Raw genomic sequence first — 55,183 nt, forward strand, 5'->3', positions numbered from 1 at the left:
AGCGCCGGCACCGCGCGCGCCCGCCGCGACGTCGGCACAGGCCGCCGCACCACCGGCCGCGAAGAAGCCGCCGGCCCCGAAGGCTGCGCGTGCTCCTGCAGCGCCGGTTCCGCTCGCTCCGCCGCCAACCTCGGCGGCCGCGCCCGCGGCTGCGGATAACGAATAGATCGGCATTCCAAATGCGGTGCCGCCCGGCTAATGCTTGGGCATGCCGCTACATCTGATCAAGCTCGCCGTCGGTTGCGACTCCGTCAAGGAATTGAAGGAGTGGATCGCCGAACGGATGCAGACCGCCAAGAAGAAGGGTCTGCCGCAACATCACATCCACATCACCCGCATGGTCCCCAAGCGCGATGCCGAGATCCTCTCGGGCGGGTCGCTCTACTGGGTGATCAAGGGCGAGATCGCCGCACGGGAAAAGATCATCGGCATCGAGCCGTTCCGCGACAAGGACGGTATCGGCCGTTGCCGGATCGTGATGCAGCCGAAAGTGGTCTCGGTGTCGCCACGGCCGATGCGCCCATTCCAGGGCTGGCGCTATCTCGCCGACGATTCCGTGCCGCCCGATCTCGGCAAGTCCGCCGCCGGCTCGATCGCGGCGATGCCGGAGCCGATGCGGCGCGAATTGCGCGATCTCGGGCTGCTCTAAACCGCGATATTGTCGATCAGCCGAGTCGTGCCGAGCTTGGCCGCGACCAGGATCCGCAACGGTCCGTCCTTGCGCGAGGCGAGGGGCGCCAGCGTCTCGGCATGGCGCGCTTCGTAATAGTCGAGCGCAAAGCCGGCCGCCTCGATCGTTGCGGCGCCACGCTTCATGGCCGACGCAACGGCTTCGCCGGCACGGATGCGGCCGGCGCTGTCCTTCATGGCACGGTAGAGGATGGGGGCGGTCCGCCGCTCCTCGGGCGACAGATAGACGTTGCGCGAGGACATCGCGAGCCCGTCGCGCTCGCGCACGGTGCGGGAGCCGACGACCTTGACGCCGAGGTCGAGGTCGCGCGCCATCTGCGACACCACCCGCAACTGCTGAAAATCCTTTTCGCCGAAGATCGCGAAGTCCGGCCGGCACTGCGTGAACAGCTTGCCGACGACGGTGGCGACGCCGCCGAAGAAATGCGGGCGGAAGCGGTCCTCGAGGCCGGCGATCGCCGGTCCCTCCGGCACGATGCGGGTGGCAAAGCCGTCCGGATACATGGCATCGACGCCGGGATGCCAGACGATATCGACATCCTCGGCTGCGAGCTTGGCGATGTCGGCCTTCCAGGTGCGCGGATAGGCGCCGAAATCCTCGGTGGGGGCGAACTGGGTCGGGTTGACGAAGATCGAGACCACGACGCGGCTGGCGCGCCGCTTGGCGAGGCGGACGAGAGACACATGCCCGTCATGGAGGGCCCCCATGGTCGGGACCAGCGCGATCGTGGCCTTTCGCTTGCGGAGATTGTCGACGGCGCGGCGCAAGGTTGGGACCGTGCGGGCGATCAAAGGGCTTGCTGACATCAGGACTCGACAGGGTTGGGAATCGGCGCGGCATGACCTGGCGCCAGGGGCGACTAACCTTAACAAGCGGCGATCGTGGACGCCATGCATCCGGATGCGGCACAGCATCCCGCGCAAGGTCGCGCAGGATGTCGCGACATTGTGGGCTGGATTACAGAAAGAAAGACGGCGCCGCGATTCATGATGAAGCAGGCGCGCTGCGATTTGCATTACCTGTCACGCATTTCACTTGACCGCAGACGCGGCCAACTCGAAGATATTCATCAGGGGTGTTGAGGATCGCCATGCTTGTGCAGGCTAGCCAAGGCCAATCCGGCTCGGCGCATGTGGTCGTGCTCGGTAACGAGAAGGGCGGCTCCGGCAAGTCGACCACCGCCCTGCACATCGCGGTTGCGCTCCTGAAGGCCGGCCAGCGCGTCGCCACCATCGACCTCGACTGCCGTCAGCAGAGCTTCACGCGCTACATCGGCAACCGTGCCGCCTGGGCGCGCCGCACCAAGCTCGACCTCGAACTGCCGGTGCATCGCTGCATCAAGCTCGGCGAGACCATGCAGATCGCCGAGAACGAGAATTCCGAGTTCCAGCAGTTCATGGAGGCGGTCTCGGCGGTCGAGAGCAGCTTCGACTTCATCGTCATCGATACGCCGGGCACCGACAGTTATCTGATGCGGCTGGCGCACTCGATGGCCGACACGCTGGTCACGCCGATCAACGACAGCTTCCTCGATTTCGACGTGCTCGGCACCGTCGATCCCGCCAATTACGCGGTGACGGGCGAGAGCCACTACGCCGAGATGGTGCGCGACGTCAGGCGCAAGCGCCGCCAGCTCGACGGCTCGACCACCGACTGGATCGTCGTGCGCAACCGCCTGTCGATGCTCGGCTCGCGCAACAAGCAGCTCGTCGCCGAGGGGCTGAAGGATCTGTCGCTGCGGCTCGGCTTCCGCTACGTCGACGGCTTCGCCGAACGCGTCGTCTATCGCGAATTTTTCCCGCGCGGCCTGACCGCCCTCGACGAGATCGACGAAACCACGCTCGGCATGCGGCCCAATCTCGGCCATCTGACCGCACGAGAGGAGGTGACGAGCCTGCTCCGGCAGCTCAAGCTGCCGCTCGACGAGCGCGGCCGCCGCCGCGCCGCCAACCGGGCCGAGTGGTTCAACCAGGTCGACAAGCCGCTCGAGGTTCACGACATCCTCGGCGCCTGAGCGGCGGTATATCGCTACTTCCGATCGATCTGAGGTGCCGGTTTCCGCGGGAACTGTGGCCGCGCTCCGCCGTTTTCACCTTACGTTGACCGTGAAATTGAACCCAAGCGAGACCGGTTGCGTCGGATGGTGACGTGCACGCTGGCGTAGCTTGGCGAGGACGGGATGCCTACAAAACGTGTGCGGCGCACAATGAAAGGGCTGCCGGTTCACAATATTTGGCCTTCCTGTCACGCGCCTGTGACATATATTAGCGAATAGGCGACAAGGGGTCGAAGAGCCCCGGAAGAACACGATTTTCAACAGGGATTCAGGCCGCAAGAGCCTGAGGCTGAGGACGAAAATGAAGCGTGGAATTGCCGTTCTGGTTTCGGTCAGTGCTCTCTGCGGCATCGCCTATTTCACGGCGAGCAAGTGGGCGATCAAGCACGAGACCATTACCTTCTACGACGCCTCGCGCGACAATCGCCCGGTGCCCGTCGACATCGCGGTGCGTCGTGACAAGGAAATGCAGGCCACCGCCGGCATGATCACGCTGCCGGTCGCAGTGATCAATCACGGCAACACCGTCAAGAACACCGAGTACGGCTTCCTCGCCAACATCTTCGCTGCGCGCGGCTACATGGTCCTGAGCCCGCAGCACGACTTGCCGACCGATCCTCCGATGGTAACCAAGCCCGGCGAGCTCTATGTCGGCCGCCTGCCGCAGATCCTGCGCGGTGTCGCCAACATCCATCTCGCCGTGCAGGAAATGAGGAAGCTTCAGCCGAACGCCGACTACGACAAGGTCACCATGGTCGGCCATTCCATGGGCGGCGACATCACGATGTATTTCGCCAAACAGTATCCGGATGAAGTCAAAAAGGTCGTCACGCTCGACAATTTGCGCGTGCCCTTCGTCACCGCCGGCAAGTTCAAGATCCTGTCGTTCCGCTCCACCGATCCGCAGTTCAAGGCCGATGCGGGCGTGATCCCGACGGACGAGGAATGCGAGAAGGCGGGTATCCAGGTCGTGAAGACTGAATTCCAGCACAACGACATGCGCGACACCGGTCCGGATGTCGCCAAGAACTCGATCCAGGGCATGCTCGACAAATTCCTGAGCGCCGCCGACAGCGAGATCGCGCCGGTCGACACGCAATCCTCGCCGCCCAATATCCTCGAGCCCGGTCCGGTCGCCTTGATGGGGCCTGCCAAGAGCTGACCTCTTCGCCCTGACGGCGCCCACATCGTCAGTCACGATCTGCAAAGCCCCCGCCAGCCTCTGCCGGCGGGGGCTTTGCACATTGACCGGGCTGCTTGCGCTAACCACATTAGCCGCCCACGCAGGGTCAAGGCATGTCGGGCGAACCCATTAAACCCCGCAGCGGCGATGCCGTCTCGGCGCAAGCAGGCGGTGCGGTGCCGCAGGCCGGAATGTCGACTACGGAAGACATCGCCGCCTTCGTCGCCAAGGCGCAGGCGATGTCACCGCATGCGCCGGGCGCGAAGGGGCGGCTGATCTTCGCGCTGGACGCGACGATGAGCCGGCAGCCGACCTGGGACATGGCCTGCGCGCTGCAGGCCGACATGTTTCGCGAGACCGCCGCGCTCGGCAGTCTCGACATCCGGCTGGTCTATTATCGCGGCTTCAACGAGTGCCGCGCCACGGGATGGATCTCCGACAGCAACAGGCTTGCGGCGTTGATGAGCAAGATCGATTGCCGTGGCGGCGACACCCAGATCGGCAAGGTGCTGACCGAGGCGCGGCGCGAAGCGGTCGCATCGGGCGTGCGCGCCGTCGTCTTCGTCGGCGATGCCATGGAGGAGAAGGTCGACGAGCTCTGCGCCAAGGCCGGCGAGCTCGGCATGCTCAAAGTGCCCGTGTTCCTGTTTCAGGAAGGTCATGACGCCGTCGCCGAGCAGGCCTTTCGCGAGATCGCGCGCCTGACGGGTGGCGCCTGGTGCCGGTTCGATCCGGGTGCGGCGGCGCAGTTGCGCGAGCTGCTGCGGGCGGCTGCGGCCTATGCCGCCGGCGGTCGCGAGGCGCTATTGAAGCTGGCGAAGACCGCGAGCGGCGCGGCCAGGCTGATCGGCCAAATGAAGTAGCGCTCAGGCGTCGCGGCGAGGCGTATGCCATGCATTTTGCCGCGAGGGCGACTATATTCCGGTCATGACCCTGATCGCCGGCGCTGTCGCAATTATCACGCTTTATCTGCTGCTCCAGATGTTTCGCGCTGCCAATCCGGCGGTGCTGGCGAGGGCCATCAGGTTCGGTGGCGGCGTGGTGGCGCTGGCGGTCGCAGCCTTCACGGGCTTGCGGGGCGAGCTGGTGGTGGCGATCCCGCTCGGGATTTTCGGCGCCGGGCTGCTGGGCTGGACACCGCTGGCAAACGCCGGCTTCGGCAATGTCGGCGGGCTGTTCGGCGGCGGTGGTGCTGCGCCCGCGTCAGGGCAGTCTTCACGCGTGCGTTCGCAATTCCTGGATATGCGGCTCGACCACGGCTCTGGCCAGCTCGGCGGGCAGATCGTCGCCGGGCCTCACGCCGGGCGCGATCTCGGCGAGTTCGATCTCGCTAGCCTGCTGGCCATGGTTCCGACATTCGACGCCGAGAGCGTGGCCTTACTTGAAAGCTATCTGGACCGCCGGTTTCCCGCCTGGCGTCAGAACGCGCAGAGCGATGCGGCAGGGGGGCAGCGCCGCACGGCGGCGAGCGGCAAAATGACGGCGGAGGAGGCCTATCAGATCCTTGGCTTGCAGCCGGGGGCGGGGCGTGACGACATCAGCCGGGCCCACAAGACCCTGATGAAGAAACTCCATCCCGACCAAGGGGGGTCGAACTATCTCGCTGCCCGTGTAAACGAGGCCAAGGATACTCTGCTTCGTACGCATAACGGCTAACTCCGGCACTACGCTACAAACGCCCGTACCGCGTGAGCTCCGCTTGCTCTGTTTGCCGTCGCCCTGACACCCGCCATTGTCGGCGTGGTTGATCTCTTGAGTAAAGTTTTAACCGTAAATCCTTGACGAGAAGTTGTCGCGGAACTGGCATCGAGATCCGCCAAAAACAAAAATGCCCGCGCAAGGCGCGGGCATTTTGAGCGGAGCGTTGCGAAAGATCAGTTGCGGACGGTGATGCAGGAGATGTCGGCGCGCTTCAGGGTACGGCAGACGGCTTCGGCCTGGTCGCGCTCGAGCCCGGCGAAGCGGGCGCGATAGAGCTTGCGATTGTCCTTGGCGACGACCTCGGTGAACGGATCGGCCTTGCTGAGCAGGCCGCGGGCCGAGCTGCGCGCGGCGTCGATGCGCTGCTGGGCCTCGTTCTCGCTCTCGAGCGCGCCGACCTGGACGATCCAGCCGCTGTGGGTGGCGACCGGCTTGGTGGTGGCGCTCATCTGGACCGGCATCGGGTCGGCGGAGGCCAGCTTCGGAGCGGCCGGGGCGGGCGCAGCAGTCGTTGCGGCCGGCAGTACCCCGAGGAGGCCGTTGCCGGTGCCGAAGCCCGCCGGCTGCCGCGGCAGCTCGGCGCGGGTGATCTCGGCCTTCGGCGCTTCCGGCTGGCTGACGACCTCGGGCTTGTTGATGAGATCGGCCCGGGCGACGACGGCGGTGGAGGTTTCCGCGACGTCGGAACGGGACGAAATGGCGTTGGTGACCGGCGGTGCGACCTGAGCGGGGGCGGCGGAAGCGACCTTCACGGCGCCGGCCTTGACCTGAACCGTCTTGACCCGGACCGGCTTCATCGGCTCGGACGAGCCGGGGATGATGGAGAGCGGCTGGCTCGAGATCACGCCATTGGTGAGCGGCGCCGGCTCGATCTTGGATTCCGTCGGCCGAACTTCAGGCTTGGCTTCGGATCTGGGCTGGGCCGGCGGCACCGCGGCAGTCGCAGCCGCGAGCGTCGACAGGCGTGCGGCCAGACGCGACGGAGCGGCTTCAGGAGCAGGGGCAGGAGCGGCCTGAACCTGCGGAACGGCGCGGGCCGGGGTAGGCGACGCGTCGGCGACCTCGGTGCTGGCGTCCGCGCCGTTGCGCTCCGTGACCGCGGCGACGGTGTGGGTGGTCGCACCCTTCTCGAGATTCTCCGCGAGCAGGTTGCGCATGATGGCATCGCGCGAACCGCCGCTGCGGCCCCCGAGCACGACACCGATCAGATGACGGTTGCCGCGGCGCATCGAGGTCACGAGATTGAAGCCGGAGGCGCGGGTGTAGCCGGTCTTGATGCCGTCCACGCCCTCGACATTGCCGAGCAGGTGATTGTGGTTGCGGATCGACTGTCCGCGCCAGTTGAAGGTCGCGGTCGCGAAATAGCGATAGTAGCGCGGGAAGCGCTCCTGGATAGCGCGGCCGAGCGTGGCCTGGTCGCGCGCGGTCGTGACCTGCTCGTCGTTGGGAAGGCCGTTGGCGTTGCGGTACACTGTCTTGGACATGCCGAGCGAGCGCGCCTTGCGCGTCATCATCTGGGCGAAGTCGTCCTCGTCGCCGCCGATCGCTTCGGCGATCACCACGGCTGCGTCGTTGGCGGAGCGGGTGACGAGACCCTTGATCGCGTCCTCGACGCGGATGGTCTGGCCGGCGCGCAAATTCAGCTTGGTCGGATCCTGATCGGCGGCGTGCTGGGACACCGGCATCTCGGTGTCGAGCTTCATCTTCCCGGACTCGAGACGCTCGAACAGCAGGTAGAGCGTCATGATCTTGGTGAGCGAGGCGGGGTGGCGGATCCCGTCGGGGCTGGTCGCCTGGAGCACTGCGCCGGAATTGCCGTCGACGATGATGGACGCGAATTTCGGGCTGGAGCTCTCGGACACGTCGCGCTGCACCCGGTGGTGCGCGTAATGGCGGCGATGACGCCGCGCCTCGGCGGCATCGGTGGTGAAGATGACCGCGGTGGTGACCGTAAGAAGCCCGAAAACGCCAACCCGCGCCAAGCGCGAGGAAGACAACTTTTTACGAAGCATGGAACCCCGTCCCCGTTTCTGACTTGATCACCGGCTCGTGAGGCGAAATTGTGCCCAATGGACCCGGGATCATTACCTGCTCAGGCTGTCCCTCCGCTGGTGCTCGCCGCGGGGGACGTTGGACCTGAACCGCTATTCTGGCTAAGGTGATGGTCTCAAACGGCTTTTGACCGTCTGCGGAAGTTGAACACGTCCAGGGAATCAGGGTAGGGGCCCGCGGTTTCCAAATGCTTAAAGAACCCTTGCGGGAAACTCCGGGAATCTTCGCGAAATGAGTCCAATTGTGCGTCGCACAAAATTCTTGACTTTTTTTGTGCGTTGCACTAATTGTGGGCAGAGTCAGGGAGCCGGGGCTTCCCGACGAGAGCCAGGGAAAAGGATTCCGAAATGTTCAAGGTTGAAGACTTTCAGAACTACGGGAAAGAGCACTTCGAGCAGTACGTCGCCTCCGCGACCTCGGTGCAGCACGGCCTCCAGGCGATCGCCAGCGCCTATGGCGACTATACGAAGAAGTCGTTCGAAGACACCAAGTCCTTCGTCGAGAAGCTTTCCGGCGTGAAGTCGCTGGACAAGGCCATGGAAGCGCAGACCGATTTCGCCCGTTCCTCCTACGAGACCTTCGTTGCGGAATCGCAGAAGATCGCCGGCCTCTACAGCGACCTCGCCAAGCAGGCGTTCAAGCCGGTCGAGACCATCGTGTCGAAGTTCACCCCGGCTGCTCAGTAAATTTTTCAGGACGTCCTGGAATCGAAAAGCCCGGCTGAACCAGCCGGGCTTTTTGTTGGCACGCGGTCGATCCGTCAGCGCGCCACGCGCAGCTTCGACAGCGAGGTGCCGATGTCCTTGAACACCGAAACGGTCTGGCTGGCCGACGTGACGAGATAGAACTTGTCGGAACTGCTGGCGCAATATTGCAGCACGCTCGAGGTCGGATCGCTGCCGGTGTTCACCTGCACGGTGTAGATCGTGATGTTGTTGGGCTGGGCCTTGGCATTGTCGCACAGCTTCTTCTCCCGCGCGTCGATCTGCGAGGAGTCGCTGTACCAGCGGTTCTGCGTGTTCATGCCGTCGGAGAGCAGGACGATTGCGTCCTTGTAGGTGTAGTTGGTGTCCTTGGCCGGCGCGTTCATGGGATCGCCGGTCGAGAGCGTCATCCAGCCCCAGGCGAGGCCGATGCCCTGGTTGGTGTTGCCGGTCGGGACCAGATTGCCGATCAGCGTCTTGAGCGCCGACCAGTCGTAGCTCAGCGGCATGATCGGTTGGATGTAGGCCGAATTGCTGGAATTGCAGTACGAATACTGCTCCGCCGGGAACAGCGTCGACGAGTTGCTGCTCACCGGAGCAGTATTCTTGGTGTCGTAGTCCTGATCGCGGTCGGTGACGCATCCCGTCCATTTGTTGTGGTTTTTCGGCGTCCACGTCTTGCCCGCGCTGACGCAGCTCGACTGTTGCTTGTACCAATTGTCGCTGCAGCTGCCATTCACCGCTTCCCAGTCGCTCCAGTCGATCCAGGACTTGTCATAGTTGCTGCTGCCGACGTTGACGTCCTTGGAAAACGGAACGACCGAGATGTAGACGTCGCCGTTGGTCTTGGCGAGCGTGCTGAGCTGGTCGACCAGGTTCTTCGCGGCCGTCTGCATGGCCGGCATCTTACCGTCGTCGGCCATCGATCCCGTGACGTCGAGCACCAGGGCCACGCGCATGCGCGTCAGGCCCCAGGCGCTGGTGGAGGTGGTGTCGATGCCGAGTGTCGGGAAGCCGGCGATCTTCATGAAGCTGGTCGTGTAGGTGCCGGTTCCGGTGAGCTGGATCGTCGAGCCGATGCTGGTGCTCGCGGTATAAGTGGCCCCAACGGTGACCGATGGCAGGGTCGTGGTGTTGGTGAACAGGGCATTGAAATAGGTTTGCGCCTTGCTGCTGATCTGGGACGTCGTGATCGTGCCGGACGACAGGTCCCTGGAGAGCATCAGCGCGGTGGAGTCGAGGGCCGACTGCATGGAGGCGCGGGCCTGGGCGGCGCGGCTATAATCGATCGCGGCACCGACGAAGCTCAGCACCGGGACCAGCGCGATGGCGAAGATCACGGCGATATTGCCTTGCTCGGCCGTTGCAAAGCGGGCGCATAGTCGACCAAGGCGGCTGACGAGCGGCGGGCGAGACATGACAATCCCCGAAATCTGTGTTTTGCCCGATTTCGCGCCATGCCATTGAACGGCAGGTAAATTGGACCGTAGAAAACCGGAGCGACCCGCGTGAAACCGCCGCAGCCGGGTTAGTAGCCGGGGTTCCTGGTCAACATGTTCTAAACGCGCGGGGGCGAAATTTTTGTCAAATCGGTCCGGATTGTTTAACCTCGCTCCTGATCGCCCGGACCGGGAATCGGGACTGCCGTGGCCGCATCGGCCGGACCTCTGCACGCTTGCGGCGGGCCGGGGGCAGGCCCATATTGCTGGCGAACGATCCGGTTTGGACCGGATTGTCGGGAGCGGCGATCCAACAAGGCGGCGCGCCTGCGCCAGGCTCCGAAGGGCGGGGTCGCGCGGCGACCGCCATTCGCTTCCATGGGGAATTTGAACGCCTGAGCCATGCCGCAATTGACTTCCAGACTCGACCTGTCCGCGCCAGCCGCTGCCTACGCTCCTCGCATGAGCAATGACGAGAACCGTTCGGGCAACCCCTCGGGTCCGAACACTTCGGTCATTACCAAGGTCAAGCCGAAGACCAAACGGCCGAACCTCTACCGCGTGCTGATCCTGAACGACGACTACACGCCGATGGAGTTCGTCGTCCACGTGCTGGAGAAGTTCTTCAACAAGGACATCGAGGCCGCGACCAAGATCATGCTGCACGTCCATCATCATGGTATCGGGGAGTGCGGCGTGTTCACTTACGAGATCGCCGAGACCAAGGTGACACAGGTGATGGATTTCGCCCGCAAGCACCAGCATCCGCTGCAATGCGTGATGGAAAAGAAGTAGTCGCCGGTCCCGTTCCTTAGAGTGGTTCTGCTCGTGTGGTGTGTGATGGCAGCGCATCCTGCTGCATGATCCGGTGAACTTCGGCGCCGGCGTCAACCCTGCCCAAATGGGTAGTCCGCCCAAATCGGAACGGGTTTTGCATCGAAAATACCGCGGGTGTGTCGCTGCCAGAGTCGCGGAACCGGTCTTTCGCCGCGGTCTTGTATAACTATATGTGACAAAGGTTGTTGTTGCCTGACCGGGCGATGACGATCATGATGGTGGGGGCCATAGAGGACGCGAATGCCGACTTTTTCCCAAAGCCTTGAACAATCCCTGCATCGTGCGCTGGCGATCGCAAACGAGCGTCATCACCAATACGCGACGCTCGAGCATCTGTTGCTCTCCCTGATCGACGACTCCGATGCAGCCGCCGTCATGCGCGCCTGTAGTGTCGATCTCGACAAGCTCCGTACGAGCCTGGTCAATTATCTAGAGACCGAGTTCGAGAATCTGGTCACCGACGGCGCGGACGACGCCAAGCCGACAGCCGGCTTCCAGCGGGTGATCCAGCGTGCCGTGATCCACGTGCAATCCTCCGGTCGTGAAGAGGTGACCGGCGCCAACGTGCTGATCGCGATCTTCGCCGAGCGCGAGAGCCATGCCGCGTATTTCCTGCAGGAGCAGGACATGACGCGCTATGACGCGGTCAACTACATCAGCCACGGCATCGCCAAGCGGCCTGGCGTCTCCGAGGCGCGGCCGGTGCGCGGCGTCGACGAGGAGACCGAGACCAAGGGCGCCGAGGACGCCAAGAAGAAGGGCGAGGCGCTCGAGACCTATTGCGTCAACCTCAACAAGAAGGCGCGCGACGGCAAGATCGATCCGGTGATCGGACGCAATTCCGAAATCAACCGTGCGATCCAGGTGCTGTGCCGCCGGCAGAAGAACAACCCGTTGTTCGTCGGCGAAGCCGGCGTCGGCAAGACCGCGATCGCGGAGGGCCTCGCCAAGCGCATCGTCGACAGCGAGGTGCCGGAAGTTCTGGCGGCTGCCACGGTGTTCTCGCTCGACATGGGCACACTGCTCGCGGGCACGCGCTATCGCGGCGACTTCGAAGAGCGCCTGAAGCAAGTGCTGAAGGAACTCGAGGCGCATCCCAACGCCATCCTGTTCATCGACGAGATCCACACTGTGATCGGTGCGGGCGCGACGTCGGGCGGGGCGATGGATGCTTCGAACCTGCTCAAGCCCGCGCTGGCCTCGGGCACCATCCGCTGCATGGGCTCGACCACCTACAAGGAATACCGCCAGCACTTCGAGAAGGACCGCGCGCTGGTGCGGCGCTTCCAGAAGATCGACATCAACGAGCCGACGGTCGAGGACGCCATTGCGATCCTCAAGGGACTGAAGCCGTACTTCGAGGACTACCACCGGCTGAAGTACACCAATGAGGCGATCGAGGCCGCGGTGCAGCTCTCCTCGCGCTACATCCACGACCGCAAGCTGCCGGACAAGGCGATCGACGTGATCGACGAGTCCGGTGCGGCGCAGATGCTGGTCGCCGAGAACAAGCGCAAGAAGACCATCGGCATCAAGGAGATCGAGACCACGATCGCCTCGATGGCGCGGATTCCGCCGAAGAGCGTGTCGAAGGACGATGCCGAGGTGCTCAAGCATCTCGAGCAGACGCTGAAGCGCACCGTGTTCGGTCAGGACAAGGCGATCGAGTCGCTTGCGGCATCGATCAAGCTGGCGCGCGCCGGCTTGCGTGAGCCGGAGAAGCCGATCGGTTGCTACCTGTTCTCGGGTCCGACCGGCGTCGGCAAGACCGAGGTTGCAAAGCAGCTCGCGGCAAGCCTCGGCGTCGAGCTGTTGCGCTTCGACATGTCCGAATACATGGAGCGGCACACCGTATCTCGCCTGATCGGTGCGCCTCCCGGCTATGTCGGCTTCGACCAGGGCGGCCTGCTCACCGACGGCGTCGACCAGCATCCGCATTGCGTGGTGCTGCTCGACGAAATCGAGAAGGCGCATCCTGATCTCTACAACGTGCTGCTGCAGATCATGGATCACGGCCGGCTCACCGACCACAACGGCAAGCAGGTCAATTTCCGCAACGTGATCCTGATCATGACCACGAACGCGGGGGCTTCCGATCTCGCCAAGCAGGCGTTCGGCTTCACGCGCTCCAAGCGGGAAGGCGACGACCACGAGGCGATCAACCGGCAGTTCGCGCCGGAATTCCGCAACCGTCTCGATGCCATCGTCTCGTTCGGCCATCTCAGCGTCGAGGTGATCGGCACCGTGGTCGAGAAGTTCGTGCTTCAGCTCGAAGCCCAACTCGGCGACCGCGACGTCACCATCGAGCTGTCCGAGCCCGCCAAGGCCTGGCTGGTCCAGCATGGTTACGACGAGCAGATGGGCGCACGTCCCATGGCCCGCGTGATCCAGGAGCACATCAAGAAGCCGCTCGCCGACGAGGTGCTGTTCGGCAAGCTGAAGGGCGGCGGCCACGTCCGCGTCGTCCTGGTCAAGGACGAGGCTGACGAGACCAAGGAGAAGATCGGGTTCGAATTCGTCGAGGGCCCGGTCACGCCGAAGCAGGAGAAGCTGCCGGGGGCCCGCAAGCGGCCGCCGGGCAAGTCCAAGCCGGGCGGTCCCGGCGGCTCGAAGGGGCCGACCTCCAAGGGCCCGCTGGTCAAGGCTTGATCCAGCGCTCATCATGAACAGAAAGAGGCCGGCTGCGAAGCCGGCCTTTTTTGTTTCCGAGGCTGTGTGTGACCCTTACGTCCCGGCTTCGGGCGCGGCCGCTGGCGGACGCGGCTTGCGCGGCGCGGCCGGCCGCGCGCTGCGGGCGGGGGCGGTCGGCTGCATCGTCACGATGACCGGATTGGGTTTGTGATCGGTGGCCGCCCCGGTCGCGGCATCAACGCCCATGCCGATGACGCCGCCGGCGAGGAGATTGCCGGCGAAGCCGGCGGCGCCCGTGCCCGACACTTCCTTGGTGAGTTGCACCGTCTGGGGTTGATAGCCTTCCTTTTCGAAGGTGATCGTGATGTCGGCGCTACGCTTGGCGACGATGGCGCAAGGTGTTGTGCAGGTTGTCGGCACCTCAAGCCCGCTGACCACAGCCTCCACGCCTGACGGTGTCGATGAGATGCTGATGTTTTCGGTCGTGCCGCGCGTCACAGACGCGCAACCGCCCAGCATGACGCTGAGCGCCACAATTCCCAATGAACGCATGAAGTGCCCCTTATTCCCCGCGCCAATCAAGCGCAACCGGAGCGCGAGGGCAATAGGTCATTGATCCTGATAGTTAAGCCACGCAGGGGTTGTGCACGGGAATAGCAGGCACCGGAAGGTGGGCTCTGTCAGTCGCCCCGCAGGCGCTGATCGTCCTGCACGCGGACGTGTTCGGCGCCGCGCGCGCCAGCCGGAGACAGCCGCAACATGCTCAGCACCGCGCCGCAGAGTGCAAACCCGACGCCTGCGAGCAGTGCCAGCCTGGTCCCCTCAACCGGATACCGTCCGAGCAACAACGCCACCAGTGCAGCGCCAGTGGTCTGGCCGAGCAGACGCGCCGTGCCCAGCATGCCGCTGGCGCCGCCGGCGCGCTCGCGCGGGGCGGCTGCGATCATGGTGCGGTTGTTGGGGGTCTGGAACAGACCGAATCCGGCACCTGCCAGCGCCATGCGCCAGATCACGTCGAACGGTGTGGGGTCCGCGGGCAGGAAGGCGAGCGCGGCGAGGCCGCAGGCGAACAGCGTGAGGCCGATGCCGCCGAGCAGGCCGGCCGGATAACGCTCGACCAGGCGGCCGGCCAGCGGCGCCGCGAACGCCACCGCGATCGGCCATGGCGTGATCAGGAGGCCCATATGCACCGCCGAATAGCCGAAGCGGCTCTGGAGGTAGAAGGGGATCGCGACGAAGGCCAGCATCTGCCCGCAGAACGAGGCGATCGAGGTCGCGATCGACAGCGCGAACACGGGGATGCGCAACAGGTCGACCGGCAGCAGCGGCGAGGTCATGTGGGTTTCGCGCCAGATCAGCAGCGCGCCTGCGACCAGAGCAATGGCGAACTGGATCAGGCAGGTGATGGCGGCCTCGCCATGACCGACGCTGTCGACGGCTGCGATCCCGACGCCGAAGGTGATCGCTGAAAGCCCCGCACTCTGCCAATCGAACGAATGGCTGGCGGGCTTTGTGTGCGGCAGGCTGCGCAGGCCCAGCACCAGCGTCACCGCGCCGAGCGGCACGTTGATGGCGAACAGCCACGGCCAGCTTCCGACCGCCAGGATGCCTGCGGCGAGCGTCGGGCCGACCGCTGCGGAGAAGGCGACGACGAGCGCGTTGAGCCCGATGCCGCGGCCGAGCTGGCTGCGCGGGTAAGTGAAGCGCACCAGCGCCGCGTTGACGCTCATGATGCCGGCCGCGCCAAAGCCCTGGATGATGCGCGCGATCGTGAGCAGCGGCAGCGTATGCGCCAGCGCGCAGAAGGCGGATGCCAGCGTGAACAGCACCAGCCCGACCAGATAGACGCGGCGATAGCCGACGATCTCGCCGAGCGAAGCCAGCGGCAGCAGCGAGATCGTGATCGCAAGCTGGTAGCCGTTGACGATCCAGATCGAGAAGGCCGGACTGGCGTCGAGGTCGGCCGCGATCGTCGGCAGCGCGACATTGGCGATGGCGCTGTCGACCACCGCCATGATGATGCCCAGCGCAATGGTCAGCACCGCCTGGTTGCGCTGTGGCTGCGGCAGGCCGTCGGCGTGCTCGATGGGGGCGGACGACATGATGGAGGCGCGCTTGATTCGAGCCGTGTTCCGTCTCCCGATTAGGAAATTGCAGGATGGATCGCAACCCGGCAGGACACGGACGGTTCCTGTGCCGCAGGCGGTCGGCATCGACCGGAACGGCCGCGCACCCTACCAGCGTGCTGTCGATTTCCCGAACACGTAGAGCGCAATGAGGCCGAGCGTCACCACCGTCGAGACGACCAGGACGGCGCGGTCCCGGTCGATCCGCGTCCGCTCGGTGCGGGTGAGATTGAGGACCGTGAACAGAGCCTTCATGGCAGATCGGCGCATCGGCGGCCTCGCGACGGCCGCATGGTGCCACGGCCGGCGCGAGCGGGCTTGATGCAGCTCAACGAGGCCTACACCGCCGGCGGGTTCCGGTCGGTGAAGGTCGTGCGCTGGTGCCAGTAGGGATAGGGCAGCGTCACCTTGCTCGCCGCGTCGAGTTTTGCGACCTGGTCCTTGGTCAAGGACCAGCCGACGGCGCCGAGATTTTCGCGCAGCTGCGTCTCGTTGCGCGCGCCGATGATCAGCGTCGATACGGTCGGGCGCTGCAGCAGCCAGTTCAGCGCGATCTGCGACACGCTCTTGCCGGTTTCCTTCGCGACCTCGTCGATGGCATCGACGACACGATAGACATGCTCGTCCGGCACCGGCGGGCCGAACTCGGCGGTCTTGGGCAGGCGGCTCACCTCGGGCTTCGGCTGACCTCGGCGAAGCTTGCCCGTGAGGCGTCCCCATCCGAGCGGCGACCAGACCACGGCACCTAACCCCTGGTCGAGGCCGAGCGGCATCAACTCCCATTCGTAATCGCGCCCGATCAGCGAATAATAGGTCTGGTTGGCGACGTAGCGCGGAAAACCGTGCTTGTCGGCAACAGAGAGCGACTTCATCAGGTGCCAGCCGGAAAAATTCGAAACGCCGACATAGCGGATCTTGCCGGCGCGCACGAGCGTATCGAGGGTCGCGAGCACCTCCTCGGGCGGGGTGAAGGCGTCGAAGCCGTGGAGCTGGAACAAGTCGATGTAGTCGGTGCCGAGCCGGCTCAGCGAACCGTCGATGGCTGCGAGCAGATGCTGCCGTGACGAGCCGATGTCGTTCGGGCCGTCGCCGAAGCGAAACGTGGCCTTGGTCGAGACCAGCACCTTGTCGCGGCGGCCCTTGATGGCCTCGCCGAGAACGCGTTCGGACTCGCCGAGCGAATAGACGTCCGCGGTGTCGAACATCGACACGCCGGCCTCGAGGCAGATATCCAGCAGGCGCCGCGCCTCGGTCGCGTCCGTCGTGCCCCACGCGGCAAGGCGGCCGACGCCGCCGAAGGTGCCGGTGCCAAGGCTCAAAGCGGGCACCATGAGGCCTGACCGGCCCAAGCGTCGGTATTCCATCGAAATGCTCCTCGGCTGCCGCTGATTGATCGTTGCGGCCTCGGCATCGAGGTTAGCGCAAGCGGGTGCCTTGTCCTATCACGCGCTCACATACCGGCCTTGCTCGGACGCCCTAATCGTGCCGAATCATATCGTCGAACGCGGCGTCAACGATGCGCGGGCCGACAAGCTTCGCCGAAAGTTTCGCCTCGTCCCTTGCCTGGGATGGGGGAGCGCAGCCGAGCTCTCGATTGCGCGTCTGCTGCGGCAGCAGAGTCAAACCCCATCCCACCACGACCAGCACGGCGAGACGGATCGCGATGACGCTCAGCAACAGCTCGTTTCCGCTTATCGTCGTCTGAGTCCTCATGCGTGGCAGCCTGATCCACGCCGCAACGCAAGACAATCTGGAATTGGCGAGCGTTGCCTTCGTCCAGGACGAAGGCTTGCGAAGATGGCTGCTCAGTGCCGCAGTTGGCTCTGCCTGAAATCGCGCGGCGACATGCCAAAATGCTCGCGGAAGACGCGGCCGAAATGCGAGAGGTCGTTGAAACCCCAGGCAAAGGCGATCTCGCTGATGTGGCGATGGACGAGCATGGGCGAGGCGAGGTCGCGACGGCACCGCGCAAGGCGTTCGGCGAGGACGTAACGTTGGAACGAGGTCTCCTCGTCGGCGAGAAGGTCGTTCACGTAGCGCGGCGAGATGCCGAGCGCGGCCGCGGTCTCCGGCAATGAAAGGTCGGGGTCGGCGAGATGGGCGCGGACATGCGCCTTGAGCCGGTAAATCAGCGCGGATCGGTGGGTCGAGGATGGCAGCGACGTCTTGCCGAGCCGCTCGCTCAGCGCCATCGCGAGCAGATCGACGGCCTGTTCGGACAGAACAGCGGCGTTGCCAGGGGCGAGCCGGTCGGCACTCTGGCAAAGCCGGAAGATGAAATCATAGGCGAGCCGCTCGAGCGGTGCCTCAGTGCCAAACGACATCGCGGTCAGCGTCTCCGTGCCGCCGAGCCGGCGCTGCAACATCTCGCGCGGCACCTTGAAGATGGTCTGCGTGAAGGCGTCGTTGAACTTCAGCTCATAGGGGCGCGTGGTGTCGTAGAGCGCGAACTCGCCGGGATGAACTACAGTCTCGCGGCCGTCCTGCACCACGCCGCCGTCGCCCCGATGGCCGAGCGCGACCAGGACGAAATCCTGATCCGAGCGCGCGATGCGGGAGGGCGTGCGGAATACGTGCTGGCGATCGGAGCAGACCTCGGAGCATACGGCCTTTCCGAGCGGGATTTGCGTGACCGAGCCGCGAAAGGCGCTGCCGAGATCGGATTTGCAGTCGAGCCCGACGAAGACGTCGCAGACGATGTCCTGCCAGAGGGCGAGCCGCCGGTAGCCCGGGCTGCCGTCCGTCGTGAACTGGATTGGCATCGGCAGGCCTCCCTTTCACATCCAGCGAAATCGCATGTTGGCGCAGATCCAGCCCGATCCGAGGCAAATCCCGTACCGGGCCAAAATCCCGGCCGGTCGAGTTTTTGTTCCGCCGCGGTCGAGCGGCCGGCTGCCCGCTTTGGCCCAATAGACTGCATCGGAGATGGCTTCCGATCAACCGGCAATGGAGGCGGCAATGGGCATCGAACATCCGAAATACAAGGTGGCGGTGGTGCAGGCGGCGCCGGCCTGGCTCGATCTCGACGCCTCCATCGACAAGTCGATCGCGCTGATCAGGGAGGCCGCGGAGAAGGGCGCCAGGCTGATCGCCTTTCCCGAGGCCTTCATCCCCGGTTACCCCTGGCATATCTGGATGGACTCGCCGGCCTGGGCGATCGGCCGCGGCTTCGTGCAGCGCTATTTCGACAACTCGCTGTCCTATGACAGCCCGCAGGCCGAGCGCTTGCGCGATGCCGTACGCAAGGCCAGGCTCACCGCCGTGATCGGCCTGTCCGAACGCGACGGCGGCAGCCTCTATCTGGCGCAATGGCTGATCGGGCCCGATGGCGAGACCATCGCCAAACGCCGCAAGCTGCGGCCGACCCATGCCGAGCGTACCGTCTACGGCGAGGGCGACGGCAGCGATCTCGCCGTGCATGCGAGGGCCGACATCGGCCGTCTCGGCGCGCTGTGCTGCTGGGAGCATCTCCAGCCGCTGTCCAAATACGCGATGTACGCCCAGAACGAGCAGGTGCATGTCGCGGCCTGGCCGAGCTTCTCGCTTTATGATCCCTTCGCGCCGGCGCTCGGCGCCGAGGTCAACAACGCCGCTTCGCGCGTCTATGCGGTGGAGGGCTCTTGCTTCGTGCTCGCGCCTTGCGCGACGGTCTCGCAAGCGATGATCGACGAACTTTGCGACCGGCCGGACAAGCACGCGCTGCTGCATGCCGGCGGCGGCTTTGCCGCGATCTACGGTCCCGACGGCAGCCAGATCGGCGAGAAGCTGGCGCCGGATCAGGAGGGGTTATTGATCGCCGAGATCGACCTCGGCGCCATCGGTGTTGCCAAGAACGCGGCAGATCCGGCCGGGCATTATTCACGGCCCGACGTGACGCGGTTGCTCCTGAACAAGAAGCGGTACCAACGCGTCGAGCAATTTGCCTTGCCGGTGGATACCGTCGAGCCCACGGACATCGCCGCGGCGGCGAGCTGATCACCGAGATCGAGGGGAGGGTACGATCGTGGAATCTGCAATTCCTCGGCATCTCGAAAACCCGCGCACGCGCCACAAGCGCGTGCCTGATGATTACCAGCCGCCATATCCGTCCTTTGTGGCGCGCTACAGGCCCGGCGTGAGCCGTGTCGTGATGGCCTATTTCGGCGTGCAGCATCGCGGCACGGCGCCGGTGGCCGCGACGGAGGCGCTCGCCGACATCGCGCGCTATTTCGCTGCGGCAGGCGGCCTTCGCATTGGGATCGCGCGCACTATGTCGATCAAGCCGGATACGAGACCGTCTGCTCGGTGGGCTATTGGGACGACATCGCACGCTTCGACGCCTGGTTCGAAGCGGCGCGCGAGGCCTGGACCGGACGGCAGCGCGAAGGCATCGGCACCTTCGTCGAAGTGCTGCGTCCCATTGTAGCGCGGCACGAGACACTGTTCTCCTCGCCCGACCGGACTGAGGGCGTCGCCTCGATCGCCGGCGGCATGAGCGGCGAGGTGCAGGAGCACGCTTACTGGGGCGGCATGCGCGACCGTATTCCGCTGTCGCAAACCGACGCGATGGCGCCCGGTGGCGCGCCGGAGCTGATCCGGGACGGTGCGCGGCTGCGCGTGACGGCGCACGACAATCTCTGCCTGATCAGGTCCGGGCAGGATTGGAGCGATACCGAGGCATCCGAGCGAAAGCTCTATCTCGATGATGTCGAGCCGGTGCTGCGCGAGGGCATGGATTTCCTGCGCGACGAGGGGCTTGCGATCGGCTGCTATGCCAACCGCTACATGGAGGTGCTCCAGGCCGACGGCAGCGTGAGCGAAAAGTCCTACGGCCAGAGCTGGTGGAAGAGCCTGGCGGCGCTCGAACGCTGGGCGGAGTCGCATCCAACCCATGTCAGGATTTTTGGTGCCGCGATGAAGTATCTGTCCACGCTCGGCCCGTCAGCCAAGCTGCGACTTTATCACGAGGTCACGGTGGCAGCTGCGGACGAGCAGTTCTTCGAATATCTGAACTGCCACGCCAAGACCGGCATGTTGACGGCGGTGGAGACCGTCAGCGCCTAGCCCACGCAATGACCGAGCAGCTCGGGATGTGCGGCGCAGATGTGATGCGCGCCGGCGTCCCTGAGCTCGGTCTCGCTGCCATAGCCATAGAGCACGCCGATCGCGGTCATGCCGTTGGTGCGGGCGCCGATCACATCGTGGCTGCGGTCGCCGATCATGATGGCGCTGCTCGCGTCGACCTTGGTCTCGTCGAGCGCGTAGCGCAGCAGATCGCGCTTGTCGACGCGGGTGCCGTCGAGCTCGGACCCGAACACGCGCTCGAAATACGGCTTCAGGCCGAAATGATCGACGATGCGGGTAGCGTAGACCGCGGGCTTGCTGGTCGCCACGAACATGCGCGGCGTCGTCGCGGCCACCGCGGCGAGCGTGTCGTGGATGCCCTGATAGAGCGCATTCTCGAACAGGCCGACCTCGGAAAACCGCTCGCGGTAGAGTAGCAGCGCCCGGTCAGCAAGTTCGTCGGTTCCGACGAGCCTCTTCAGGCTGGCATGCAGCGGCGGCCCAATGCACCAGGTCAGTTCGTCCTGGCTCGGGACCGGCTGGTCGAGTGTTTTCAGGGCATACTGGATCGAACCGGTGATCCCGGGCTTTGGATCGGTGAGTGTGCCGTCGAGATCAAAATAGATTGTCCGCATTTTGGCCGAGCTCAGCGTTGATTATTCCGGCCGTTGCTAGTTGCCTTGGGGCCCGAGTTCAAGGGCTTGGAGCGAAATGCAGCTTGGTGGGGTCCAGAAGCTGATCTGGCAGCTGCTCGTGGCAGCGTTCGTCTGCACGTCGGCGCTGGCCGAGGACGCACCGGTTCCTCCCACGCAGCTCGGCCCCGAAGCCCCCGCAAAACCGTTGCCATCGCCCGAGTCGGCGCGCGAGAGCGACACGCGGGAGTCGATCTGCCTGATCATCGAGGCCGCCGCGCGCGATGCCAATCTCCCGCTGGAATTCTTCGCCCGGGTGATCTGGCAGGAAAGCCGCTTCCAGGCCGATGCGGTAGGTCCCACGACACGCAGCGGCGAGCACGCACAGGGGATCGCGCAGTTCATGCCGGGCACCGCGAGCGAGCGCGGGCTGCTCAATCCGTTCAATCCGGTGCAGGCATTGCCGAAGTCGGCAGAATTCTTGAACGAGCTACGCAACCAGTTCGGCAATCTCGGCCTCGCGGCCGCTGCCTACAACGCAGGTCCGCGGCGCGTGCAGGAATGGCTCGCCGGCACCGGCGGCATGCCGGAGCAGACCCGCAACTATGTCTTGGCCATCACCGGCACCAGCGTCGATGCCTGGGCCAAGGCAGGCGCGACCGGCAAGGGCCCGCCGAGCGCGCCGCCGACGAGCTGTCGCGACCTGATGGCGCTGCTCAAGCGCGCGCCGAATGCTTTCGTCGCCGAGCTCGAGCAGCATGTGGAGCTTGCGGCCGCAAAGGCCTGGGGCGTGCAGCTCGCCGCCGGCTTCGACCGTAACAGGGCGCTGGCGATGTACTCCCGCGCGGTCACGCGGCTCGGTGCCGCGATCGGCGAGCGTGATCCGAGCCTGCTGAGTTCGGTGATGCGCAGCCGCGGCACCCGTGCGTTCTACCAGGTGCGCATCGGCGCCGACACGCGCGGCGAGGCGGATGATCTGTGCAACCGCATCCGCAAGGCCGGCGGGGCGTGCTTCGTACTGAAGAACAAGGGTGTCGCGGGGTAGGCTGTCATTCCGGGGCGCGACGAAGTCGCGAACCCGGAATCCATCGCGAGGCTGTCTCTGCGGCCCGATGGATTCCGGGCTCGCGCTTGGCGCGCCCCGGAATGACGGCGCTGGGTGCGTCACGCATGCCAGCCCCGCCGCGCGCTTCCTTGACGCGAGGCGCCGCATTGCCCGTTATGCGGGCACGATTCCGCAACCCGGCCAAGACTCCCGTGGCGCTTCCTCCGCTCGATTCACCACAATGGAATAGCCGGTGGCTTGCCTTCGGCTGGGGCCTGCGCTCGATCACGCAGACGATCCTCACCATCGTGCTGTTCGTGACCTATCTCGGCATCGGCGCGCTGGCCCATGACACCCATTTCAGTCTGGCCTGGGCGCTCGCCTCGACGCTGTTCGTCTGGGCGGGGCCGGCGCAGATCATCCTGATCACCACGCTCGGCTCCGGCGCCACCGTCATCCAGTCGGCGATTGCAGTCACCGTCAGCGCCATCAGGCTGTTCCCGATGGTGGTCTCGGTGCTGCCCTTGATGCGGACGCCGACGACCAAACGGCGCGAGCTGGTCTTTGCCGCGCATCTCACCGCGGTGACGCTGTGGGTCGAGTGTCACCGTTTCCTGCCGCAGGTGCCGCGTGAACGGCGCATCGCCTTCGTTCACGGGCTCGGCTGTGGCCTCGTCTCGGTGTGCCTCGTCGCCAACACCGTCGGCTATTTCCTCGCCGCCAACCTGACGCAGACGCTTGGAGCGGCGATCCTGCTGCTGACGCCGCTGTCGTTCCTGTTCTCGACTGCGCGCAACAGCCGCGAGGTGGCCGATGTCGTCGCGCTCGTGCTGGGCATCTTGCTTTATCCGCTGGCCGCGAAGATGAACTCCGGTGTCGATATCCTGGTCAGCGGGGTGGTGGCCGGCACGATCGCCTATGGCGTGCATTGGTGGCGGGAGGTGCGCGCGTGAGTTTTGCGCAAGCGATCGGCGACTGGCATGCGCTGGCGGTGCTGTTCGTCGCCGGGGTCGTGCCCAACCAGATCTGGCGCATGCTGGGCCTGTGGTTTGGCGGCGGTATCGACGAAGGCTCCGAACTGCTGGTTTGGGTGAGGGCGGTCGCCACCGCCATCCTCGCCGGCGTCATCGCCCAGATCGTGGTCGAGCCGCCGGGTGCGCTGGCCAGCGTGCCTGATACCTTGCGTTATGGCGCGGTGGCCGCCGGCCTCGTCGTGTTCCTGCTGACCCGCCGCTCGATCTTTGCGGGCGTCGTGACCGGCGAAGTCTTCATGCTGGCCGGCAAGTGGTGGTTGGGCTAAAACCGCCGGCGAACAGCCAAGGAACAGGAAATATGGTTCGCGAACAGGAGCTCCGCGAGGGCGAGGTCGCCATCGAGCTGCCACCGACACAGGACGCCGGTCTCGTTTTCATCGGCCGCATCCGCACGCCCTGGACCTCGCGGCTGGAGACGCCGCGGCAGGGACGTCAGGACGGCCCGATCTGCCGCCTCGAGATCTTCGAGCCGTTCGTGCCGGCCATCAAGGGCGTCGATTTCTACAGCAATCTCGAAGTGCTCTATTGGCTCGACCAGTCGCGCCGCGACATCATCCTGCAGAGCCCCAAGAACAACGAGAAAACCCGCGGCACCTTTTCGCTGCGCTCGCCGGTGCGGCCAAATCCGATCGGCACGTCGATCGTGAAGCTGGTCGGCATCGAGGGCAATGCGATCCTGGTGCGCGGGCTCGATTGCCTCGACAACACGCCGCTGATCGACATCAAGCCAGATCGGTGCGAGTTCACGCCATTGGCGGCGCCCCAGCCAGGGGATTTCGAGACGGAGTGATCTGTCATTCTGGGGCGCGCCGAAGGCGCGAGCCCGGAATCCATCAGGCGTCAGAGTCGGTGGTGAAATGGATTCTCAGGTGCGCAATTGCGCACCATAGCTCGCGCCAAGGGGGCGCGCCCCGGAATGACATCAACCCTTTAACGCCGCGATCAGCTTCGCCGCGTGCTCTTCCAGCACCTTGGCATCTTCCTTGCGGCTGGCGGGCGGCAGCATCGCCACGCCGTCGTGACGCGGCATCACGTGCATGTGCAGGTGAAACACCACTTGTCCACCGGCGGGCTCGTTGAACTGCTGGATGGTGATGCCGTCGGCCTTGAATGCCTGCATCGCGGCTGCGGCGATCCTGTGCGCGCCGCGGGCGACATGGGCGTAGTCGTCCGGCTTGATGTCGAGGATGTTGCGGGCAGGGGCCTTCGGGATCACCAGCGTGTGGCCAGGGACGCGCGGCATGATGTCGAGGAACGCGAAGACGTGCTCGTCCTCATAGACCTTGGAGCAGGGCAGCTCGCCGCGCAGGATCTTCGCGAAGATGTTGTTGGTGTCGTAGGCGGTCATGGCGGCTCCCCGAGAAACTTGCGCTTGGAATTTTGCGCTTACTGTCACCAGCGACGGCGAGACGTCAAGGCGCCTCGTCGGCGCCTTTCCGGAACGGGCCGAGCTCGGCGAGCTCGCGTCCGGCTTCGGCGACATAGGCGCGCTCGCGCTTGAGGTAATCATCAATCGCGCGGCGCAGGCCGGGATCGGCGATGAAGTGCGCGGAATGGGTTGTGCGTGGCAGGTAGCCGCGCGCGATCTTGTGCTCGCCTTGCGCGCCGGCCTCGACATGGGTGAGGCCGCGTTTGATGGCAAAGTCGATCGCCTGGTAATAGCAGACCTCGAAATGCAGGAACGGATGATGCTCGACCGCGCCCCAGTTGCGGCCGAACAGCGTGTCCGAGCCGATGAAGTTGATCGCGCCCGCGATCCAGCGATTGTTGCGGCGGACCATCACCAGCAGCACGTCCTCTGCCATGGTCTCGCCGATCAGCGAGAAGAACTCCCGCGTCAGATAGGGACGGCCCCATTTGCGCGAGCCGGTCTCCATGTAGAATGCGAAGAAGGCGTCCCAGGCATCCTCGGTGATGTCTTTTCCCGTCAGCCAGTGGATGGTGATCCCGGCGGGGAGCGCATCGCGCCGCTCGCGCTTGATCGATTTGCGGTGACGCGAGTTCAGGGTGCTGAGGAAGTCGTCGAAGCTCGCAAAGCCCTCATTGTGCCAGTGGAACTGCTGGTCGGTACGCTGCAGGAAGCCGTGCTCGGCGAGCAGCTTCCACTCGGCCTCGCGCGCGAAGGTGACGTGGACGGAGGAGGCCTTGCTGACGCCGCAGAGCGCTACCAGCCCGCTCGCCAGTGCGTCCATGATGCGCTCGTGATCGACGCCGTCACGGACCAGCAGGCGCGGGCCTGTGGCCGGCGTGAAGGGAACCGAGACCTGGAGCTTCGGATAGTAGCGTCCGCCGGCGCGCTCATAGGCGTCCGCCCAACCGCGATCAAAGACGTACTCGCCTTGCGAATGCGATTTCAGATAGCAGGGCACGACACCGGCGACGCGGCCGTCGACCTTGGCCACGAGATGCCGCGGTCCCCAGCCCGTGCGGATTGTCGCCGAACCCGATTTCTCAACGGCCGAGAGAAAGGCGTGTGAGACGAACGGGTTATAGGCAGGTTTTGAGAGGCCGAGGGAATCGCCTGGAAGTCCAGATGAGGTTCCCGCGCCAAGCCCGTTGCAGGCCTTTTCGTTAAGAACCTTGCCGGGATTGGCACAGGCGTCCCAGTCCTCCCGGGATACCTCGCCAATCGAAGGTACGGCCTCGAGCGTGATTTCGGATGATGCCATCGTTGCCCAAGATCGTGCATTGCAGCAGTGACTTCAAGAGGGTGCGGGAGCACGGCTCTCGTGCCCCGGACGCAGCGCAGCACGCAGTGGGGCGCTGCTGAGCCGGGGCCCATGTGGCAGCGCGCTCGCGGACAGATTGGTTCCGGCTCTGCGCCGCAACGCCGAAGCGTTGCAGCTTGTCCGAGACACGAGCGTGCCCTACGGCACGAACCCCTCAAAGATCATCTGGTCGGCATATTGCCCGACCCGCGTCCGCTGCTCCGGGGTGCGGACCGTCCAGCCGAGCAGGGCGCAGCCGAACAGATTGCGGGCGATCCAGGGGGCGGGGGCCGGGAGGTCGTCGACCCTGAAGGCGACGAAATGGGGCTGGGTCTGAAAGCCGTGGCGCAGGTACAGCATGCTATCGCGCTGCGGCTGCGTGAGCTTGGCCCAATAGTCGTCCTCATAGGTCCGCTGCGCGACGATGCCGCGCGGGCGGGAGGGCAGCAGCTCGCGCAGTGCCAGCACCTGGTCGGGATCGAACGACATGCCGACGGCGGGGCCGTCATAGGACGCCAGCACCTCGGCCATCCGCTTCACCAGCTTGCGGTCGCCGCCAAAATGGCTCTTCACCTCGATCACAAGGGGCACGCGGCCGGCGACCATGGCGCAGAGGTCGGACAGCGACATCATCCGCTCGTCGGTGTCCTTGAATTTGACGGCCTTCAGCTCCGCGGCGGTCTTCGACACGACCTCGCCGGTGGCCTCGGTGAGGCGGCCCAGCGCATGGTCGTGATGCACCATGGCCTCGCCGTCGGCCGAGAGTTGGATGTCGACCTCGATCGAAAAATTGCCTGCGATCGCAGCCTGCACCGCGCCCGGCATGTTCTCGACGATGCCACGGGAAATGTCATGCAGGCCGCGATGGGCGACCGGCCGGGCTGTCAGCCAATCAGGAGCGCGCATTGTCCGTCAGGCGACCTCGAACACGCCTTCGACCTCGACCGCCGCGTCTGCCGGCAACGAGGCGACGCCGACGGTGGTGCGGGCATGGCGGCCCTTGTCACCGAAGGCGGCGACCATCAGGTCGGAGGCGCCGTTCAGGACCTTCGGCCCATCCAGGAAATCGGGGGCCGAGTTGATGAAGCCGCCAAGGCGCACCACGCGCACGACCTTGTCGAGGTCGCCGAGCGCCGCCTTGACCTGGGCCAGCAAATTGACCGCGCAGCCTCGGGCCGCCGCCGCGCCGTCTTCGATCGAGACGCCGGCGCCCAGCTTGCCCTTGGCGATCAGCTTGCCGGCGGGGTCGAAGCAGACCTGGCCGGAGACGAACAGCAAATTACCGGTGCGCACGAACGGGACGTAATTGGCCACGGGCGTGGGGGCCTCATGCAGCTTGATGCCCTGTTCCGCCAGCTTTTGCTCGACCGTGCCCGCCATGTTCGACCTCGTTGTCCAGAAATTCCATTCGCCCCGGCGCATCCGTGGGAGGCCGGCCGCGCCCTGTTTCGCCCATCGTGCCGCCACATGCAAGCAACCCGCAGCGGCTGCCTTTTGCCGAGGCGAGGCCGCAGGTTCAACGGCAGGGCCGCAACTTTACGTGAAACGGCCTCAGTTGCGACGCAATGGAACGGTCATTAAAATGTCGAATCTGCGCATCTCAAGGACGCGTCCCCAAGGAACAGACATGGTGCACCTTTTCCGGACTTCGCTCGGTGTAATGGCGCTCGCGGCGGCCGGTTTAGGCCTCGCCGACGGCGCGCAGGCCGCCAACGGTCCGTTCCTTGCGCACCAGGCGCTTTACGATCTCAGCTTGGTGAAATCGCGCTCCAATTCGGTCAATAGCGCGCGCGGGCGCATCCTCTACAACTTCACCGGAAGCTCGTGCGAGGGCTACACCTCCGAATTCCGCCAGGTGTCCGAGCTCGACAGCGGGGAGGGCAAGGTCACGCTGAGCGACCTCCGCTCCAACTCCTGGGAAGACGCCGCGGGCAAAAGCTATCGCTTCAAGATCGAGACTCGCATGAACGAGGCCGATGCCGGCCGCGTCGATGGCTCGGCCGAGCGCGACGGGGACCACATCAACGTCAAGCTGAAGCTGCCGGCGCCGAAGAATTTCACCCTCGACGGCAAGATCGTATTCCCGACCGAGCAGATCCAGCGCATCATCGCCGCCGCCAAGGACGGCAAGCCGCTGCTCGAGCTCTCCGTCTATGACGGCTCCGACGACGGCCAGAAGGTCTACAACACGCTGACCGTGATCGGCCAGCCGATCCCCGCCGACCGCGCCGCCGCGCCGGATCCGTCGACCTCCGACGAGCACATGAAATCGCTCAAGCGCTGGCCCGTCACGGTCAGCTATTTCGACCGCGAGGCCCAGCAGAAAGAGGGCGAGCAGACGCCGGTCTATGCGATGGCGTTCGAGCTCTACGAAAACGGCGTCTCGCGCCAGCTCGTGCTCGATTACAACGACTTTGTCATTTCCGGCGCGATGGGCAAGTTCGACGTCAAGGACAGCAAGCCCTGTAATTGAGGGGGTCATGCTCTCTCCTCCGTCATTGCGAGTGTAGCGAAGCAATCCAGAATCCCTCTGCGGCTGGCAGTCTGGATTGCTTCGTCGCAAGAGCTCCTCGCAATGACGGGGCTGGCTCTCCCGTCCCTCACCAGCTACGCTCCCTCCCAACCAAAAACCCCAGGGAGGCAACCCATGCCCAAGCTCGATCATCTCCGTCCCAGCGGCCTGCATCACAATCCCGCCTATTCCCACGTCGTCACCGCGACCGGCGCGCGCACCATCTACATTTCGGGACAGGTCTCGACCGACGAGGAGGGGCGGATCGTCGGCGAGGGCGATATCGCCGCGCAGACCACGCAGGTGATGCAGAATCTCGGACACGCGCTGAAGGCAGCCGGCGCGAGCTATTCCAACATCGTGAAGATCACGACCTTCGTCGTGAACTACAAGCCGGAGCTGCGCCCCATCATCGGCAAGGCCCGCTCGGCCTTCTTCGAAGGCATGGAGCCGCCGGCCTCGACCCTGGTCGGCGTCTCCGCGCTCGCCGCGCCGGAATGGCTGATCGAGATCGAGGCGATCGCCGTCGCGGATTGATTTTCGTAGCCCGGATGGAGTGCAGCGCAATCCGGGAAGCCTGCCGCCGGGCTACAAGTGCCTCTCGCTCGAAATCCCGTGAAGAACAGCCATCGCTTCGTCGGCCCTGTCGTCGGGTACAAGCAGATGGTCGTGGTGGAAGGCCGACACCGCGTTCACGCTGATGCCGGCTTCAGCGAGACGGGCCGTGATCGCGGCCAAGAAGCCCACCGCGTCGAGTGCCGAGTGAACCGTCAGGGTGATCAGGCGCGAGGGGAACGCGTAGCGCAGCCCCGCCGCTTCGGCCTCTTCGCGAGAGATCACCAGCGTCGTGCCTTCCTGCTCGCGAAATGTCAGCAGCGGATTGAGCCCTGCGGGCACGGACTCGTTCTGCGGTATCGCGCAGAACACGAAGGTGCCGTTCAGCATCTCCGGCTTCATGTTGCTCAGCAGCGCGTCGAGATCGCGTTCCCCTGTCACGGGCCAACCCCTGAAGCCATGGCCAACATACCTTTGTATATCTCCTCTAATCCTTCTCATACGCCGACCTTACGCTGGTACAATTGAGTAACGGCGGCGGATTCTTACAATTTGAGTCCACTCGGGTCACTACGAGGAAGCTCAATGAATGTCGTCATTCGAAAGCTCAACGGTTTGTGGCACCTCATTGTCGGGTCTTGTCAGATCCGAACTCCGTTCCTGGAAACGCAGGATCGGCAGCTGGTCGTTCAATATGCCCGGCGCGTCTATCCGGGTGCGCGGATATTCGAACGCGATTGAGTTGAGCAGGTCTCGATCACTCGGGCTGTCCTGTTTCGGGGCCCTCATACGCGATCCCGCGGATCACCGCCGCGCTGCCGAATTTCTTGCGCAGGCTGTCGACGGCGCGCTCGGCGTGGGCGGCGCGGCGGTCGAGCATGTCGGTGTCGTCGGCGGGCGAGCCCTCGCGCAGCGCGCTGACGCCGGCGCCCATCAGGCGGAAGGCGGTGCCGTCGATCTCCTTGGCCAGCATCTCGCGGCAGATCGAGAAGATCTTTGCGGCGAGCTGGGTCGGGGCCGCGATCGATTGCGAGCGCGTGCGCTGGCGGAAATCGGCGGTCTTCAGCTTCAGCGTGACGGTCGAGCCGGCGAGTTCGCTGCTCTTGAGCCGTGACGATGTCTTCTCGCACAGCCGCCACAGGATCTTCTCCAGCGTCGCGAAATCGCGGATGTCGGTCTCGAAGGTGGTTTCGCTTGAAATCGTCTTGGCGCCCCGATCAGGCTCGACGCGGCGGTCGTCGATGCCGCGCGCGAGCCGCCATAGCCTGCGGCCGTCGCTCGGAAACTGCCGCATCATCTCGATCTCGTCGGCCTTTTGCAGATCGGCGATGATGCGGAAACCGCGCTGCACCAGCCGCTCCTGCGTGGCCGGTCCGACGCCGAAGATGAAGCCGACGGGCTTGTCGGCAAGCATCGATCGCGCTTCCTCCTGGTCGAGCGCGGCGAAGCCCCGGGGCTTGTCGAGGTCGGAGGCGATCTTGGCCAAAAACTTGTTGCAGGACAGGCCGACCGAGACGGAGATGCCGATGTCCCGCTCGACGTTGCGGGCAAAGCGCGCCAGCACTTTTGCCGGGATCATGCCGTGGACCCGTTCGGTGCCGGAGAGATCGAGGAACGCCTCGTCGATCGACAGCGGCTCGACCAGCGGCGTCAGCGCCTGCATGGCCTGGCGCACCTCGCGGCCGACGCGGACATATTTGGCCATATCCGGCGGGATCACGGTCGCGTGCGGGCAGGCCTCCAACGCCTTGAACATCGGCATGGCGGAGCGCACGCCGTAGGTGCGAGCGACGTAGCAGGCGGCCGACACCACGCCGCGTTTTCCTCCGCCAATGATGACCGGCTTGTCGGCAATGTCAGGATTGTCGCGCTTCTCGACCGTCGCATAGAAGGCGTCGCAGTCGATGTGGGCGATGGTCAGGCCTGCGAGCGCGCGGTGACGGACGAGGCGAGGGGAACCGCAGGCGGAACAGCGCCTCACGCCCATGTCCAGATCGGCCAGACAGTCCCGGCAGAAGCAGCGGGGCCCGGCCGTATCAGGGGCGGTCACGGCACGTCGCGCTCCCAGGAGGGGTCGCCGAGCGCGTCGCCGAGGACCTGCCGCGCCGCTGCGACGTTGGTCGGATGCAGTTCCGCGGTCGAGGCAAAGGCCTTCACGGTGGCGTCATCGCGCAGCACGAAATCGAGCACGCTGAGCAGAAAATTGGGGTCCGCGGCGGCATTGCGCAGGGTCTCCGGACCGACCCCCGTCTCGGCGAGAAACAGGCCCAGCCGCTCGGGATCGCTCGCAACGAAAGAGAGCGCCTGAATCGCAACGATTTCAGCGACTTCGCGGGGGTTGTGAACAGGCTTTTTCAAGGGGACGGTTTGCCTTTCCGTTAACTTTCGGTCTCTAATTTGGAATCATCATGCCCGAGTCTCGGCCCTGAGTCTTCCGACCCCAGGCAAGCAACTGGAAACCACATCGCAGAAAGTCGACCCTCGGGTTTAACGAAACTCAAGCGAATCTGAGGCTAGTTTGAATCCAGTTTTCGAAGCGCCGGCGAGCGGCGCCTGAGGCGTTACATGTATGGGTCTGCGGACCAATCAGGAGGGCGGGATGGCTAAGACCGTCCTGATCGTGGAAGACAACGAGCTCAACATGAAGCTCTTCCGCGACCTGTTGGAGGCGCACGGCTACCAGACCTCCGGCACCAGCAACGGCTACGAGGCGCTCGACCTCGTTCGCAAGATGCGGCCCGACCTCGTGCTGATGGATATCCAATTGCCGCAGGTCTCCGGGCTCGAGGTGACGCGCTGGATCAAGGACGATCCGGAGCTGCGTTCCATTCCCGTCGTCGCGGTCACGGCGTTCGCGATGAAGGGCGACGAAGAGCGCATCCGCGAGGGCGGCTGCGAGGCCTATTTGTCCAAGCCGATCTCGGTCGGCAAATTCATTGAGACGGTCCGGCGTTTCATCGGATAGGAAGTGAGTTCACAGTGTCCGCGCGTATCCTGGTCGTCGATGACGTCCCTGCCAACGTCAAGCTGCTCGAGGCCCGCCTCTCTGCCGAATATTTCGACGTGATGACCGCCTCGAACGGCACCGAGGCGCTTGCGATCTGTCAACGCGCCGAATGCGACATCATCCTGCTCGACGTGATGATGCCCGACATCGACGGCTTTGAAGTCTGCCGCCGCCTCAAGACCGATCCGGCGACGCACCACATTCCTGTCGTCATGGTGACGGCGCTCGACAGTCCGTCCGACCGCAATCGCGGGCTGGAAGCGGGCGCGGATGATTTCCTGACCAAACCCGTTTCCGACGTCGTGCTGATCGCGCGGGTGCGCTCGCTGACGCGGCTGAAGATGATGACCGATGAGCTGCGCATGCGCGCCATCACCTCGCTCGAGATCGGCATGCAGGCGCCCGAGCGCAGCGCCGTGGCCGACACCGGCAAGGGCGGCCGCATCCTGCTGGTCGACGACCGTCCGTCCTCCTACGAGCGGCTGGCCACGATCCTCGCCGCCGAGCACACCATCGACGTCGAGCCGAACCCGACGGAGGCGCTGTTCCACGCCGCCGAGGGCAATTACGATTTGCTGATCGTCTCGCTCGACCTCAACAATTTCGACGGCCTCCGCCTGTGCAGCCAGGCGCGCTCGCTGGAGCGCACGCGCCATGTGCCGATCCTGGCGATCGCGGACCCCGAGAACTCGACGCGGCTGCTCCGCGGCCTCGAGATCGGCGTCAACGACTATCTGCTGCGTCCCATCGACAAGATCGAGCTCTTGGCGCGGGCCCGCACCCAGATCCGCCGCCGCCGCTATACCGATCATCTGCGCGACAACGTGCAGAACTCGATCGAGATGGCGATCACGGACGCGCTCACCGGCCTGCACAATCGCCGCTACATGGAGAGCCATCTGGCGACGCTCGCCGAGCAGGCCGCGACCCGCGGCAAGCCGCTGGCGCTGATGATCCTGGACATCGACTTCTTCAAGTCCATCAACGACAATTACGGCCACGACGCCGGCGACGACGTGCTGCGCGAGTTCGCGGTGCGGGTGCGCAAGTCGATCCGCGGCATTGATCTGGCCTGCCGCTACGGCGGCGAGGAGTTCGTCATCGTCATGCCGGAGACCGATCTCCACGTCGCCGGCATGGTCGCCGAGCGCCTGCGCCGCTCGATCGCGGGCGAGCCGTTCGCGATTCACAAAGGGGCGAAGCGCATCGAGGTCACGATCTCGATCGGCCTGACCACGCTGGAGCAGAAGGGCGAGGCGGTCGCCGACGTGCTCAAGCGCGCCGACACCGCGCTCTACCGCGCCAAGCACGACGGGCGTAATCGGGTGGTATCGCAGGCGGCGTAAGGTCCGGCTGCGCAAAATCGCGAAAACAACCCCATGCACAGTAGCCGGCGTTAGCTCGATCAATAGGTTAGGCGAGGGCAGCGAAATCGCTCGTGCGGAGGAGCGCGCCGTTCGACGCGTCCGGGCAATACAGGAGTGTAACGAAGCATCACGGTCTGTCCCGATGCGGCAGCAAGAGTCCGGCCAGAGAGAAATCGCCAGACATTGCTTCCGGGCCTCGGCGGCCCGGGCAAAACAGCTCCGGCGTGACGGGGCGCGTGGGGTTACGGGACTGACCTGTGCAGTCCACTCCTCTCAGGAGCGCTTGGGGCGCTAGCCGATGAATTGCGTCTGCATCGCGGGATTAGTCGCGCCAAACTGGGCCAGATAGCAAAATCCTGCAGCCACTAACGTGAAGCCTCCTCCGAACATGCAAAGGGCGAGAATAAAACCGAAAAGTCCTGCGCTCGCTAGTGTGTTAGCCTCGGCTGATCGCTCTTCCTCTGTGATCGCGTGCCTCTCGACATTCCACGGCGGTGTTTATCTCCGCTCCTTTCAAGCAAGCCGCCCCCGCCTTGCTATCTCGTCCTCAAGCTTTTTCAGCAACTTGAGGAGTGCGGGACCGTCCATGTCCTCACGCGCGGCGCGCATATAGTGCTCCAAAATCGTCGGCCCGGTTTCTGACAAAGGCCCTGGCTTGTTTCCCATTACCGTCTCCGATCCAAGAAGGCGGGAGCATTTCGATCTCCGCCTTCTGCTGATATGCGATAAGCGGAAAAATGTCGCATATGCGGTCTTTGCAGGGTGGTCAATTTTGCTCACATTGAGCGGTGACCGCATCCCTTCAGGGGATCAAGCGTTCCAGAGAGACTGTGGCGGAGGTTGATGCCACGACCCGGCCTCCGCCGTCTCTGACCTCGATCTTGGTGAAGCCTGTCCTGCGGTGACGGGCGTGATCGAGAATAGCTTGGCCTAGAGCTCAAGAGCTCGCGTCTCGGCAGCGCTCAGATCGGTAACTTCGGCCCCTTCGTCACCGATAAAAACGCCGCCGTCATGGTGGATATCGAAGGGGTAAATTGGCATGGGCGTTCAATCAGCCCATGGCCTCAAGGTTCCTAAGGTCCAGCCCTCAAGGGAGCGGCTACTACGCCAGCAGCCAGGCTGCGACAGCGTGGACAAGCAAAAAGAGCACGTACAGCCAGCCGGACATCGCGATGGTTATGGTGGCAAAGAAGAGTGAGCCGAGGACTAAATCAGCCAATCTCCCGCTCGCGGCCTTGAGAGGTGCCATCGGCGGGATCGAGGCGGGTGCGATCGGGAAGTGTTCGACGCCGAACGGGTGGGCCATCTTTGCCCCTCTCATGGCTGGCAGGGGAGCGCAAAAGCGGTCTCTCAGCCACCGACGTCTGCAGGACGAGCCATTGATCGGTGATGCGTCTTCAATGCGCGATGATAGGCAAGGTTCAATTCGTCCCTGAGGAGTGCCATTCCACTCCCTCAGGGATGCTGGACCACTCTCTTGCCCCGTTTCATCGCCGGCTTCGCTTCCCCGCCCACATCCACCCCCGCATTCCGCAGCAGCACCTTCGCCGCTTCCTTCGCCGCACGCGCCATCGCCGGATCGTCGCGGACGAGGTCCTGCGCGATCGAGCCGTCGACCAGCAGCACCAGCTGCGTTGCGAGCCCATCCGCATCGGTCACACCGAGCTCGTTCAGGCGGTCGCGAAACCAGAGGCGGCGGCTCTCCTTGAAGGCGACCGCGATCTTCTTCACGGCGCGGTCCTGAGGGCCCAGCTCGGCAACCGCGTTCACGAACGGGCAGCCGCGAAAGTCCTTGGCCGCAAACCGCCGCTCCAGCGAATCAAACGTCGCAAGGATCTGCTCGGCCGGCGGCTTGTCGGAGGGCCGCGCGCTCACGAAGCGGCGTTCCAGATAGGCGGTGATCAGCGCGTCCTTGGACGGGAAGTGGTTGTAGAGCGTGCGCTTGGAGATGCCGATCTCGGCCGCAATGGTGTCGACGCCGATGGCGCGAATGCCCTGCAGATAGAACAGCTTGTCGGCGGTCTGAAGGATCCGCTCTTTCATCGTCTGTGGGGCGGGCGGGGGAGCCATGCGGCGACGCGCATCCTCTTGGCTTGACAGCTGGGGTCCTACATAGCCTAAGTACACAGGTCTGTGTAACCAAAATCAACCGATATTTCAGACGACGGCATTTGCGCCGTGTCCGCGAGGGAGAAGAATATGCCCCTGTTGCAGGTCCTGCGTCCGACATTGCCCATCCTGATCGGCGCCTCGATCATGCTGACGCTCAGCATGGGGCTGCGGCAGAGCCTCGGCATCTTCATGCAGCCGCTGACGCACGACATCCACATTTCGATCTCGGATTTCACGCTGGCGCTGGCAGTGCAGAACCTCGCCTGGGGCTTTCTCCAGCCGCTCGCCGGCGCGATGACGGTGCGCTACGGCTTCCGCCCGATCATGATCGTCGGCGCGCTGATGTACATCGCAGGCCTCCTTCTGATGGCGACCGCGAACGGCCTCGTCAGCATCATGATCGGCGCCGGCGTGTTGATCGGCACATCGCTCGCCTGCACCGCGGCCGCGATCGCGATGTCGGTGGCGGCACGCGCGGTGCCCGCAACGGTGCGCTCCACCGTGCTCGGCATCGTCTCCGGCGCGGGCTCGCTGGGCGCGCTGCTGTCGGCGCCGATCGGGCAGATGCTCAATGAGGGGTTTGGCTGGCGCGTCGGGCTCGCCGGCTTCGTCGTCATGTCGGTGCTGATGATTCCGGCCGCGTGGTACGCGGGGCGCGTCGACCAGGTCCCGCTGCCGAAGCCGGCTGCCGACGAGATCGACGATGCCACGGCTGCGACCGCGGCGAGGACCGCGTTCGGCAATGCCTCCTTCGTGGTGATGACCTGCGCCTATCTCGTCTGCGGCATGCAGCTGGTCTTCCTCACCACGCATCTGCCGTCATATCTTGCGATCTGCGGCCTCGATCCGATGCTGAGCGCGCAGACGCTCGGCATGATCGGCGGCTTCAACGTGCTCGGCTCGCTGTTCTTCGGCTGGGCCGGCGAGCGCTGGAACAAGCTGGCGCTGCTGGGTGCGATCTACATCCTGCGCTCGCTGGCGCTAGCCTGGTACTTCATGCTGCCGGCAACGCCGTTCTCGACGTTGCTGTTCGGCGCCATCATGGGCTTCCTCTGGATGGGCGTAGGGCCGCTGGTCGCGGGCGCGGTCGCCGAGATGTTCGGCCTGCGCTGGCAGGCGATGATCCAGGGCCTCGCCTTCATGAGCCACCAGATCGGCAGCTTCCTCGGCGCCTACGGAGGAGGAGTGCTCTACGACGCGCTCGGCTCCTACACCATGGCCTGGCGCATCGGCGTGGCGCTGGGCTTGGCCGGCGGCATCGTGCAGGTCGCGTTCGCGCTGCTCCGGCCGTCGCAACCTCCGTCGCCGGTGTTGGAGGCGGCGTGAGGCGTTCGGTCCCCGCGCGATGCTGTGCATCGCGCAGCTCGCACCTCGGGCGACGACCACGACAAGGCTCGATGACAATCTCATGACCATGTCCTTCCCAAATCCGGGCGGAAATTCCGTGCCGGGAAGTGCACGGTAACAGACATTACGGGTCGAGCAACTGAAGGTTGAAGAGCCGTTTGCGTAATGATGGGCCATGGTGGTCAGAAAGTGGAGCACGTCAATTCGTTCTCGTGCCCCGGCCGCGGCGCAGCGCTCCCGGCGATGCGAAGCATCGTCCGGTGCGGTGCGCTGCAGAGCCGGGGCCCATGTCTCGCATGGTGTCGTGTCGCGTTCTGGATCCGGGCTCAGCGGAGCAGCGTTGCACGCTGCAGCGCGTCCGGGACACACGAGAGGGCCAAAATGAAACGGGGCCCGAAAGGGCCCCGCAAAACGCTTCAATGCTTGTCCGCGATCTGACTTGATCTTTTACTTGATCTTGGCTTCGCGGAATTCGACGTGCTTGCGCGCGACCGGGTCGTACTTCTTCTTGACCAGCTTGTCGGTCATGGTGCGCGAATTCTTCTTGGCGGTGTAGTAGAAGCCGGTGTCGGCCGAGGACACGAGCTTGACCTTGATGGTGACCGCTTTGGCCATGTTCTGAACCTCAGAAAATTGGGGAATCTGGAGCCGGCCAAACGGCCCGCGTTGGCCGGCAACCTAGCCAGAAACCGACTGATGTCAAGGTTTTAGGGGGCGGAAACCACCCAAAACGGCCCGATTATCCCTCGAAGAACCGATTTTTGGGGCGCGGCAGGCCCAGATTCTCCCTCAAAGTGGGCCCTTCATACTCTTTGCGGAAAATCCCGCGCCGCTGCAGCTCCGGGACCACCTTGTCGACGAAATCGTCGAGCCCGGCGGGCAGGAACGGGAACATGATGTTGAAGCCGTCGGAGCCGCGCCCGACCAGCCATTCCTCCATCTGGTCGGCGATGGTTTTGGCGGTGCCGACGAAGGACAGCCCGCCATAGCCGCCGACGCGCTGGGCGAGCTGGCGCACCGTCAGCTTGTCGCGCTTGGCGAGGTCGACCATGCGCTGCCGGCCGCTCTTGCTGGCGTTGGTCTCGGGGATGTCAGGCAATTGGCCGTCCGGATCGAAGCCCGAGGCATCGGTGCCGAGGATGACCGAGAGCGAGGCGATGGCGCTATCGTAATGCACGCGGCTGTCGAGCAGCGCGCGTTTCTCCTTGGCCTCATCGACGCTGTCGCCGACCACGACGAAGGCGCCGGGGAGGATCTTCAGATGCTCGGGATCGCGGCCGATGGTCTCCATGCGGCCCTTGATGTCGGCATAGAGCTTCTGTCCGTCGGCGAGGCTGCCGCCGCCGGTGAACACGGCTTCCGCCGTTTCGGCGGCGAGCTGCTTGCCGTCCTCGGAGGCGCCGGCCTGCACGATCACCGGCCAGCCCTGCACGGGACGCGCGATGTTGAGGGGGCCACGTACCTTCAGATATTTGCCGTTGTGATCGAGCGTATGCATTTTCGAAGGATCGAAGAATAGCCCGCTCTCGACATCGCGCACGAAGGCATCGTCGGCGAAGGAATCCCACAGGCCCGTGACGACATCGTAGAACTCGCGGGCGCGCTTGTAGCGCTCGGCATGCTCCATGTGATCGTCGAGGCCGAAATTCAGGGCCGCGTCCGGGTTCGATGTCGTGACGATATTCCAGCCGGCGCGGCCGCCGCTGAGATGGTCGAGCGAGGCGAAGCGCCGCGCGACGTGATAGGGCTCGTCGAAGGTGGTCGAGCCGGTGGCGATCAGGCCGATCCGGTCGGTGACCGCCGAGAGCGCCGACAGCAGCGTGAACGGCTCGAAGGAGGTGACGGTGTGGCTGCGCTTGAGCGCATTGACCGGCATGTTCAGCACGGCGAGGTGATCGGCCATGAAGAAGGCGTCGAACTTGCCGGCCTCGAGCTTCTGGATCAGCTGCTTGATGTGCGAGAAGTTGAAATTGGCGTCAGGCCAGGCCCCGGGATAGCGCCAGGCGCCGGTGTGGATGCTGATCGGGCGCATGAACGCGCCAAGCTTGAGTTGCCGTTGTGCCATCGCCCGGTGTCCGTTCTTGGTGACGCTGAGGAAAGACATAGGGACGCCGGGGAGCTGCGCCATTGGGGGAGGCGGGAAGATTTTTTCGTTTTTCGATGTCCGCTCAGCACAATCGCGTCATTCCGGGGCGCGCCCCTTCGCGCGAGCCACGATGCGCAATTGCGCATCTGAGAATCCATCAAGCCGCGCACACCGAGGAGGGCTACTGCCCCCGGGCCCTTTGATCGAAGGCGCTCAGCACGGCGAGCGTCATCGCGGTGACGCCGGTCTGGATGGTCGGTTTCGGCACCGGGGCGAATTGCGGCGAGTGATTGCCGGGAAGCGGCGGGCCGCTGCCGTTGCGCGCGGCGGCGACGCGGTCGGGCTCATAAACGCCGATGTTGAAGAACATCGACGGCACGCCGGCGTTGACATATTCCGAATAGTCTTCGCTGGTCGTGTTCGCAGGGCTGACGTTGAGCTTGTCGCCGAAGGCCGCTTTCAGCACCCGCTCGGCCTGGCCGACCACCGCGGCATCGTTCACTACCGCCTTGGTGCCTTCGTCGAGGTGGATTTCGGGCGCAGGCGCATCCGCCATCGCCGCCACCGCTTTCGCCGTTCGCTCGATCCCGGCCAGCATCCTCGCGCGCACCTGCGGCTTGAAGCTGCGGATCGTGCCGATCACCCTGGCCTCGTCGGGGATGACATTGCCGGCGGTGCCGGCGTGGATCGCGCCGATGGTGACAAGGCCGAATTCGGTCGGGTCCTTCTCGCGGCTGATCACGCTCTGGACATCGACGACAAAGCGCGATGCCATCATCACGGGATCGATGGTCGCCTGCGGTATCGCGCCATGACCGCCGCGGCCGACGAATCTGATGAAGAGACCGTCGACATTCGACGATCCGACCCCGACCCTGTAGGTCACGGAGCCGTAGGCCCCACTGCCGTCGTGCAGGGCAAATCCCGCATCGGGCTTCGGAAAGCGGGTGAACAGGCCATCGGCGATCATCGCCCTTGCGCCCGCGACCTCTTCCTCGGCGGGCTGCGCGATGAACATCAGCGTACCGTGCCACTGGTCCTTGATGCCGACCAGGGTCTTCGCCGTGCCGACCCAGCTCGCCATGTGGATGTCATGGCCGCAGCTATGGGCGACGAATGTCTCGCGGCCCTGCCAGATCTGCTTGTCGCGGCTGGCATAGGGCAGGCCGGTCTTCTCCTCCATGGGTAGCGCATCAAGCTCGGTGCGAACCATGATGGTGGGACCGTCACCGTTCCTGTAGATGGCAACAAGGCCCGTCTTGCCGACGTGCTCGGTGACTTCAAAACCAATCGCACGCATCTCGCCGGCGAGTTTCGCCGCAGTCTTCTCCTCCTGGAAGGCAATCTCGGGATGGGCGTGGATGTCCTTATAGAGCGCGTCGAGCTTCGGATATTCGCTCTCGAAGGCGGTCTCGATGGTTTGCTTCAACCTGGCGACGTCGAGCTCCGCATGGGCGGACGGCGAGAGCAGGCTATACAACGCCACGGAAGCGAGCAGAGGCCTTACGAAGCGCATCATCCGATCCTCCGGTTGTTTTTAAGCGCTCTTTTATTCACCTAGCACATCTCGTCGCATCTTTCCGCCATAGAAATGGAAGAACGGCACCGGCGCATCGCGGCGGAGCGGGCTGTCGCGTTGAGCAGGTTGCGCGTCATCGGATGCAGATTGGCGAGCGGTTTTGAGCCGAGCCCGACCCAGAGCGGCTTGTCCAGCCCCGCATCGAGGCGTCTCTTCGAACCAATCCGCTGCTTGCGCCGACCAAGCCATGACCCCGCGAGGAGACCCTTCATGGCCGGCGCAATGACCTTGGACGGCGGCATCGTCCGCATCGACCGGCCCATGCCATGGGTCGGCCGGCTGCTGTCGCTGCCGCTGCTGGCGGCAAGCGGCTATCTGCTGTGGAATGTCGCGCTCGGCCTGCGCCAGGATTTCTTCGGCTTCGGAAGGCTCGCCGACGATCTCGTGCCGGTGCTGGTGTTCACGGGGTTCGGGCTGCTCGTCGGCATCCCCGGCATCATCCTGCTGACGTTCCGCTACTTCGTCGTGCTCAACGAGACGCTGCGCCAGATCGTGATCACCAGGCAGTTCGGCCCGCTGAACATTCGCTCGTCGCGCAATCTCGCCGACTATCACTTCATCAGCGTCATCGACGACTACGATACGGATCTGAGGACGTACGACGTCAATCTCTGCGGCAACAAGGGCATCGAGCCGATCACACTTCAGAGCTTCACGCGTCGAGAGGAGGCGGACCAGCTCGCAAGCGAGATCGGCCGCGTCCTCAAGCTGCCGACGCGCGATTATGTCGGCACCGAGCCGGACGCGGACTGACTAAAGCGCGATGCGATGAGGATGAATCGTCATCGCACTTAGGTTGTTGTTTTAAGCATGATCTTTTCGGAAAACCGCTGCGCACTTTTCCGGATCATGCTTTAGCCCAAAATATCCTTCTGCATCTTGCCGCCGTAGAAATGGAAGAACGGCACCGGCGCATCGTGGCGCAGCGGGCCGGTGGCAAGGCGGGTGTGGAGCTCGTTGAGCACGTTGCGCGTCATCGGATGCAAATCGGCCAGCGGCTTGGAGCCGAGCTCGACCCAGACCAGCTCGACCAGTTCGGCATCGGCATGGATCACGCCGTCGACGCGGTGGGCGATCGCGGAGGCGTCCGCGGTGAAGAAGCGCGTGTCGAACCGCTTGACGCGGCCGGGCGGGGTGATCGCGCGCGCGATCAGGAACAGGCTGGAGGGATCGGGCAGCAGGCCCGCATCGGCAAACGGCTTCCAGGGGCCGTCGAGTTTTGACACTTTGCCCTCGGCCGTCCGCCCGAGGCAGAGGCCGGTTTCTTCGCAGGCCTCGCGGATCGCGGCAATGGCGAGCGACTTCGCGCGCGAGGCCGGCGTCTTTGGGCTGCCCTTGGCGAGATTGGCCTCCAGTTCGGCGGTGATGGGCGCAGCACAGGGCACGCGATAGTCGGCCTTGTCGACGCGTCCGCCGGGGAAGACGAACTTGCCGGGCATGAACACCACCTTGTCGTGGCGCTTGCCGACCAGCACTTTCGGAATGGCGCCGCTGCGGTCGACCAGGATCAGCGTTGCCGCATCCCTCGGACGGAAATAGGGATGATGATCGGCTTCCTTCTCCTCGTGGACCTTGGCCTTCTCCGCGACTTGCGCAATATCCGTCATGTCCTCACCCAACGCTTTTTACTTCTTGCTTACACCGGCGGAATACCATCCGGAGGGTTCTCGTCAAACCTGTGCATGCGCAGAGCCCATTGCAGGCCGACCACAGCTCCCTTCACCGGCTGCAGCAGCGCGAGCGAGGCGACGAAGGTGAAGGGCAGATAGGCCGCGAAGCTGAGCCAGACCGGCGTCGTGTAATTGGTCTCGATCCAGAGGATCGTGGGCACCACGATGTGACCGACGATGACGATCACGAGATAGGCGGGCAGATCGTCGGCGCGGTGCGGCGTGAAATCGAGGCCGCATTTGGCGCAATCGTCTGCGGTCTTCAGGAAGGCGCGGAACAGTTTGCCCTCGCCACAGCGCGGGCAGCGGCCGCGAAAGCCGCGCTTCATCGCCGTCCAGAGATCGCGCTTCTCGACGAGACCCGTCTCGCGCGTCCAGATTTTTGGGGCCGTGCTCATCGTCACCATGCTTTGCCCTTTTTACCGCCGCCTTTGCCCTTGTTCTTTCCTTTATTCTTTCCCTGGCCCTTCTTCCCCTTGCCGGATTTTGGCTTTCCCGGCTTGCGTTTTCTATCCGGGCTGCGTCCGGGCTGCGCCTTGAACGAGGGGCGGCGCTGCGGACCGGATGGTCTGCGTTCGCGCGGCGCGGTCTCACTGGAGGACGACAGCAGCTCGAAGCGCAGCGCGCCCGCGATCGGCGCTGCCTCGATCAGGCGGACGTCGACCACGTCCCCCAGCTGATACATGGTGCGGCTGCGCGTGCCGACGAGGGCGTGTCGGCTCTCGTCATAGTTGAAATATTCCGTGCCGAGGGATCGGATCGGGATCAGGCCGTCGGCGCCGGTCTCGGCGAGCTTGACGAACAGGCCGGCGCGGGTGACGCCGGAGACCCGGCCCTGGAAACTCGCGCCGATGCGATCAGCCAGGTGATGGGCAATCAGCCGGTCGACGGTCTCGCGCTCCGCCTTCATCGCGCGGCGCTCGGTCACCGAGATGTGGGCTGCGACCTCGCCGAGGCTTTCCGGCGTCTCGCTGTCGGGCAGGGCGCCTTCGCCGAGACCGAGCGCTCGGACCAGCGCGCGGTGCACGACGAGGTCGGCATAGCGGCGGATCGGCGAAGTGAAATGCGCGTAGCGGCGCAAATTCAGGCCGAAGTGCCCGTAATTCTCCGAAGAGTATTCGGCCTGCGCCTGGGCGCGCAGCACGACCTCGCTGACCAGCGGGTAATAATCATGGCCTTCGAGCTGGGCCAGCACGCGGTTGAATGTGGTGGGACGCAGAGCGCCTGATTTGGCGAAGGGAACGTCGAGCGTCTCCAGAAATTCCGCGAGTGCGTGGACCTTTTCCAGGGTCGGCTCGTCATGCACGCGGTAGATCAGCGGGAGCGACTTCTTCTCCAGCATCTCGGCGGCTGCGACGTTGGCGAGGATCATGAACTCCTCGATCAGCTTGTGCGCGTCGAGGCGCTCGGGCACGACGACCCGGTCGACCGTGCCGTCGCTCTTCAGGAGGATCTTGCGCTCGGGCAGGTCGAGATTGAGCGGATCGCGCTCGTCGCGGGCGCGCTTGGCGCAGGCATAGGCGGCATAGAGCGGCCTCAATATCGGATCGAGCAGGGGGCCGGTGGTGTCATCAGGCCGGCCGTCGATCGCGGCCTGCGCCTGCGCGTAGCTCAGCTTGGCCGCCGAGCGCATCAGGATGCGGTGGAAGCTGTGCGAGCGCTTGCGGCCGTCGGGGCCGAGCACCATGCGCACCGCGAGCGCGCCACGCGGCTCGCCCGGCACCAGCGAGCAGAGATCGTTCGAGATGCGCTCGGGCAGCATCGGCACGACGCGGTCGGGGAAATAGACGGAATTGCCGCGGTCGAGCGCGTCGCGGTCGAGCGCGCTGCCCGGCCGGACGTAGAAGCTGACATCGGCAATGGCGACGTTGACGATGAAGCCGCCCTTGTTGTTGGGATCTTCATCGGGCTGCGCGTGCACCGCGTCGTCGTGATCCTTGGCGTCGGGCGGATCGATGGTGAGAAGCGGCACGTCGCGCCAATCCTCGCGGCCCTTCAAATTGGCCGGCTCCGCCGCTTCCGCATCGCGCATCGCGGCGGGCGAGAATTGCAGCGGGATGTCGTGGGCGTAGATCGCGATCAGGCTGATCGCCTTCTCCGACTTGACCGAGCCGAGCTTCTCTTTCACCCGGCCGGACGCCAGCCCAAAGCTGCGCGTGCGGACGATGTCGACGCTGACGAGATCGCCGTCCTGCGCGCCGTGTGTGTCGGCCGCGGCGATGTTCAGCTCGCGGTCCGCGGACTTCTTGTCGACGGGCACGAGCCGTCCGCCGCCTTCGGGCAGGCTGCGAAACACGCCGAGGATGCGGCTCTTGGCCTTGTCGAAGACCTTGATGATGTGGCCGCGATAGGCGGGGCCTTCGGTCTCGGACGTCGGCTCGACGCGTAGCAGCACGCGATCGCGGACGCCGGCGACGGTGCCTGGCTTTGGCCGGCGCGGCATCTGGATGCGAATTTTGGGGGGCTCGCCACTCTCGACCTCGTCCCATTCGGTGGGGGAGGCGATCAATTCGCCGTCCTGGTCGCGGCCGGTAATATCGGCGACCAGCGTCGGCGGCAGCGCGTCCGGCTCGGACACCTTGTGGCGCTTCTTCTTGATGGTTCCGTCGTCGGCGAGCTCGCGCAATATGCGCTTGAGCTCGACGCGATCGGCGTTCTTCAGGCCGAACTCGCGCGCAATTTCGCGGGTGCCGACGTTTCCTTGATTTGCCTTGATGAAGGCGACGATGGCTTGCCTGTCGGGAAAGCCACGGTCATTCTTGCGTTTCACTTAACCTCTAATTCTTGATCTCAAGTCTTGCCGGCACTCTTCTTGGCCGGGGCCTTGGGGGCGGCTGCCTTGGTCGGCGACGTTTTTGCGGTCGACGACACGGCTGCGCGCGCCTTGCTGGTGGATTCAGTTTTCGATTTGGCCGCCTTCTTCGCGGCCGGTTTCTTCTTCGGCGTGGCGTCATCGCCGTCCGCAGCCTTCTCTGCAGTCTTCTTGGCCTTGGCCGGCTTCGCTGCCTTCTTCGGCTTCTTGCCGCCGCCCTTGGCAGCCCGCTCGTCGATCAGCGCGATCGCCTGTGCCAGCGTGACGGTGTCCTTTTCGAACTCGGCGGGGATCGTCGCGTTGACACCGCCGGCGGTGACATAGGCGCCGTAGCGGCCGCTCTTCACGGTGACGGTGCCGAGCGAGGGATGATCGCCGATCGCCTTGCCGGGATCGGCGCCGAAGCGGCGGCTCGGGCCCTTGGCGACCTTCTCCGCGATCAGCGTCACCGCGCGGTTGAGGCCGATGTCGAACACCTCGTCGCCGGCCTCCAGGCTGGCGTAGGTCTTCTCATGCTTGACGAACGGCCCGAAGCGGCCGAGGCCTGCGGTGATCGGCTGGCCGGTTTCCGGATGTTTTCCGATCTCGCGCGGCAGCGAAAGCAGCTTCAGCGCAAGCTCGAGCTCGACATCGCCGCGCGACGTGCCCTTCGGAATGCCGGCGCGCTTCGGCTTCTCGCCTTCCGCATAATCCTTCTGCTCGCCGAGCTGGATATAGGGACCAAACCGGCCGGCCTTGACCCAGACATCGAAGCCGGTGTCGGGATCCTGGCCGAGCGAACGGTCGGCGCTGGCCTCGCCATCGGCGGCGAGCTGGCGGGTGTATCGGCACTCCGGATAATTTGAGCAGCCGACGAAGGCGCCGAACTTGCCGGCCTTCAGGTTGAGCCGGCCGGTGCCGCAGTTCGGGCACTGCCTGACGTCGCCGCCGTCGGCACGGGGCGGATAGATGTGCGGCCCGAGCATCTCGTCGAGCACGTCGAGCACCTGCGCGACGCGCAGATCCTTGATGTCGTCGACGGCGCCGATGAAACCGGTCCAGAAATCCTTCAGCACCTGCTGCCAGGAGATCTCGTTGTTGGAGATGCGGTCGAGCTGCTCCTCGAGACCCGCCGTAAAATCGTATTCGACGTAGCGGCTGAAGAAGCTTTCCAGGAACGCGATCACGACGCGGCCCTTGTCCTCGCCGTGCAGGCGCTTCTTCTCCAGCTTGACGTAGCCGCGGTCCTTCAGGACCTGCAGGATCGAGGCATAGGTCGAGGGCCGGCCGATGCCGAGCTCTTCCATGCGCTTGACCAGCGAGGCCTCGGAGAAGCGCGGCGGCGGCTCGGTAAAATGCTGGGTGACGGACAGGCTCTGCCGCTTGAGCGCGTCGTTCGGGCTCATCGCGGGCAGGCGGCGGGAGTCCTCGTCCTCCTCGTCGTCGCGGCCTTCCTGGTAGAGCGCGAGGAAGCCGTCGAACTTGACCACCTGGCCGGTGGCGCGCAGCTCCAGCGTGCGGGAGCCTGCCTTCGCCGTGATGTCGACGGTGGTGCGCTCGAGCTCGGCCGATTCCATCTGGCTCGCGATGGTGCGCTTCCAGATCAGCTCATAAAGTCGCGCCTGATCGGCGTCGAGCTTGCGGCTCATGCTGTCGGGGCGGCGGGACATGTCGGTCGGACGGATCGCTTCGTGCGCTTCCTGGGCGTTCTTGGCCTTGGCCTGGTACTGGCGCGGAGCGTCCGGCACATAGGCGTTGCCGTAATCCTCACCGATCACCTTGCGCGCCTGGGTGATCGCCTCGGGGGCGATCTGCACGCCGTCGGTACGCATGTAAGTAATGAGTCCGGTGGTCTCGCCGCCGATGTCGATGCCTTCATAGAGGCGCTGGGCGATGCGCATCGTGTGCGCCGGCGCAAAGCCGTATTTGCGGCTGGCTTCCTGCTGCAGCGTCGAGGTGGTGAAGGGCGCCTGCGGATTGCGCCGGGCGGGCTTCGCGTCTACCGAGGTCACGGCGTAGGCGGCCGTCTCCAGCGCCTTCTTGAAGTCTTCGGCTTCCGCGCCGGTTCCGATGTCGAGGCGCTGGATCTTCTTGCCGTCCGCGCCCACGAGACGGGCCTCGAACGCATCGCCGCGCGGGGTGAGCAGGGTCGCGATCAGCGACCAATATTCACGCGCGACGAATTTCTCGATCTCGAGCTCGCGGTCGCAGACGAGGCGCAGCGCCACCGACTGCACGCGGCCGGCGGAGCGGGCGCCCGGCAGCTTGCGCCACAGCACGGGGGAGAGGGTGAAGCCGACCAGATAGTCCAGCGCGCGGCGCGCCATATAGGCGTCGACCAGCGCGCCGTCGATCTGGCGCGGATGCTTCATGGCGTCCGAGACCGCCTGCTTGGTGATGGCGTTGAACACCACCCGCTCGATCTTCTGGTCCTTCAGCGCGCGCTTTTCCTTCAGCACCTCCAGCACGTGCCAGGAGATGGCCTCGCCCTCGCGATCAGGGTCGGTGGCGAGAATCAGGCGGTCGGCGTTCTTCAGGGACTTGGCGATGTCGTTGAGCCGGCCGGCCGCCTTGGGGTCGACCTCCCAGATCATCTTGAAATTGGCGTCGGGATCGACGGAGCCGTTCTTCGCGGGCAGGTCGCGGACATGGCCGAACGAGGCCAGAACCTCATAGGACGAGCCCAAATATTTGTTGATCGTCTTGGCTTTCGCCGGCGACTCCACAATGACGATATTCATGTAGTTCCAGTAACTTACGGGAAAATCTGAGGCCGAAAACGAAAGGACTCGGGTCGGCCGTTTCGCTCCGAACATGGGTGGTGAGGCGGGTCCTGTCAAATCGAGGGCTGTTGAAGGTCGCCCGGGAGGGAAAAGTTTCATATCGAGAAAGTTGTAAAATACCACCTTGGAGTTGCGATCGCTATCGGCGTAATGTTTCTGCGGGGCATGGATTCGGGTGGGGTCTGGTGACTAAGCCAGGAAAGAAACGGGCGCGCGCCGCATCAGGCGCGCCGGGAGGCTCGCGTCACGAGGAACCGGGGGAGGGCGGCGTGGACGAAGCCGTCGCCTTCATCGCCGAGCAGGTCGGGGCATTGCGCAAGCTCGCCGAGCGCCACAAGCTCGACGTGCTGCATTATCTCCTAGGCATGACCAAGCTCGAGGCCGACGAGCATGTGAGGCTGCGGAGCAAGCGCAAGCTGTCGTGAGGGCACTACCCAACCCGTCGTCCTGAGGCTCGCCCTGCTTTGCAGGACGAGCGCCTCAGAGTTGAGAGCGCTGCTCCATCCCCGTCATTGCGAGCGCAGCGAAGCAATCCAGACTGTCTCCGCGGAGAGATTCTGCATTGCTTCCGCCTTCGCCAAGGCTTCGGCGGACAAGTCGCTGCGCTCAATGACGATGACGTTAGCCGTTGCGGCTGGCCGTTGCCGCCAATCGCTGGCCGAGATATTCGGCCGTGCTGACGTCGCTTTGAGGTAACAAGCCGCCAACCAAGTGGGTAGCCAAGCCAAGTTGGCTGCCCAACCGATTCCGGCCGCTCGGATCCTCCCCGCCCGGAATATCCAGCCCGCACCAGAGCATGCCGTGCTGCGCAGCCAGAATGGAGAAGTAGGTCAAGGTGTGGAGTTGATCGCCCCCCGCGAGAGCGCCCGCGGTGAATCCGGCTGCGAACTTGTTGGCCCATCGCTGCTGGGTCCACCGGTCGCTTGAGGCGTCTGCGAAGGCTTTGAATTGCGCCGCTGCTCCGCCCATGTAGGTCGGGCTGCCAAATGCGACGGCGCTGGCGCGGTCGATCGTTTCCAATAAGCTCTCATTCTGGAAGCGGCCCGACACGATATCGTCGCCCGTGATGCGACACAGCGCGACGTGCGCAATGCCATCCGCTCCGCGCGCCACTGCATGCGCCAGCGACTCGGTGGTGCCGGAGATGGAAAAATAGACGATGGCGAGCAGGGGCATGGGTGCCACTTTCGGCTATTTGAGCATCTTCGACGCCGTCTGTATTTTGTACAAGTCCTTTCAAGCCGTCATTGCGAGCGCAGCGAAGCAATCCAGAGCCTTTCCGCAGTGGCAATCTGGATTGTTTCGCTGCGCTCAATGACGCTGTGGTGGCAACCGTGCGTCATCACGCCGACCGCCGCCGCGGCGGCCGCGGCTTCAACATGGTGTCGGCGGGCGTAAGCAGCCGTCCGTCCTCCGCACGCGTTTCGAGCTTCTTCACCGGGCGGTGCTTGGCGCGATCCACCAACACGGTCGCGATCTCCTTAGGGTGATCGTCGAACTCCTCGCTCCATTGTCTGAGCGCCACCAGGATCGGGAAGGTGCCGCGGCCCTTCGGGGTCAGCACATATTCCTGATAGGCGCTGCCGTCGGAGGCGGGGGCGGTTGCCAGGATGCCGTGGTCGACCAGCGAGCGCAGCCGGACCGACAAGATGTTCTTGGCCATGCCAAGCTTGCTCTGGAATTCGCCGAAGCGGCGCAGGCCAAACAGCGCCTCGCGGATGATCAGCAGCGACCACCAATCGCCAAGCGCGTCCAGCGACCTCGCGATCGGGCAGGCATCGCCCTCGAAGCTGGTTCGTTTCACCATCGTTCCGTCCTGTCGCGTTCGCACGATCGTCGGGCCGATCACGCGCTTGTGTGGTTGCATAATAAAACCATATGCCCTAGATGGCAACATAGTTTTATGATGCAACCACTGGAGGCGAACGTGAGACTGAAGAACAAGACGGCCCTGATCACCGGCGGCAACAGCGGCATCGGGCTGGCAACGGCCAAGCTGTTCGTGGCCGAAGGCGCCAAGGTGGTGATCACCGGACGCAACAAACAGACTCTGGAGGCGGCGGCCAAGGAGCTCGGGCCGAACGCGCTCGCGCTCGCTGCCGACGCCACCGACATCGCGGCGACGGAAGCTGCGATCAAGCAGGGCGCCGAAAAGTTCGGCAAGTTCGACATCGTGTTCGCCAACGCCGGCATCGCCGGCGGCACGCCGCTCGGCTCTGCCACGCTCGAGGTCTTCGAGAAGGTCATCAGCACGAACCTGACAAGTGTATTCTTCACGGTGCAGGCGGCACTGCCTTATCTCAGCGACAATGCCTCGATCATCCTCAACGGCTCGGTGATCTCCGTGCTCGGCATTCCCGGCTACTCGGCCTATGGCGCGGCGAAAGCCGGCGTGCGCGCGATGGCGCGGATCATGGCCTCGGAGCTGTCGCCGCGCGGCATCCGCGTCAACGTGGTCGCGCCCGGCGCGACCCGCACGCCGATCTGGGGACCTGCAACGGCAACACCGGAAGCCGAGAAGGCGTTCGAGAAGCGGATCGCGCTGTCGACGCCTCTGGGGCGCATCGGCGAAACCGATCACGTTGCGAAGACGGTGCTATTCCTTGCCTCCGATGATTCCGCGCATGTGCAGGGCCAGGAGATCTTCGTCGACGGCGGCGCGGTGGCCTCGCCGAGCGGCGCGCCGATCTATCGCGGTTGATCAAGTGAAGTGAAAATTGAATCAGTCGGCGCGATCATTGCGATTGCGCCGGCAGATTCCTGCACCTGCCGAGCTGTATTTTCCTGAACCTTGCGTGAGGCGTTGAACCTTCGCGCCAGCTGCCAAGACATTTTTACGGGCAGGGGGCACAAGACTCATTTCAAGGGAGTCCGATATGCCAAAAGCAGCCCGCATTTTTTCATCGATTTCAGCACCACGCATTTATACCGAGAATTCCGCCGTTCCGGCCAAACGCTCCAATACGTCCGAACTCATCGGAGTGGTTCTGTTCGCCGGCATCGGCCTGTTCGTCTCGCTCGTCGCCGTCATCCTGGGCATGCAGGGCGCCTGGTTCTAGCCTCGCAGACCGGCCGCCGTCCATCAGCCGCCGCAGGCAAGGCCCCGGCGACTGATGATGTCGGCATGATCTCAGGCCGCGCGAAGACTTGTTGCCGCCTGAAGCGCACCCGCCAGCGCCTTCTCGCGGTGATCCGGTCCGACCTGGATGCCGTCGGCGGGGATGAACTCGACGTTCGTGATACCCATGAACCCGAACACCCAGCGCAGATAGGTTTCGAGATGCTCGCCGGCTGCGTAGGGCGTTTCGACGCCGTAATAGCCGCCGCGTGAGATCGCCACGATCACGCGCTTGCCGCCGGCGAGCCCCTCGGGCCCGGCTGCGCCGTATTTGAAAGTCTTCCCCACCACCAGGATGCGATCGATCCAGGCCTTGAGCTGGCTCGGAATCGTGAAATTGTACATGGGCGCGCCGATCACGACGATGTCGGCGGCCAGGAACTCGTCCAGCGCGGCTGCGCTTGCGGCAAGGTCGGGTCCGAGTTCCGCCGGTGCGGGCGCGCCTTGCGCGGCGGCAAGGTGCGAGCCGGAGAGGTGGGCCAGCGGGGTCTGGGTCAGATCGCGATAAATGATGTCCAGTGAGGGCGTCGCCTGCCGGAGCCGGTCGACGATGGCGGCGGAGACCTGCCTGGACACGGAGTGGGGGCCGAGCACGCTGGAGTCGAGATGGAGGAGTTTCATTTGGGGTCACCCTGGTATAAGTTTGTAACCAGAGCTACATGAGTGACTAGCGAAAACCCCGCAAGAACGCACTTTTTTGAGCCATGGGCACATCTTTGAAACTTGAGAACACTGGTTTTCCTGCGACGCCGAGGCCCGATCCAATGCCGCATCCCGACCATGCGGACTGCCGTGGGGTCGCCTCCGTGCTGTCTCGCGTCGGTGACAAATGGAGCGTGTTCGTCATCATGATGCTGAGCGACGGGCCTAAGCGCTTCAACGAGCTGAAGCGCATGATCAACGGCATCTCGCAGCGCATGCTGACCTTGACGCTGCGCGGGCTGGAGCGCGACGGCCTGGTCACGCGCACGATCTTTCCGACCATTCCGCCACGCGTCGATTACGAGCTGACCGATCTCGGCCGCGGGCTGCAACAGCCGGTGAAAGCGCTCGGGCAGTGGGCGATCGACCATCTGATGCAGATCGAGGCGGCGCGCACGCAGTTCGACCAGCGCAACGACGGCTAAAGCAGCGACACCAAGCCGCCGCCGTGACGTTCGAGCTTTCCGGCAAGCTCGAGCTCCAGCAGCACGGTGCGGACGATCGCGGGCGAGGCGCCGGACATCCGCACGAGATCGTCGATCGAGATGGGGGTGGGGCCGAGCAGGCCGGTGATCTGGTCGCGGTCGTGGCCTTGCGGCTCGCTCTCGAACGGCTCGCTGTCGGGCTCGCTCGCAGGAATCATCAGCGGCCGCTCCATGATTGGTGCGACAGCATTGATGATGTCGGCAGCTTCGGTGACGAGGGTCGCGCCCTGCTTGATCAGATCATTGGCGCCGGCGGCACGCGGATCGAGCGGCGAGCCCGGGACCGCGAACACCTCGCGGCCCTGTTCGGCCGCCATCCGCGCGGTGATCAGGGAGCCCGAGCGGTGCGCCGCTTCCACCACGACGACGCCGAGCGAGGCGCCCGAGATCAGCCGGTTGCGGCGAGGAAAGTCGCGGGCGCGCGGCTCGTGGCCGAGCGGCATCTCGGAGATCGCAGCCCCCGCGTGGTCGAGGATCCCTGCGAGCAGGTCGCCATGCTCGGGCGGATAGATGCAATCATGTCCGCCGGCGAGCACCGCGATCGTCCCGCTTGCGACACTGGCGCGATGCGCAGCCTGATCGACGCCGCGGGCGAGCCCGGAGATGACGATAAAACCGGCTTCGCCAAGCTCGCGCGCCAGCAGGCCTGCGAATTTCAGCCCGGCGCCGGATGCGTTGCGCGAGCCGACGATAGCGATCATCGGCCGCATCAGGGTTGGGGTATCGCCGCGCACCGCGAGCAGCGGCGGCGCATCGTCGATCATCGCCAGCCGGGCCGGATAGCCGTCCTCGCCGGGTGCGCGCCATGCGATGCCGAATTTGCGGCTCGCGGCGAGCTCGGCCTTGGCCTCGTCGGCGCTGCAGATGCGCCCCGATCGCTGGGCGCCGCCGCGGCGCGCCAGATCAGGCAGCCGCTCCAGCGCAGCACGCGGGCTGCCGAAATGATCCACCAGCGAACGAAAAGTGCGCGGCCCGACATTGTCGGAGCGGATCAGCCGCAGGCGGTCGATCCTGTCAGCCTCGGTCAGCTCCACGCTCGGATTGATGGCGTCCACGGCGTCTCCTTGTAGTCACAGCATGGAACAACCTGAGGGCGTTGCGCAACAGCGACCTGCGCTTGCCTGGTCCCGCCCCGATGCTAAAAGCGATGCCAATAAGAAGGGTTTTGCCATGATTTCACTCGCCGACCTCCAGCGCCGCATCGAAGCGGGGGAGCTTTCGCCCGAGGCCGCCATCGCCCAGTCGCATGCGGCGATAGAGGCCAGGGAGAAGGACGTTCGCGCCTTCGTCCGCCACGACAAATCCGCGAAGGCGCAAGCCTCCGGTCCGCTGCGCGGCATCGCGGTCGGCATCAAGGACATCATCGACACCGCCAATATGCCGACCGAGATGGGCTCGGAAATCTATCGCGGCTGGCAGCCGCGCGCCGATGCGCCTGTTGTCATGATGCTGAAGCGGGCAGGCGCCACCATCATCGGCAAGACCACCACGACCGCGTTCGCCTCGCGCGATCCGACCCCGACGCTCAATCCGCATAATTTCGGCCACTCGCCGGGCGGCTCGTCGGCGGGTTCCGCGGCGGCCGTCGGTGCCGGCATGATCCCGCTGGCTCTGGGCACCCAGACTGGCGGCTCGGTGATCCGGCCCGCGGCCTATTGCGGGACTGCCGCGATCAAGCCGTCGTTCCGGATGCTGCCGACGGTCGGCGTGAAATGCTATTCATGGGCGCTCGACACGGTCGGCCTGTTCGGCGCCCGCGCTGAGGATCTCGCGTGCGGATTGCTCGCGATGACCGGCCGCAGCGAATTTTCCGGCATCGTCCCGGCGAAGGCGCCGCGCATCGGCGTGGTCAGGCAGGAGTTCGCCGGCGCCGTGGAGCCGGCGGCCGAAGAGGGCCTGTTGGCCGCGGTGAAGGCGGCGGAGCGCGCCGGTGCCAGCGTGCAGACGATCGATCTGCCCGAGGCGGTGCAGGAGGCCTGGCGCATCCATCCCATCGTCCAGGACTTCGAGGCGCATCGCGCGCTGGCCTGGGAGTTTTCGGAGCGTCACGACGAGATCGCGCCGATGCTGCGGGCAAGCCTCGATGCCACCGCCCATCTGACGCCGAAGGACTATGACGAGGCGCGCCGGATCAGCCGTCGCGGCCGCCGCGAGCTCGGCGAATTGTTCGAGGGCGTCGACGTGCTCCTGACCTATTCGGCGCCCGGCACGGCTCCGGCCAAGGAACTCGCGACGACAGGCGACCCCCGCTACAACCGGCTCTGGACGCTGATGGGCAATCCTTGCGTCAACGTTCCCGTGCTGAAGGCGGGTGGCCTGCCGATCGGCGTGCAGGTGATCGCACGCTTCGGCAACGACGCGCGCGCGCTGGCAACGGCGTGGTTCCTCGAGGATGCGCTGGCGAAATCAGGCTAGCGCGGGCTCGTTGCTCGCGATGTGCTGATCGGATGCAGGTGAAGCTGCACTGACGGCGGTGCCTTGCCCGAGCCAGCGCTCGGCGGCTGCGCGACCACTCCGGTGCAGCAGGCGAATGAAGCCACGGCCGAGATCGGTGGACGAACGTTGCGCCAGGCCGTCAACGGAATCTTCCGCCGCGATCCTGGTGAGGCGCAGCGACGGCGCGGCATGAGCCTGCGCCCATTCGATCGCCGCGATCTCGGCATTGAGGGCGGCGTTGGCCGCGATCTGGTCCAGCCGGCGATCAATCGCGGCGAGCGTGATCGGCACGTAGCTGTCGCGCGCCGGCGTGACCTGGACGAGCAGGACGTCGGACGTCGTCGTGTCCTGCGTCAGCCGCAGCAGCGGCGGGTTGCCGCCAAAGCCGCCGTCCCAATAGGCTTCGCCCTCGATCTCGACGGCGCAGTGAACCAACGGCGGACAAGTCGAGGCCAGCGCGACCTCGGCGGTGATGGCATCGTTGCGGAAGATCTGCTGCTGCCCATCGCGGATCCGTGTCGCCGCGATCAGGAGCTTCGGGCAGTCCGGATTGAGTAGCGCGGCGAAATCGATGTCGCGCGATAGCGCCTGCCGCAGCGGATCGAGATCGAAAGGATCGAACTGGCCGGAGCGCAGCGTCGGACCGAACGCGACCGAGCTTCCCGCCGGCGAAAAGCCGCCGACCAGCATCAGCGAGCGGAACGAGGCCTCGTGCATCAGGCGGATCCAGAACCGGCTCAGCCGGCTACGT

Annotated in this window: 57 protein-coding genes and 2 pseudogenes (2 of these 59 only partly in view); 27 read left to right on the plus strand and 32 right to left on the minus strand. The window is 64.8% G+C overall.

Translation table 11 applies throughout. The annotated features are described in order from the left end of the window. Both XH81_RS06770 and XH81_RS06775 read left to right on the plus strand, forming a co-directional pair. Positions 1–166 carry the 3' portion of a hypothetical protein gene (locus tag XH81_RS06770; RefSeq protein WP_152102833.1) on the plus strand. 821 nt of this gene lie to the left of the window's left edge, so the window shows 166 of its 987 coding nt (coding positions 822–987); its start codon lies off the left edge, out of view; it ends in the stop codon at positions 164–166. 42 nt (positions 167–208) lie between these two features. Then, complete coding sequence (locus XH81_RS06775; RefSeq protein ID WP_028143982.1) at positions 209–649, plus strand: DUF1489 family protein; 441 nt, start codon at positions 209–211, stop codon at positions 647–649. Here the strand turns inward: XH81_RS06775 and panC are convergent. Continuing rightward, a complete protein-coding gene (panC, locus tag XH81_RS06780) occupies positions 646–1,497 on the minus strand; it encodes a pantoate--beta-alanine ligase (protein ID WP_038950344.1) in 852 nt (283 codons plus the stop codon). The two genes, XH81_RS06775 and panC, sit on opposite strands and share 4 nt — an antisense overlap. A gap of 284 nt (positions 1,498–1,781) precedes the next feature. On the opposite strand from panC, the gene XH81_RS06785 reads away from it, so the two are divergent. From XH81_RS06785 to XH81_RS06800, 4 genes are all read left to right on the plus strand, one after another. Beyond that, positions 1,782–2,705 carry a division plane positioning ATPase MipZ gene (locus XH81_RS06785; RefSeq protein WP_028143980.1) on the plus strand — a complete coding sequence of 308 codons (924 nt, stop codon included), beginning with the start codon at positions 1,782–1,784 and terminating at the stop codon, positions 2,703–2,705. Between the two features lie 343 nt (positions 2,706–3,048). Further along, positions 3,049–3,909 carry an alpha/beta fold hydrolase gene (locus XH81_RS06790; RefSeq protein WP_028143979.1) on the plus strand — a complete coding sequence of 287 codons (861 nt, stop codon included), beginning with the start codon at positions 3,049–3,051 and terminating at the stop codon, positions 3,907–3,909. Between the two features lie 134 nt (positions 3,910–4,043). Further along, a complete protein-coding gene (locus XH81_RS06795) occupies positions 4,044–4,793 on the plus strand; it encodes a hypothetical protein (protein ID WP_028143978.1) in 750 nt (249 codons plus the stop codon). 64 nt (positions 4,794–4,857) lie between these two features. Continuing rightward, on the plus strand, positions 4,858–5,586 hold the full coding sequence (locus XH81_RS06800; protein WP_028143977.1) for a DnaJ domain-containing protein: 729 nt from the start codon (positions 4,858–4,860) through the stop codon (positions 5,584–5,586). Positions 5,587–5,804: 218 nt separating this feature from the next. Here the strand turns inward: XH81_RS06800 and XH81_RS06805 are convergent, their stop codons facing one another. Beyond that, positions 5,805–7,643 (minus strand): D-alanyl-D-alanine carboxypeptidase, encoded by a 1,839-nt coding sequence (locus XH81_RS06805; protein ID WP_028143976.1) that lies wholly within the window; start codon positions 7,641–7,643, stop codon positions 5,805–5,807. A 387-nt stretch (positions 7,644–8,030) separates the two neighbouring features. On the opposite strand from XH81_RS06805, the gene XH81_RS06810 reads away from it, so the two are divergent. Continuing rightward, entirely contained in the window at positions 8,031–8,369 is a 339-nt protein-coding gene (locus XH81_RS06810) for a phasin family protein (RefSeq protein ID WP_028143975.1), read from the plus strand. A gap of 74 nt (positions 8,370–8,443) precedes the next feature. Here XH81_RS06810 and XH81_RS06815 read toward each other — a convergent pair whose 3' ends face one another. Next, positions 8,444–9,805 carry a TadE/TadG family type IV pilus assembly protein gene (locus XH81_RS06815; RefSeq protein WP_028143974.1) on the minus strand — a complete coding sequence of 454 codons (1,362 nt, stop codon included), beginning with the start codon at positions 9,803–9,805 and terminating at the stop codon, positions 8,444–8,446. A gap of 483 nt (positions 9,806–10,288) precedes the next feature. On the opposite strand from XH81_RS06815, the gene clpS reads away from it, so the two are divergent. Further along, positions 10,289–10,621, plus strand: a complete 333-nt coding sequence (clpS, locus tag XH81_RS06820) for an ATP-dependent Clp protease adapter ClpS (protein ID WP_026202494.1) — start codon at positions 10,289–10,291, stop codon at positions 10,619–10,621. A gap of 282 nt (positions 10,622–10,903) precedes the next feature. Continuing rightward, on the plus strand, positions 10,904–13,312 hold the full coding sequence (clpA, locus tag XH81_RS06825; RefSeq protein ID WP_028143973.1) for an ATP-dependent Clp protease ATP-binding subunit ClpA: 2,409 nt from the start codon (positions 10,904–10,906) through the stop codon (positions 13,310–13,312). Positions 13,313–13,387: 75 nt separating this feature from the next. Here clpA and XH81_RS06830 read toward each other — a convergent pair whose 3' ends face one another. From XH81_RS06830 to XH81_RS06855, 6 genes are all read right to left on the minus strand, one after another. Beyond that, positions 13,388–13,846, minus strand: coding sequence for a hypothetical protein (locus tag XH81_RS06830; RefSeq protein WP_028143972.1), 459 nt, complete (start codon positions 13,844–13,846; stop codon positions 13,388–13,390). A 128-nt stretch (positions 13,847–13,974) separates the two neighbouring features. Further along, positions 13,975–15,396, minus strand: a complete 1,422-nt coding sequence (locus tag XH81_RS06835) for an MFS transporter (protein WP_097668964.1) — start codon at positions 15,394–15,396, stop codon at positions 13,975–13,977. 132 nt (positions 15,397–15,528) lie between these two features. Further along, a complete protein-coding gene (locus tag XH81_RS06840; RefSeq protein ID WP_162832277.1) occupies positions 15,529–15,690 on the minus strand; it encodes a hypothetical protein in 162 nt (53 codons plus the stop codon). 68 nt (positions 15,691–15,758) lie between these two features. Then, on the minus strand, positions 15,759–16,784 hold the full coding sequence (locus tag XH81_RS06845; protein ID WP_038972432.1) for an aldo/keto reductase: 1,026 nt from the start codon (positions 16,782–16,784) through the stop codon (positions 15,759–15,761). Between the two features lie 112 nt (positions 16,785–16,896). Beyond that, positions 16,897–17,097 (minus strand): hypothetical protein, encoded by a 201-nt coding sequence (locus XH81_RS06850; RefSeq protein ID WP_240536453.1) that lies wholly within the window; start codon positions 17,095–17,097, stop codon positions 16,897–16,899. Positions 17,098–17,225: 128 nt separating this feature from the next. Beyond that, positions 17,226–18,182, minus strand: coding sequence for a helix-turn-helix domain-containing protein (locus XH81_RS06855; protein ID WP_028143969.1), 957 nt, complete (start codon positions 18,180–18,182; stop codon positions 17,226–17,228). A gap of 196 nt (positions 18,183–18,378) precedes the next feature. Here XH81_RS06855 and XH81_RS06860 point away from each other — a divergent pair, with 196 nt between their 5' ends. Both XH81_RS06860 and XH81_RS06865 read left to right on the plus strand, forming a co-directional pair. Then, positions 18,379–19,395, plus strand: coding sequence for a carbon-nitrogen hydrolase family protein (locus tag XH81_RS06860; protein ID WP_028143968.1), 1,017 nt, complete (start codon positions 18,379–18,381; stop codon positions 19,393–19,395). A gap of 28 nt (positions 19,396–19,423) precedes the next feature. After that, a pseudogene (locus tag XH81_RS06865) lies at positions 19,424–20,463 on the plus strand (phenylacetaldoxime dehydratase family protein). On the opposite strand, the gene XH81_RS06870 reads toward XH81_RS06865, so the two are convergent. Next, complete coding sequence (locus XH81_RS06870) at positions 20,460–21,098, minus strand: HAD family hydrolase (RefSeq protein WP_028143967.1); 639 nt, start codon at positions 21,096–21,098, stop codon at positions 20,460–20,462. The pseudogene XH81_RS06865 and the gene XH81_RS06870 sit on opposite strands and share 4 nt — an antisense overlap. Positions 21,099–21,174: 76 nt before the next feature. On the opposite strand from XH81_RS06870, the gene XH81_RS06875 reads away from it, so the two are divergent. The 4 genes from XH81_RS06875 to tsaA all read left to right on the plus strand — a co-directional run bounded on the left by XH81_RS06875 (position 21,175) and on the right by tsaA (position 23,964). Continuing rightward, positions 21,175–22,140 (plus strand): lytic transglycosylase domain-containing protein, encoded by a 966-nt coding sequence (locus tag XH81_RS06875; protein WP_028143966.1) that lies wholly within the window; start codon positions 21,175–21,177, stop codon positions 22,138–22,140. Positions 22,141–22,352: 212 nt separating this feature from the next. Continuing rightward, positions 22,353–23,093 carry an AzlC family ABC transporter permease gene (locus tag XH81_RS06880; protein WP_028143965.1) on the plus strand — a complete coding sequence of 247 codons (741 nt, stop codon included), beginning with the start codon at positions 22,353–22,355 and terminating at the stop codon, positions 23,091–23,093. Continuing rightward, positions 23,090–23,440, plus strand: a complete 351-nt coding sequence (locus XH81_RS06885) for an AzlD domain-containing protein (RefSeq protein WP_028143964.1) — start codon at positions 23,090–23,092, stop codon at positions 23,438–23,440. Before XH81_RS06880 ends, XH81_RS06885 begins: the two co-directional genes overlap by 4 nt. 32 nt (positions 23,441–23,472) lie before the next feature. After that, complete coding sequence (tsaA, locus tag XH81_RS06890; protein ID WP_028143963.1) at positions 23,473–23,964, plus strand: tRNA (N6-threonylcarbamoyladenosine(37)-N6)-methyltransferase TrmO; 492 nt, start codon at positions 23,473–23,475, stop codon at positions 23,962–23,964. Between the two features lie 132 nt (positions 23,965–24,096). On the opposite strand, the gene XH81_RS06895 is transcribed toward tsaA, so the two are convergent. The 4 genes from XH81_RS06895 to XH81_RS06910 all read right to left on the minus strand — a co-directional run bounded on the left by XH81_RS06895 (position 24,097) and on the right by XH81_RS06910 (position 27,262). Continuing rightward, on the minus strand, positions 24,097–24,522 hold the full coding sequence (locus XH81_RS06895; RefSeq protein WP_028143962.1) for an HIT family protein: 426 nt from the start codon (positions 24,520–24,522) through the stop codon (positions 24,097–24,099). Positions 24,523–24,586: 64 nt separating this feature from the next. Then, complete coding sequence (locus XH81_RS06900; RefSeq protein ID WP_028143961.1) at positions 24,587–25,843, minus strand: GNAT family N-acetyltransferase; 1,257 nt, start codon at positions 25,841–25,843, stop codon at positions 24,587–24,589. Between the two features lie 198 nt (positions 25,844–26,041). Continuing rightward, positions 26,042–26,788: a glycerophosphodiester phosphodiesterase gene (locus tag XH81_RS06905; protein WP_028143960.1), complete on the minus strand. Its 747-nt coding sequence runs from the start codon at positions 26,786–26,788 to the stop codon at positions 26,042–26,044. 6 nt (positions 26,789–26,794) lie between these two features. Further along, positions 26,795–27,262: a RidA family protein gene (locus XH81_RS06910; RefSeq protein ID WP_014494672.1), complete on the minus strand. Its 468-nt coding sequence runs from the start codon at positions 27,260–27,262 to the stop codon at positions 26,795–26,797. A 247-nt stretch (positions 27,263–27,509) separates the two neighbouring features. On the opposite strand from XH81_RS06910, the gene XH81_RS06915 reads away from it, so the two are divergent. Both XH81_RS06915 and XH81_RS06920 read left to right on the plus strand, forming a co-directional pair. Beyond that, positions 27,510–28,355, plus strand: a complete 846-nt coding sequence (locus XH81_RS06915; RefSeq protein ID WP_028143959.1) for a cell envelope integrity EipB family protein — start codon at positions 27,510–27,512, stop codon at positions 28,353–28,355. A 174-nt stretch (positions 28,356–28,529) separates the two neighbouring features. After that, positions 28,530–28,931: a RidA family protein gene (locus XH81_RS06920; protein WP_028143958.1), complete on the plus strand. Its 402-nt coding sequence runs from the start codon at positions 28,530–28,532 to the stop codon at positions 28,929–28,931. 51 nt (positions 28,932–28,982) lie between these two features. Here XH81_RS06920 and XH81_RS06925 read toward each other — a convergent pair whose 3' ends face one another. Then, a complete protein-coding gene (locus XH81_RS06925; protein WP_028143957.1) occupies positions 28,983–29,390 on the minus strand; it encodes an ACT domain-containing protein in 408 nt (135 codons plus the stop codon). Positions 29,391–29,534: 144 nt separating this feature from the next. Between XH81_RS06925 and XH81_RS06930 the strand changes: the two genes are divergently transcribed. Next, positions 29,535–29,690 carry a hypothetical protein gene (locus XH81_RS06930; RefSeq protein WP_162832276.1) on the plus strand — a complete coding sequence of 52 codons (156 nt, stop codon included), beginning with the start codon at positions 29,535–29,537 and terminating at the stop codon, positions 29,688–29,690. A 16-nt stretch (positions 29,691–29,706) separates the two neighbouring features. Here XH81_RS06930 and XH81_RS06935 read toward each other — a convergent pair whose 3' ends face one another. Both XH81_RS06935 and XH81_RS06940 read right to left on the minus strand, forming a co-directional pair. Beyond that, the gene (locus tag XH81_RS06935) at positions 29,707–30,999 is read right to left on the minus strand and encodes a DNA polymerase IV (protein ID WP_028143955.1); all 1,293 of its coding nucleotides are present in this window, start codon (positions 30,997–30,999) and stop codon (positions 29,707–29,709) included. Beyond that, positions 30,996–31,307, minus strand: a complete 312-nt coding sequence (locus XH81_RS06940) for a DUF3572 domain-containing protein (RefSeq protein ID WP_018321125.1) — start codon at positions 31,305–31,307, stop codon at positions 30,996–30,998. The genes XH81_RS06935 and XH81_RS06940 overlap by 4 nt, the downstream gene beginning before the upstream one ends. Positions 31,308–31,548: 241 nt before the next feature. Between XH81_RS06940 and XH81_RS06945 the strand changes: the two genes are divergently transcribed. Then, positions 31,549–31,914, plus strand: a complete 366-nt coding sequence (locus XH81_RS06945) for a response regulator (RefSeq protein ID WP_008130064.1) — start codon at positions 31,549–31,551, stop codon at positions 31,912–31,914. Between the two features lie 14 nt (positions 31,915–31,928). Continuing rightward, on the plus strand, positions 31,929–33,302 hold the full coding sequence (locus tag XH81_RS06950) for a PleD family two-component system response regulator (RefSeq protein ID WP_028143954.1): 1,374 nt from the start codon (positions 31,929–31,931) through the stop codon (positions 33,300–33,302). Positions 33,303–34,425: 1,123 nt separating this feature from the next. Here XH81_RS06950 and XH81_RS06955 read toward each other — a convergent pair. After that, the gene (locus XH81_RS06955; protein WP_038972441.1) at positions 34,426–34,629 is read right to left on the minus strand and encodes a hypothetical protein; all 204 of its coding nucleotides are present in this window, start codon (positions 34,627–34,629) and stop codon (positions 34,426–34,428) included. A 149-nt stretch (positions 34,630–34,778) separates the two neighbouring features. Next, entirely contained in the window at positions 34,779–35,393 is a 615-nt protein-coding gene (locus tag XH81_RS06960) for a TetR/AcrR family transcriptional regulator (protein ID WP_028143952.1), read from the minus strand. 129 nt (positions 35,394–35,522) lie between these two features. Here XH81_RS06960 and XH81_RS06965 point away from each other — a divergent pair, with 129 nt between their 5' ends. Continuing rightward, positions 35,523–36,761, plus strand: coding sequence for an MFS transporter (locus tag XH81_RS06965; RefSeq protein ID WP_028143951.1), 1,239 nt, complete (start codon positions 35,523–35,525; stop codon positions 36,759–36,761). Positions 36,762–37,229: 468 nt separating this feature from the next. On the opposite strand, the gene rpmG is transcribed toward XH81_RS06965, so the two are convergent. The 4 genes and pseudogenes from rpmG to XH81_RS06985 all read right to left on the minus strand — a co-directional run. Then, positions 37,230–37,397: a 50S ribosomal protein L33 gene (gene rpmG / locus XH81_RS06970; RefSeq protein ID WP_008139339.1), complete on the minus strand. Its 168-nt coding sequence runs from the start codon at positions 37,395–37,397 to the stop codon at positions 37,230–37,232. A 124-nt stretch (positions 37,398–37,521) separates the two neighbouring features. Beyond that, entirely contained in the window at positions 37,522–38,847 is a 1,326-nt protein-coding gene (locus XH81_RS06975) for an LLM class flavin-dependent oxidoreductase (RefSeq protein WP_028143950.1), read from the minus strand. Between the two features lie 202 nt (positions 38,848–39,049). Next, entirely contained in the window at positions 39,050–40,387 is a 1,338-nt protein-coding gene (locus tag XH81_RS06980; RefSeq protein ID WP_028143949.1) for an amidohydrolase, read from the minus strand. Positions 40,388–40,417: 30 nt separating this feature from the next. Beyond that, positions 40,418–40,590, minus strand: a pseudogene (locus XH81_RS06985) (NUDIX hydrolase); the annotation flags it as partial. 67 nt (positions 40,591–40,657) lie between these two features. Here XH81_RS06985 and XH81_RS06990 point away from each other — a divergent pair. After that, positions 40,658–41,200, plus strand: a complete 543-nt coding sequence (locus XH81_RS06990; RefSeq protein ID WP_028143947.1) for a hypothetical protein — start codon at positions 40,658–40,660, stop codon at positions 41,198–41,200. Between the two features lie 101 nt (positions 41,201–41,301). On the opposite strand, the gene XH81_RS06995 is transcribed toward XH81_RS06990, so the two are convergent. From XH81_RS06995 to topA, 4 genes are read right to left on the minus strand one after another with little or no spacing between them, the layout of a single operon-like run. Then, on the minus strand, positions 41,302–42,054 hold the full coding sequence (locus tag XH81_RS06995; RefSeq protein ID WP_028143946.1) for an NUDIX hydrolase: 753 nt from the start codon (positions 42,052–42,054) through the stop codon (positions 41,302–41,304). Positions 42,055–42,083: 29 nt separating this feature from the next. Continuing rightward, entirely contained in the window at positions 42,084–42,524 is a 441-nt protein-coding gene (locus XH81_RS07000; protein WP_028143945.1) for a DUF983 domain-containing protein, read from the minus strand. Further along, positions 42,518–44,887, minus strand: a complete 2,370-nt coding sequence (gene rnr, locus XH81_RS07005) for a ribonuclease R (protein WP_028143944.1) — start codon at positions 44,885–44,887, stop codon at positions 42,518–42,520. The genes XH81_RS07000 and rnr overlap by 7 nt, the downstream gene beginning before the upstream one ends. A 20-nt stretch (positions 44,888–44,907) precedes the next feature. Beyond that, a complete protein-coding gene (topA, locus tag XH81_RS07010; RefSeq protein WP_271596088.1) occupies positions 44,908–47,649 on the minus strand; it encodes a type I DNA topoisomerase in 2,742 nt (913 codons plus the stop codon). A gap of 311 nt (positions 47,650–47,960) precedes the next feature. On the opposite strand from topA, the gene XH81_RS07015 reads away from it, so the two are divergent. Further along, positions 47,961–48,116 carry a hypothetical protein gene (locus XH81_RS07015; RefSeq protein ID WP_240536454.1) on the plus strand — a complete coding sequence of 52 codons (156 nt, stop codon included), beginning with the start codon at positions 47,961–47,963 and terminating at the stop codon, positions 48,114–48,116. Positions 48,117–48,312: 196 nt separating this feature from the next. On the opposite strand, the gene XH81_RS07020 is transcribed toward XH81_RS07015, so the two are convergent. Then, the gene (locus XH81_RS07020) at positions 48,313–48,867 is read right to left on the minus strand and encodes a flavodoxin family protein (protein WP_028143941.1); all 555 of its coding nucleotides are present in this window, start codon (positions 48,865–48,867) and stop codon (positions 48,313–48,315) included. Positions 48,868–49,033: 166 nt separating this feature from the next. Beyond that, entirely contained in the window at positions 49,034–49,498 is a 465-nt protein-coding gene (locus XH81_RS07025) for a winged helix-turn-helix transcriptional regulator (protein WP_271596089.1), read from the minus strand. A 120-nt stretch (positions 49,499–49,618) separates the two neighbouring features. On the opposite strand from XH81_RS07025, the gene XH81_RS07030 reads away from it, so the two are divergent. Further along, positions 49,619–50,392 (plus strand): SDR family oxidoreductase, encoded by a 774-nt coding sequence (locus XH81_RS07030; RefSeq protein WP_026202489.1) that lies wholly within the window; start codon positions 49,619–49,621, stop codon positions 50,390–50,392. Positions 50,393–50,567: 175 nt separating this feature from the next. Next, a complete protein-coding gene (locus tag XH81_RS07035; RefSeq protein ID WP_028143939.1) occupies positions 50,568–50,750 on the plus strand; it encodes a hypothetical protein in 183 nt (60 codons plus the stop codon). A 71-nt stretch (positions 50,751–50,821) separates the two neighbouring features. Here XH81_RS07035 and XH81_RS07040 read toward each other — a convergent pair whose 3' ends face one another. Next, entirely contained in the window at positions 50,822–51,430 is a 609-nt protein-coding gene (locus tag XH81_RS07040; RefSeq protein ID WP_028143938.1) for an FMN-dependent NADH-azoreductase, read from the minus strand. Positions 51,431–51,513: 83 nt separating this feature from the next. Between XH81_RS07040 and XH81_RS07045 the strand changes: the two genes are divergently transcribed. Beyond that, on the plus strand, positions 51,514–51,936 hold the full coding sequence (locus tag XH81_RS07045; RefSeq protein WP_028143937.1) for a winged helix-turn-helix transcriptional regulator: 423 nt from the start codon (positions 51,514–51,516) through the stop codon (positions 51,934–51,936). Here XH81_RS07045 and dprA read toward each other — a convergent pair. Next, the gene (dprA, locus tag XH81_RS07050; protein ID WP_028143936.1) at positions 51,933–53,051 is read right to left on the minus strand and encodes a DNA-processing protein DprA; all 1,119 of its coding nucleotides are present in this window, start codon (positions 53,049–53,051) and stop codon (positions 51,933–51,935) included. The two genes, XH81_RS07045 and dprA, sit on opposite strands and share 4 nt — an antisense overlap. Before the next feature lie 115 nt (positions 53,052–53,166). On the opposite strand from dprA, the gene XH81_RS07055 reads away from it, so the two are divergent. After that, a complete protein-coding gene (locus tag XH81_RS07055) occupies positions 53,167–54,411 on the plus strand; it encodes an amidase (RefSeq protein ID WP_028143935.1) in 1,245 nt (414 codons plus the stop codon). On the opposite strand, the gene XH81_RS07060 is transcribed toward XH81_RS07055, so the two are convergent. After that, on the minus strand, positions 54,403–55,183 hold the 3' portion of the coding sequence (locus XH81_RS07060; RefSeq protein ID WP_028143934.1) for a patatin-like phospholipase family protein. Its footprint extends 425 nt past the window's final position; only the last 781 of its 1,206 coding nucleotides appear in the window; its start codon lies beyond the right edge, outside the window; it ends in the stop codon at positions 54,403–54,405. The genes XH81_RS07055 and XH81_RS07060 overlap by 9 nt on opposite strands.

The organism is Bradyrhizobium sp. CCBAU 25360 (assembly GCF_028128695.1).
GTDB classification, from domain to species: domain Bacteria; phylum Pseudomonadota; class Alphaproteobacteria; order Rhizobiales; family Xanthobacteraceae; genus Bradyrhizobium; species Bradyrhizobium ottawaense.

Coding starts and splice junctions, on each gene's coding strand:
- XH81_RS06775 (WP_028143982.1), top strand. CDS start 209: ATGCCGCTACATCTGATCAAGCTCGCCGTCGGTTGCGACTCCGTCAAG.
- panC (WP_038950344.1), bottom strand. CDS start 1,497: ATGTCAGCAAGCCCTTTGATCGCCCGCACGGTCCCAACCTTGCGCCGC.
- XH81_RS06785 (WP_028143980.1), top strand. CDS start 1,782: ATGCTTGTGCAGGCTAGCCAAGGCCAATCCGGCTCGGCGCATGTGGTC.
- XH81_RS06790 (WP_028143979.1), top strand. CDS start 3,049: ATGAAGCGTGGAATTGCCGTTCTGGTTTCGGTCAGTGCTCTCTGCGGC.
- XH81_RS06795 (WP_028143978.1), top strand. CDS start 4,044: ATGTCGGGCGAACCCATTAAACCCCGCAGCGGCGATGCCGTCTCGGCG.
- XH81_RS06800 (WP_028143977.1), top strand. CDS start 4,858: ATGACCCTGATCGCCGGCGCTGTCGCAATTATCACGCTTTATCTGCTG.
- XH81_RS06805 (WP_028143976.1), bottom strand. CDS start 7,643: ATGCTTCGTAAAAAGTTGTCTTCCTCGCGCTTGGCGCGGGTTGGCGTT.
- XH81_RS06810 (WP_028143975.1), top strand. CDS start 8,031: ATGTTCAAGGTTGAAGACTTTCAGAACTACGGGAAAGAGCACTTCGAG.
- XH81_RS06815 (WP_028143974.1), bottom strand. CDS start 9,805: ATGTCTCGCCCGCCGCTCGTCAGCCGCCTTGGTCGACTATGCGCCCGC.
- clpS (WP_026202494.1), top strand. CDS start 10,289: ATGAGCAATGACGAGAACCGTTCGGGCAACCCCTCGGGTCCGAACACT.
- clpA (WP_028143973.1), top strand. CDS start 10,904: ATGCCGACTTTTTCCCAAAGCCTTGAACAATCCCTGCATCGTGCGCTG.
- XH81_RS06830 (WP_028143972.1), bottom strand. CDS start 13,846: ATGCGTTCATTGGGAATTGTGGCGCTCAGCGTCATGCTGGGCGGTTGC.
- XH81_RS06835 (WP_097668964.1), bottom strand. CDS start 15,396: ATGTCGTCCGCCCCCATCGAGCACGCCGACGGCCTGCCGCAGCCACAG.
- XH81_RS06840 (WP_162832277.1), bottom strand. CDS start 15,690: ATGCGCCGATCTGCCATGAAGGCTCTGTTCACGGTCCTCAATCTCACC.
- XH81_RS06845 (WP_038972432.1), bottom strand. CDS start 16,784: ATGGAATACCGACGCTTGGGCCGGTCAGGCCTCATGGTGCCCGCTTTG.
- XH81_RS06855 (WP_028143969.1), bottom strand. CDS start 18,182: ATGCCAATCCAGTTCACGACGGACGGCAGCCCGGGCTACCGGCGGCTC.
- XH81_RS06860 (WP_028143968.1), top strand. CDS start 18,379: ATGGGCATCGAACATCCGAAATACAAGGTGGCGGTGGTGCAGGCGGCG.
- XH81_RS06870 (WP_028143967.1), bottom strand. CDS start 21,098: ATGCGGACAATCTATTTTGATCTCGACGGCACACTCACCGATCCAAAG.
- XH81_RS06875 (WP_028143966.1), top strand. CDS start 21,175: ATGCAGCTTGGTGGGGTCCAGAAGCTGATCTGGCAGCTGCTCGTGGCA.
- tsaA (WP_028143963.1), top strand. CDS start 23,473: ATGGTTCGCGAACAGGAGCTCCGCGAGGGCGAGGTCGCCATCGAGCTG.
- XH81_RS06895 (WP_028143962.1), bottom strand. CDS start 24,522: ATGACCGCCTACGACACCAACAACATCTTCGCGAAGATCCTGCGCGGC.
- XH81_RS06900 (WP_028143961.1), bottom strand. CDS start 25,843: ATGGCATCATCCGAAATCACGCTCGAGGCCGTACCTTCGATTGGCGAG.
- XH81_RS06905 (WP_028143960.1), bottom strand. CDS start 26,788: ATGCGCGCTCCTGATTGGCTGACAGCCCGGCCGGTCGCCCATCGCGGC.
- XH81_RS06910 (WP_014494672.1), bottom strand. CDS start 27,262: ATGGCGGGCACGGTCGAGCAAAAGCTGGCGGAACAGGGCATCAAGCTG.
- XH81_RS06915 (WP_028143959.1), top strand. CDS start 27,510: ATGGTGCACCTTTTCCGGACTTCGCTCGGTGTAATGGCGCTCGCGGCG.
- XH81_RS06920 (WP_028143958.1), top strand. CDS start 28,530: ATGCCCAAGCTCGATCATCTCCGTCCCAGCGGCCTGCATCACAATCCC.
- XH81_RS06930 (WP_162832276.1), top strand. CDS start 29,535: ATGAATGTCGTCATTCGAAAGCTCAACGGTTTGTGGCACCTCATTGTC.
- XH81_RS06945 (WP_008130064.1), top strand. CDS start 31,549: ATGGCTAAGACCGTCCTGATCGTGGAAGACAACGAGCTCAACATGAAG.
- XH81_RS06955 (WP_038972441.1), bottom strand. CDS start 34,629: ATGGCCCACCCGTTCGGCGTCGAACACTTCCCGATCGCACCCGCCTCG.
- XH81_RS06960 (WP_028143952.1), bottom strand. CDS start 35,393: ATGGCTCCCCCGCCCGCCCCACAGACGATGAAAGAGCGGATCCTTCAG.
- XH81_RS06965 (WP_028143951.1), top strand. CDS start 35,523: ATGCCCCTGTTGCAGGTCCTGCGTCCGACATTGCCCATCCTGATCGGC.
- rpmG (WP_008139339.1), bottom strand. CDS start 37,397: ATGGCCAAAGCGGTCACCATCAAGGTCAAGCTCGTGTCCTCGGCCGAC.
- XH81_RS06975 (WP_028143950.1), bottom strand. CDS start 38,847: ATGGCACAACGGCAACTCAAGCTTGGCGCGTTCATGCGCCCGATCAGC.
- XH81_RS06980 (WP_028143949.1), bottom strand. CDS start 40,387: ATGATGCGCTTCGTAAGGCCTCTGCTCGCTTCCGTGGCGTTGTATAGC.
- XH81_RS06990 (WP_028143947.1), top strand. CDS start 40,658: ATGGCCGGCGCAATGACCTTGGACGGCGGCATCGTCCGCATCGACCGG.
- XH81_RS06995 (WP_028143946.1), bottom strand. CDS start 42,054: ATGACGGATATTGCGCAAGTCGCGGAGAAGGCCAAGGTCCACGAGGAG.
- XH81_RS07000 (WP_028143945.1), bottom strand. CDS start 42,524: ATGGTGACGATGAGCACGGCCCCAAAAATCTGGACGCGCGAGACGGGT.
- topA (WP_271596088.1), bottom strand. CDS start 47,649: ATGAATATCGTCATTGTGGAGTCGCCGGCGAAAGCCAAGACGATCAAC.
- XH81_RS07020 (WP_028143941.1), bottom strand. CDS start 48,867: ATGCCCCTGCTCGCCATCGTCTATTTTTCCATCTCCGGCACCACCGAG.
- XH81_RS07025 (WP_271596089.1), bottom strand. CDS start 49,498: ATGGTGAAACGAACCAGCTTCGAGGGCGATGCCTGCCCGATCGCGAGG.
- XH81_RS07035 (WP_028143939.1), top strand. CDS start 50,568: ATGCCAAAAGCAGCCCGCATTTTTTCATCGATTTCAGCACCACGCATT.
- XH81_RS07040 (WP_028143938.1), bottom strand. CDS start 51,430: ATGAAACTCCTCCATCTCGACTCCAGCGTGCTCGGCCCCCACTCCGTG.
- XH81_RS07045 (WP_028143937.1), top strand. CDS start 51,514: ATGGGCACATCTTTGAAACTTGAGAACACTGGTTTTCCTGCGACGCCG.
- XH81_RS07055 (WP_028143935.1), top strand. CDS start 53,167: ATGATTTCACTCGCCGACCTCCAGCGCCGCATCGAAGCGGGGGAGCTT.